Genomic DNA, 45,190 nt, shown 5'->3' with positions numbered 1-45,190 from the left:
CCATCCAATCGCAATGCACGGGCCGCAAGCCCGCTTCATCCTTCGGGGTCGGGCTCGCCCGATGAACAACTACTAAGGTTGTTCGATCCATCTTGAAGACACGCCTGCGGTGAAGCGCGATGTTGCCCCTGATTTGACGGCCAGGAGACTTTGCAGAATCTGCGCAGGTCGGGGCGAGCGGAATGGGCGAAAACATGCAAAGCATCAATACGGGGTTCCAGAGCGCAAAGGATGTGGTTGCGGCGGTCGGCTCCGGGGAGGGTGGCTGGCTGGACGTGGCATACACGGCCCGGGATTTTGTTGGTGCGAAGGGGCTTCATTCCTGTGCCACGACAAGCAAAGCCTGGCACTGCGCCTGATGGGAGCAAGTCGGCCACGATGAGAAGCCGATCCGGGAGTACGCCGAGCATTTCGTGCATTACGACGATTGCAGGCGGCGCCTTTGGCATGGCGCCTCGGGGATCTGGTATGAGTCTTCGGTCGAGTGCCGCCATGAAACCGGGAATGACCGCGTGTTCTGGCTTGACTACATGCGGCCTAATCAGATCCATCAGCTCGTCGGCGTCATTCACTGCAACGAGGATGATGTGTTGGCTGCGCTCAGCATCCAGTGCGTACGCATCGGGCTATCGACGTTCGCGCATGCGGCGCAGGTGGTAGGGAACGGACGGCCTGGGTCAGCAAACGGGTGCGTAACGCCACACAAGGGACGCATTGAATGGGTGGCCTGTTTCTGGCCGGCCACGCCGCGCGACCCCGGCGGCAACTCCAAGTGGAGTGGCGGGCAGTATCATTGCATTCGATAGGGCAGTCTTTCACCTCTACCACGTCGAGATCGCCTTGGCGGTAAACTCCGGCATCCCGATACCAGCCGCCGCATCCGTCAACGGCTCGATTTCCACCGCGGGCCTCTCTGAGCTTACTTGGCCGAAGATGGCCGCAAACGGTATGTCCGCGGCATCCCGGCCGGTGCCGATGCGAAGCAGGCCGGTGGGGATCGAGATGCCCGAAGGATCCAGCAGGTACCAGCGGTGCGACAGGTAGACCTCCACCACCGCGTGGAAATCCGGCGCGCCCGTGCCTGGGTCCGCACCATAGTCGAGGCTGCTGGACATGCGTGCCGGGATGCTCAGCGCGCGGCACAGGGCGATCATCAGGTGGGCGAAATCCCTGCAGACACCGGTGCGTTCCACGATAGTGTCGGCAGCCGAGGTGCGTTCGTTGGTGGACCGCGACAGGAAGCGCACGTGATTGCGTACCCACTCGCGGATGGCGTAGACGCGCACATAGCCCCGCAGCATGCCGCCGAACTCGCGGTTGGCGAATTCCATCAGGCGGTCGGATTCGCAGTAGCGGCTTGGTGCCAGGTAGGGCAGAACATCGAAGGGCAGCTCGGCAACGGGCACTTCTGACAGCCTGTCGCCGTCTTCCAGGTAGTGATCGATGTCGATGATCGCCTCATAGCGGATGCCGAGGGGGCCCCGGGGCGCGCGCAGCCTGAGCAGCCGGTTGGCCAGTACGGGATCTGTGTAGCGGGCGGTCTCGAGGCCGGGCGGCAGCGTCAGCTGCTCCGAGACGACGGACTGCCGGGGCGTGCGGGCGGCTTCGATATTGAGCAGGAAGTCCGCCATGGGATCCATGACTTCATAGGACAGGCTTACTGCGTACCGTAGGCGGTTCATCGGGTGGTCAGCACTGGCTGGGGCCGTGGAAAGGCGGCCGGTTCCCTGGGGCCGGAAATGGCGGTGCATCCATTTCCAGTGTAGTGCGGCAGCCAGCCCGTGACCTGTCAGCGGCGCCGCGCGCGTGCCGGCGGCGCGCCGGTGTCCTGCCTTGTCACCGCTTCAAGGGCTTCGCGCAACCGGATCACGGCGGGCGGCGCCTCGATCTCCGCCGGGGTGATGAAAACCAGCCGGCCCGAGGCAAACGGGGCGCGCAGCCGCACTTCCCGCACCATCGACATGGCCTGGTAGTGAGCCAGCGCCGTGGCCGGCGCCACCGTCAGGAAGCCGCCGGCGGCGGTCATTGCCAGGTTGCTGTGGAACGAGGCCGATTCGATATGCGGCACGGGCGGCAGCTGGCCGGCGTCGAGGAATGGCTGCTCGAACACGTCACGCGTGTGGGTGCCGCGCGGCGGCAGGATCCAGGGGCCTTCATGCAGATCCGCCAGCGCAACCTCGCGGCGCCGTGCCAGCGCGTGGCCGGGGGCGCAGACCACGGCCAGGTATTCGTCGCGCAGCGGGGTGATGTGGACCCTGGCCTTGAGCTGGTCGGTATCGTCTTTCTGCAGCCGGCCCACGATGCAGTCGAGTTCGCCTTCGCAGAGCATTGCGGTCAGGCCGCCGACGGTATGTTCGCGCACTGCCAGCCGCGGCAGCGCGTCCTGGGCCAGCAGCAGCGCGACCGCCTGCGGCAGCACGTCCACGCCCACCAGCGGCAGCATGCCCAGCCGGACCAGCGGCACTTCCGGGCGCGCCTGCAGCGCCTCGCCGGCGGCGTCGATCGCGCCCAGCACCACGCGCAGCCGCTCCAGCGCGCGTTCGCCCGCGGCGCTCAGCCGCCCGCCGCGCGTGGTGCGTTCGATCAGCCTGCAGCCGAAGGCGTGCTCCAGTTCCTGCAGCATCTTGGTGACGGCGGGCTGGCTGATATGCAGCGCTTCGCCAGCCGCGGTCAGCGAGCCGCTGCGCGCCACCAGGTCGAGCAGGCGCAGGTGCCGGATGCGCAGCCGGTCGATCCGGTTGGGAGAAGGGGCGGCAGCGGGGGCGGCGGCGCTCACGCCCGTGGGGGAGGTGGGACTCATAACAAAACGTGATGGCTCCATCAAAACTGGATAATTGTTTCGAATGGCCCGGCGCCGGACAATCGGGGCAAACCATGGAGGAGACATGCGATGCATGCCAACGTCGGGCGCCGCCTGCTGCTGAAGTCCCTGCTGGCGCTGCCGGCCGCTGCCGCGCTGGGCAGGGCCGGTGCGGCCAGTCCCTATCCCAACCGGCCGATCCGGCTGGTGGTGCCCTACGCCGCCGGCGGCGGTCCGGATATCCAGACCCGCAAGCTGGCTGAGTTGCTGGCGCGCGAGCTTGGCCAGCCGGTGGTGGTCGAGAACAAGGTCGGTGCAGGCGGCATCCTGGCCGCGGAGTTTGTCGCGCAGCAGCCGGCGGATGGCTACACGCTGATGCTGGGTGCCTCGACCCATGTCACGCAGAAGCTGCTGCAGCCCGGCGCAAAGTTCGACCCGATGGCGTTCACCCACATCATCCGCGTCGGCGTCAGCCCGGCGGTGCTGGTGGTCAGCGCCAGCTCGCCGTACCGGAACGTGGCCGACCTGGTCGCCGCGGCGCGGCGAGCGCCCGGCACGCTGAACTACGCCTCGGGCGGGATCGGCTCGGCCGCGCATGTGTCGGGTGCGGCGTTTGCGTCGGCCACCGGCATCGACGTGGTGCATGTGCCGTACAAGGGCTCAGTCGAGATCGTGCCAGCGCTGATCAAGGGCGACACGCAGTTCGGCTTCCCGGTGGCGGCGACGGCGATTCCGCAGATCGCCAGCGGCAAGGTGCGGGCTCTGGCGGTGACCTCGGCCAGCCGAGCCTCGGTGTTGCCGCAGGTGCCCACGCTGAATGAGGCGCTGGGCCGCAAGGATCTCGATCTCGACGCATGGAGCGGCATCTGGGCGCCGCCGCATCTGTCCGCGCCGATCGTGGCGCGGCTGCATGCCGCGGTGATGCACGCGCTGGGCGATCCCGGCCTGCGCCGGCTCTATGCCGAGATGGGCGCGGTGCTTGCGCCGACGCCCACGCCTGAAGCCTTTTCGCGGCTGGTGGCCGACGAGACCACCCGCATCCGCCAGGTTATCGACAAGAACCGCATCACCATCGAATAGGCCATCCCATGACCCTCACTCGACAACCGGACTTTGCCGCGCTGGCCGGCATCAGCGTGCTGGATTTCTCGCACGTGATCGCCGGGCCGTTTGCCACCTTCCTGCTGGCGCAGCTGGGGGCGCAGGTCACCAAGGTCGAGAGCGCCGGCGGCGGCGACGTGATGCGCCGCGCGGGCAAGGGGCATGCCGCCTTTGTCGCGCTCAATGCGGGCAAGTCGTCGCTGGCGCTCGACCTGTCGGATGACGCCGGGCGCGAACATGCGCTGGAACTGGCCGGCCGCTGCGACGTTTTCGTCGACAACCTGCGGCCGGGCGTGCTCGAGCGCTTCGGGCTGGGCTACGAGGCGGTGCGCGCGCGCAATCCGCGCGTGGTCTATTGCAGCATCTCGGGCTTTGGCCGCGGCGCGGCGCAGTGGCATGGCCGACCGGCCTATGACCACGTGGTGCAGGCCGCCACCGGCATGGCCTGGATGGGCGGCAACGAGGGCGATCCGCCGATCAAGACCGGCTTCCCGGTGATCGACTCGGCCACCGGCATGCTGGCCGCCTTTGCCATCCTGGCCGGCGTGCGCGAGAGTGAGCGCACCGGGCGGGGCATGCTGCTCGATGTCTCGATGGCCACCGCCGGCCTGCAGCTGATGTATCCGATGACGTGCGATGCCATGACCACCGGCGGCGTGCCGGCGCGGCAGGGCAACCAGGGGTATTCGGGCAGCCCGTCGGCCGATTTCTTCCGCACGCAGGATGGCTGGCTGGCGATCGGCGCGAATACGCCGAAGCAGTTGCTGGCGCTGCTCAAGGCGCTCGGGCTGGGCGAGCTTGCGCAGGATCCGGCCTTGTTCGAGACGCCGCTGAATGCCGGCGCCTTGCCTGCCTTCGTGCGCTCGCTCGACCCGGCCGCGCTCAAGCAGGCGATTGCGGGCGCGGTGGCGCCGAACACCGCTGCGGACCTGGAACCGCGCCTCAGCGCGCTGGGCATCCCGGCGGCGCGCCTGCGCAATATCGCCGAGTTCGCTGTGGAGTCGATGGCCAACGGCAGCCTGCAACCGGTGACGCTGCGGGAAGGGGAGACCGAGGTGCTGTCGCCGGGGCTGGGTTTCCGGGTCTACCGCTGCGCGTGACCCGCGGCGTATAGTTGCTGGCACGATGGCGCACGGCAGTGTGCCGCCATCGCCCTTCGCAACGTCAGGACGCCCCCACCTTGGCCACCGATTTCTTCGCCCGCTTTGAAGCCGAATGCCTGCCGCGCATTGTTGCCGCGATCGGCCAGCACGACCGGCGCGTGCAACTCCACACCCTGCCTGCCGAAGCCCCCGGCCGGCCGCCGCGCCTGCGCGTGACGGGCGATGGGCCGCCGGACCTGCGGCGCCATCCCTATGCGCTCGATATCACGCTCGCGTGGGACGGGCTGGAGGTGCAGCGGCTGTTCGCGGCCGGTGGCGAGGCGCGCTTTGCCGGCTACCTGGCGGCGCTGCCATCCAAGCTGCGTGCCTGGCAGGAGCCGCGCGGGATCGATTTCCGTTCGCTATCGCAGGCTGACCCGCAGATCCTGATCGGCGGGCTGGATTTCGAGCACTGAGCGCGTGCGCTGATTCAGGCCGTCACCCGCAGCCGACACACCGCACTTTCCGATTGCCCTGGTTGATCCAGCGCAGCCCCTGCTCGTGGTGGATGGCATCGGGCAGGCCCACCCACGGCTCCACGCAATATAAATCGGAAGTCGCGGACTCCGACCATGTGGTCACGGCATGCCAGGGCGCGCTGCCGGGCAGGTCGAGTTCGAACCTGATGCGGCGACCCGGCATCGCCAGCGCCGCAGCCGTGTTGTTGCGGAAGACGTGGAAGGTGTCCTGCAGCCGTGGATCGTCGAGCTGGTATGTCGTCTCGCCGGGCTCCGCAGGCCCGGGGCTGCCATCAGGCGCTCTGATTATGCCTCCAGGCGCAACAATTCATGCAAAATCGGTCTTTGCCAAGTGCTTGCAGAGCAGGTCTAATCACGCAGGTACGCCCCGCCGCATATGTCGATATGACTGTTGCGCATCGCCTGCAGACGGAAGAGACCCAGTATCCGTCATTGCATATAAGCGGTCCGGGGAGTTGTTGCGTACGCCCGGTTCGCGAAGCCGAAGGCAACAGGTTTGCCGAGACGGAAACTCGCGAGATCGCATGCAGGGATTCCAGACTGGAGACTTGGGTGCACGCCTTATTGCCCACTGGCAGTAAGCCGGGAACCTACGTTGTCTGCGTAGCGGTTCGAGCGACTGGCAATTTCACTATCCAACGCGGCAGCGATGTGGTCCAAGGCATTGCGCATCGACATTGAGCCGGCTCCAACGGAGTGACGGATACCGATACACAAGGATAGCTTAAGACCAAGGAGTCGCGGGAGAAGGCCGAGTTACACACGGCGCGCTATCCCTTCCCGGCCTGAAGGCCGAGGTTTCCCGCGCATTCGGATGAATCTTCGGGACAAGGACGAAAAATTGATCGCCGCCAAGGTTCAGAGGTCCGTCCCTTCGGCGACAGCTGGGAGCGATCCCATCGCTGACACACCGATGATTGTGACGCTGGACCAATTGCGCTCGTATGACCACGATCCGCGCGTTATGCGCAATCCGGCTTATGAGGAAATCAAAGCGTCCATCCGAGAGCGCGGCTTGGACGCGCCACCGGCGATAACCAGGCGCCCAGGTGACGCACATTTAATCATTCGCAACGGTGGCAATACGCGACTGGCAATACTTCGCGAGTTGTGGGCAGAGACCAAGCAGGAACGGTTCTTTCGCATCTCCTGCCTATTCCGTCCGTGGCCAGAACGGGGCGAGATCGCCGCCTTAACGGGCCACTTGGCAGAAAACGAACTGCGCGGCGGATTGACTTTCATCGAGCGCGCCTTGGGAGTCGAGAAGGCGCGCAGACTCTACGAGCAGGAGGCAGGTAGCAAACTGAGCCAGTCTGAACTCGCCCGGCGCCTGACGGCCGATGGCTATCCGGTGCAGCAATCACACATCAGCCGCATGCACGATGCGGTGTGTTATTTGCTGCCAGCGATACCTACCGTGCTGTACCAAGGGCTCGGCCGGCATCAGGTGGACAGGCTCGTGGTGCTGCGCAAGGCGTGCGAGCGAACCTGGGAACGAAGGGCTCAGGAGAGTCACCTCGTGGTGGACTTCGCCTCGCTGTTCCAGGATGTGCTGTCGCAGTTCGACGCGCTACCGGATGGCTTTTCGCTACAGCGGGTGAAGGATGAACTAGTGGGCCAGATGGCCGAGCTGCTGGGCACAGACTATGATGCGCTGAGCCTCGAGATCGACGGCAGCGAAAGCCGGCAGCGCGCGTTGAGCAGCGAGCCGGCGCCGGCGAAATCGACGGCCTCTACCATATTCTCGACGCCAGAGCCGGCATCTCTTCCTCAGGCGGCGACAACAGCCCAGCCGGCCGGCGTATCGACTGGGCTGGCGTTCAAAGAGGCCTCAACACGGGCTGCAATGGTGTCTGCGGCTGGCAGCGGGCTAGCGGAGGAAGAAGCTGCCGCGCCAGTACGGGCTGACCGTGATGGGCAGCCCGTGCAGGGGCACATCGTGTCTCCGGCGCCGACCACCGAACGCATGCAGTGCGTTCAGGGCCAGGTATCGAGCCAGTTGGGCGACAGGCTACTCGACTTTGACACCAATGCCTCTTGCGCGATTCCGGTTCTGGCCGGTGGCCTCTACCCGATCTCGGATGTCTGGTATATCGAGCCAGGATTGGACGAGCCAGGCCGACTTCGGGTGCATATTGCACAGTTTGCCCGTGAAATTGCCGAAGAGGCGGCGGTTGCCAAACAGATCGTGCCAAGTGACAGTGGTATCGGCTTCGTTTGCATGATCCCCCGCGTTGGGCAGGTGAGTGTTTTGTCTGATTTCCCTCGCGCGCTTCTGGCGCTGTTGCATGCGTTGAGCATGCCCGAGTCAATCGCGACAGGATTGAATCGTGCGCGACTGGATAACGACCTGGCGCCGCTGCTGCATGGCACGGGGGCAGCGTCCACGCGACTGAGCGACACTGGCCTGATGAAGTTGTTCCGGCTGCTGCGTCTGGCGCGACGGCTGCGAGACCTGGAGCACCGTACGGGGTTCGCCGACCAGGGCCGCGATTCCTGAGGGCCACTATGTCGTCATCTCACCCGCTCAACCAGGCTGTCATCGCCCAAGCGTTGCACGATCTGCGCAATGGCCAATTGCGTCGGTGCAAAGCGATGGGATTCGGCGAAGAGGAACTGGAGGCGCTCAAGCATCCGGCGCTAGTCAGTGTGCTGGTCAACGCCACTGTGTCGTGGTGTTCGGTATCGGTCAATCGTGAGGTCCTGAAGCGGCTGCTAAGCCAAGTGCATGACGTGGAGCAGGAAATTGCCACGGTGGATCGCATGCTGCGCCTGGGCGCGAGCACGGAGATGGTGAGCCGCTTCTACGGCCTCACGCATCAAGAAATCGCACTGCGGCGCGACATTCTCGGCTTGCCCAAACGCAAGGGCCGGCGCCCGGTGCTAGACGAGGCACAGAGCATCGCACTGTGGAAACACTGGAAGGCCGGAGTCGGCGAGCGTAATCTAGCGCTGGACGACGATCTGCCCATGCTGGGCCTGTCGATGGACCTGGCCGAGACCCTGACGTTACCGATGTCGGTGGTCTGGGCGTCGATCAGAAATTGGATCGACGAGGGACTGGTGTAGACCCTTGGGAAGGGCAGTGCGCCATGGCGTGATGGCCCCATAGCACTGTCGGCATGGTTCCTCGATACACAAGAGAACTGGCATCGGCCCCATCGATCGCCCAAACGGCATCCGGAGCAACTCCACGCCACGTATGGATGCAGCACTAGCACGCAACCGGTTCAAGAGCTTGACTGTTCGAGCTTCGTTGCCTACGTGACGCTCAGCGGGCCGCCTGGTGTGCAGAGCATGCGAGGTATGGCGCCCACGGCTCTCCATGAACATGGCTGACTGCCAGCTATCCCCAGGGGATAGCTGGCACACCCCGCCTTCCGCATCGAGAAAAGCGGGCAATCCCGGTCTGCGGTTTTTTGACTGACGCCCTTCCGGGCGACGCGGATGCTAGCGACTCATTCCTACTTCTTGAGTCGTCCCTATGGCTAATGAACCCCTGCAACTAAATCTCGGATCGTTGCGCAGCGCGATAGCGCTGACGCTGCACACTCACCACGCGTCCCGTATCTGGCATGGCCGCCCCGCGGCCGAGGGGCGGCCCGGCATCATCGGCCTCAACGGCTACATCAGCGTGATGAGCAAGATGAAACGCGGCGCCGAGCAGGACGATCCCTACTCCGACTGGTGGATGCTTCGCATCGAAGACAAGCTGGACGACACTAAAAGGCGCCTGCAGACGCTGCGCGAACAGGTGGAGCAGGCGCTGGCCAGCGTACCCCCTGCGCTCAGCCTTGGTGAGAACCTTAATCTTCAACCGGTGAAACTTCCGCTGTTCGTCAACGCCCAGCTCGGCTTTGCGGCCATTTACTTGCTGGCCGATTACGACGACCTCGCGCGCAAGCTGATGCTCGCCCACCATACGGCGCTGATCGACCGAAGCACGCTGGAGCGCTGGCTCAACGATGGCGCGCACGCAATGCGCAGCCTGTTTTCGCTCGCCCACGAGTATTGCTTCTCTGGCGCAACCCGCGCTGACTTTGCGGAGAACAATGCGGCGGCGCGGGCGGCAGTGCAGAAGCTCGGCCAGCTGCCACAGGAGGTGCTCGAAGGCACGCGCCGTTCACGCTTTGCACCGCCTATTGCGCGCCGAGGCGGTAGTCGCGAATCCGCGGCCGCGCCCACCGCGGTGGAGCCGACTTTCGCCTCCATCGATGACCCAACCGGCACTGCCGCACGCGACGAGGATGCGACGGAATGACGGTACATACCATGCCCGTCCAGCCGAGGCGCTTCACGGCGCTGGAACAGGCGGACTTCCAGCAGCTGGAACACGCAGGCTACCTAAAAGGCCTTTTACAACCTTTTAAAGGTAAGGGGAGTTTGGAGGCTTGGGCCGGTCAATGCCTGGCGCTGCGCGACAGCGTGATCGTCCTGGCACAGCGGCGTGTGCTGCCCCAAGCCAGAGCCTATCCCTTCAACCTGCTCAATGTGCAGCTGGCCCAGCAAACGACTGGCGCAGGGACGACCTTCCTACGCTGGCGCAATGTCGACCGCTCATCCATGGGCGTCGCCTTGTGGGAATCCCTGATCGGCAGCCCTGCGATACCGGCCTCGCTGATTGACGACCTGTATGCGATGGAGCTGCAGCGTATTGCGCTGAACATGCAGATCAGCCTGACCCACAGCATCGCCCGCCACGCCTTGGAATGCGCCAACAAGATGGCCCAGGCTGAAGCGGTTTACCTACGGCGCACCCATAGCCATGCCACGTCCACTGTCACCATTCCCAAGGAGTCACCATGAGCACATCGTTTGTCGGCGAAGGCAACATCGGTTTTGCGCCGGACTACCGCGAATTTGCCAATGGCAATCGCAAGCCGGGCCGGCTGCCGCGCCACACTGTTCCTGCTCGGCGCGCGGGTCTGCGGCGAAGAGCGGGTGCCGACGAGAACGCTGTCGTATGCAACCGCCGGGCAGCTGTAGCATGCCGCCGTGCACCAGTGTGCTATCGCCCGGGACAGATTCCCGGCGGTCGACTCGCTCCCATCCGCTCTCCCGAGGCAAGCTTGCGGTCCCCTCGTTAGTTGCAAACAATCGACGCATGCTGCGGCAATTGTCCCTTCGACGGTCATTAATCGGCGCCCATGCAATCCGGCTTCTTTGTGGCCCGTCTCATTCGGCGCAGTCATGCTGTCACCCATCCGACGAACCGCCCATCGACAAGGAGCCTTCATTGTTGGATCCAGAAACCGAGGATGTAGATCTCGCCGGCAGGGCCGCGCATCTCGCGGTGGCGTGCATCAGCCAGGTCGCCATGACAGGTGGCGCTGGCCTCGCGAACCCTGCGCCACGCCGGCTGCATTAGCCGGCGTGGCCAATTGCCCGCATCCCGCGGGAAATCCCAGCGCATGTCACCTTCTGCAACGTTGCGCGCGTCTCACGGTGCCGTTATGCACATGCGAGGCGAGAAGGTCGTTCCTTGACAGACCGCGCTCGGCGCGGTTGCGTTGATCCAGTTGATTCCGTCGATGGCGAAGGGTCTCCTGGCGGCTTGCGGGCCTGTGCCGCAGCGAGCCTCGAGGAGACCCGTCGGGTCGTCGGTATTCGTTGCCGGTGCCCGCCGGTGGAACAACGGGCTCCCTTTGTGCACGGATGTGTGCCCAATGATGTCGACCCCAGCCACGATACGGGTCGAGTGCGACTGCTGGCGCAGCAAATGCCGTTGACAGGACTGCAGCAGCCCACAGGTGGCGCCTTTCTCCAAGGCTGAAAGCCTAGTGCTTTCAGCCGATTGTTCTTTGCCTGGTCAGAAAGTGGCGCGGCCCCGGGCATGGCGGCTGCCGCCCGGTCAGCGCGAGGCGAGGCCGCTAGGATTTTCAAGTCTGAAGACGTGATTGCCGCATGCATCGCAACAGTCCGCTTCGCATTGGCTCCCTGCGGCGAAGCGTCTTCCCGACGCCGATGCGCTTTTTTTTTTCCGTAAGCCTTTGGGACGATTCCGTTTCCGTCATGGTGTGGGGCTTTCCGTCCCATCGGCCATCTGGCCAAGGCCTACACATATCCTTGCAGGTGCTTTCCAGCGCCGCCGGCCACTACATCGGCACTGCCGACCGTGAAGGATCGGTATCACGTGAGTCAGTGGAGTATTTCCCCTCGCGAAAGGTGGCAGAGGCGGCCCTGGCGACGGGGCACTGGCAACGGCGGAGCCAGCCATGAGCCCAGTCTGGAGGAGTGTCTTGGGGCAGTCTTTATCCCAAGACGTGTTTGTTCAGAAAAGAACGGCCTCGCGGAGCAAACTGGCTCTCCTCGATCCCGGAGTTGCATCGCCAAACTGGTGACGGTGCGGTTCCCATTTGGTGCTGCCGTTTGCATCGAATGTGGCGAAGGTAATGGCTGCATGTTTCGGAAGCCAATTTAAATGCGACTGTCCACCTGTTCACTCCCTCTTGCCGGTCTCGCCGGTCTTGCGGGGGCCATCCTTATCACGGGTTGTGCCACCACCGTACCACCGGCCGATCGGACCCAGACGCCCGGGCCACCCGAGCAACCCCAAGCGCTGATATCCGGGACGAATACGCAAGGCAGCTCTGTGCCCGTCGTCCGCTACGGCCGCTACACCTTGACGGAACTGGTGGCGAAGCCGGGGCAGCGGGACCTAATGGAGCAGGTCGTGGACATCACCATCCCGCCCTCGCTCGACTCCACGGTCGGCGACGCCATGCGCCATGTCCTCCTGCGGTCGGGATATCGGCTGTGCGAGGGCTCGCAGGCCGTAATGCTGTATGCGCTGCCGTTGCCGGCGGCTCATCTACGGTTGGGACCGATGGTTCTGCGCGATGCGCTGCTGACGCTCGCTGGTCCGGCGTGGGACATGGCCGTTGATGAAACCTCGCGCCAGGTTTGCTTCAAGCACGCGGTGGCGCCCGCTACCACCACTCCCGAAGCGACGGCTGTGGATTCCGCCGAAGGCGACGAACGCATCGATAATCCGGAGGTGCAACAATGAATGCACCGAACAAACCGGCCTCGTCCAAACGCGATCGACGCGTACGCTGGCCGTGGGTTGTCGCCTGCATCTGGCAGCTGCTTGTCAGCGCACTGACGATCCTCAATAGCGTTGGCTTGTCGCGTCTGACCGAGCATAGCCGCGCCAGCGCTCAGAATGCCCATGTCCAGGCGCTGGCGACGCGTGTCGACGGTCTGGAAAAGCAGGCCGAGGCCGTTAAGCTGCAGCCCACGCCCGTCATCCGGGCCGATCTCGATGCCACGCGCCAAGAGCTGGATGAGCGCCTGTCGCGGGTTGAGCAGGCTCAGACCGCCGATGATAGTGCCAGCGGGTTGCAGGCGTTGCAAGCGCGCGTCGGCGCCATTGAGGATCGCCTAAAGAGGACAGCGCCGGCCATGGCTGTGGTACCCCGGCGCGAAGCTGAACCTCCCAAGCCAACGGTACCCGAGCCGCCCTTCAATGTCATCGGTCTGGAGCTGCGCGGTGGAGAGCGCCTTGTATCCGTCGCGGCGCGGGGCGCAGCTTCGGTGCGCGAAGTGCGGCTGCTTCGTGAAGGCGACACCATGGGCGCCTGGCGGCTCCAAGCCATCGAAGCGCATGGCGCGGTATTCCGCATCGACGGCCACACGCTGCGCATCGCAATCCCGTAGGAGCGGATATGACGCAAGTACCTGTGGCCGTCCTTGCCGTGTTCCTGGTAGTCGGCTTACGCGGTGCATACGCACAGACAGCGCCGCTGGTGACCCCGCGCGTAGCTCAGAGCCAGGTGATGAAGAGCATTGACGCCGCGCTCGACGAGCGCCAGGCCAGGGAATGGGGCTTGCGTCCTGAAGAATGGACGCGCTACCGGCAACTGATGCAAGGGCCGCTGGGCGTTTATTCCCCCAACCTCGATCCTCTCACGACCTTGGGCATCGAGGCACGCAGTGACGAGGAGCGTAACCACTACGCCGAGCTGCAGGTGCAGGTTGAGGCACAGCGCGTGAACAAGACCCTCGCCTACCAGAGGGCCTACGACGCGGCTTGGAAGCGCCTCTATCCGGGCCAGCAGCGTGTCAATCTCCCGGGTGCACAGACACTGAGCGCTGGTAACAGCGGTTCTGGTCGCCTGGCCGTTTTCGTCAGGGCTGACTGCGCGCCGTGCGACCAGCGCGTGCGCCAGTTGCAGACGGCGGGCACGGCGTTCGATGTCTATATGGTCGGCAGCCGCCTGGACGATGCTCATATCCGCCAGTGGGCGACTCGGGCAGGCATCGACCCGGCCCGAGTCCGCGCACGCACGATCACGCTCAACCATGATGCCGGACGTTGGCTGTCCCTCGGCGTGCCGGGCGAGCTGCCGGCCGTGGTACGTGAGATGAACGGCAGATGGCAGCGGCAGTAAATCCGCGATCCGCGTTGCGTGTCGCGCTCCTGCTCGTCGCCTGCGTCTGGGCACAAGTTGCGCCAGCGCAAGAGGAGCCGCCACCGGCCTACCAGATTGCCGCGAAGCACGCAGGTGTGCCGTCGCCAGTACTGTACGCGGTGGCCTTGCAGGAGAGCGGCACCATACTGCGTGGACGGTTGACCCCTTGGCCGTGGACACTCAATGTTGCGGGGAGGGGCGAGCGTTATGGCACGCGGGCTCAGACCTGCGCGCGCTTGCGCCAAGCGCTCACCCGCATCCCAGCCAACCGGATCGACGCCGGCCTCGGGCAGGTCAATCTCGGTTACCAGGCGCATCGCTACAGTCAGCCCTGCGAGCTCCTCGACCCTTACAGGAATCTCGCGATCGTCGCGGAAATTCTCAAGGAGCAGTACATAGAGGGCGAGGACTGGCTGGCCGCCATCGGTCGCTACCACCGTCCAGCCGGCGGCGCACCGGCCGCTCGTTACCGCCGCAGTGTTCATCAGCACCTCGTTCGCGTGCTGGGGCCGCGCACAACGCCTTCCGCTATCAAGTGACCACACTATGAACCGGATGCTCTGTACTTCCGCCCTGGGGCTGCTCATTGCCACCACCGCCTTGACGAAATCGACCGCCCAGCCCCTGATCGTTGTCGAGGACCGCGGCGGGGCCCCGGCGCTGCCGTATTACCAGGCACTGAATGCCGAGGGTGAGGGGACGCCCGGGCCGGCCGCACCGAAGCAGACACCCCGCATCGGAGATCGGGCAGAAGCCGAGGCGGTCATGCTGCCGGTGCGCTCGACACGGCTGTCGCCGGGTAATGAGCCGCGGCGCGTCATCCACGCGCCGGGCCTCACACCATTGTTCCTGATCGGCGACGATGACCGCTCCCGCGCTTGGCTGCTGCAGCGCCGGGGAGCGTTGAAAGCGCTGCACGCAGTGGGACTGGTGGTCAACGTGGTGTCGCCCGATGCACTGGCCACACTGCGCCGCCTAGCGCCGAGCCTGATGCTGTCGCCCGCCTCCGGGGACGACTTGGCTCAGCGGCTGGGCATCCGTCACTATCCAGTGCTGATCACCTCCACCGGCATCGAGCCGTGATGTGAAACGCCGGCTATGGCCAAGTCCCGGAACATCGAGGTTCTGCTGCGCCCCGCGGTGGAGCTGTACACCGTCGCGGTCTGTGCGGGCGCCGCGCTGCTGTGCCTGATGGCACCGTGGTCGCTCGCGCTGAGCCCTCTGTTGGGCCTGGGTAGCGCGCTTGCGTTCCTTACCTTCGGCGCCATCCGGCTGCGGCACGCGTGGGCCATTATTCGCTACCGACGCAACATCCGCAGGCTTCCGCGCTACGTGATGACCAGCCGCGACGTGCCCGTTAGCCAACAGCGGCTATTCGTCGGCCGGGGCTTTCGATGGGACCAGCGCCACACGCACCGGCTTATGCAGACCTACCGGCCGGAGTTCCGCCACTACGTGGAACCGACAACGCTCTACCGAGCGGCACGGGGGATTGAGGCGCGGCTGGAGTTCGCGCCATTCCCTGTGTCCAGGTTGGCGAAGGCTCTGGCCTGGGACAGCCCACTCAATCCGTTGCGCCCGCTGCCGCCAGTCGGCGGCCTGCCACGTCTGCACGGCATCGAGCCGCACGAGGTCGACGTCACGCTGCCGTTGGGCGAGCGGGTCGGCCACACGCTGGTGCTGGGCACCACGCGCGTGGGCAAGACCCGCCTGGCCGAGCTGTTCATCACCCAGGACATCCGCCGCAAGGTGGGCGGTCAGCACGAGGTGGTGATCGTCTTCGACCCGAAGGGGGACGCCGACCTGCTTAAGCGTATGTACGTGGAGGCCCGGCGCGCCGGGAGGGAAGGGGAGTTCTACGCCTTCCACCTGGGCTGGCCGGACATCTCGGCACGCTACAACGCCGTGGGCCGTTTCGACCGGATTTCGGAGGTTGCCACGCGCATTGCGGGCCAGCTTTCGGCCGAGGGCAACAGCGCAGCGTTCCGCGAGTTCGCCTGGCGCTTTGTCAACATCATCGCGCGCGCGCTGGTCGAGCTGGGGCAGCGTCCCGACTACCTGCTGATCCAGCGCCACGTCATCAATATCGACGCGTTATTCATCGAGTACGCCCAGCACTTCTTCGCCAAGAGCGAGCCGAAAGCCTGGGAGGTCATCGTCCAGCTCGAGGCGCGGCTAAATGACAGGAACATTCCCCGCAACATGATCGGCCGCGAGAAGCGGGTCGTGGCGCTGGAGCAGTACCTCTCGCAGGTGCACATCTACGACCCCGTGCTCGATGGCCTGCGTAGTGCCGTGCGCTACGATCGCACCTATTTCGACAAGATCGTTGCGAGCCTGCTGCCGCTGTTGGAGAAGCTGACCACTGGAAAGATCGCGCAACTGCTCGCGCCGAACTACTCGGACTTGAACGACCTGCGGCCCATCTTTGATTGGATGCAGATCATCCGCAAACGCGCCGTGGTCTACGTCGGGCTGGACGCGCTATCGGACGCCGAAGTCGCGGCCGCCGTGGGCAACTCAATGTTCAGCGACCTGGTCTCAGTCGCCGGCCACATCTACAAGTTTGGCATCGAGGAAGGTCTGCCGGGCCCATCCACCGGCGTGAAGGTGCCCATCAACGTCCACGCCGACGAGTTCAACGAACTGATGGGGGACGAGTTCATACCGATGGTCAACAAGGGCGGCGGTGCCGGGATTCAGGTGACAGCCTACACGCAGACCCTTTCTGACATCGAGGCGCGCATCGGCAGCCGCGCCAAGGCCGGGCAGCTGATCGGCAACTTTAATAACCTGTTTATGCTGCGCGTGCGCGAGACCGCCACGGCCGAACTGCTGACGCGGCAACTGCCGAAGGTTGAGGTGTATGCCGCCACGGTGACGAGCGGCGCGACCGACAGCTCCGACCCGAGCGGCAACACCGCCTTTACCTCCAATACCCAGGATCGCATCAGCAGCACCAGCGTGCCGTTGATCGAGCCCGCGCACGTGGTCGCGTTGCCCAAGGGGCAATGCTTCGCGCTGATCGAAGGCGGAAATCTATGGAAGATCCGCATGCCGCTCCCCGCCCCCGACCCCGATGAGGCCATGCCAAAGGATCTCCAGGAACTCGCCGCCTACATGCGGCAGCACTATGTCGAGGCCGGTGACTGGTGGGCGAGTCAAGGCGTCCCTGTCTCTCAGAAACAAGCGCTTCCAGACGATCTGCAAGCGAACTCTCAGCAGACTGCCGCGACCAATGAGGCTGGTGGCGAAGACGTCGTAACATGAGCGATCCGGTCGTCGCAGCGCAGCGCCAGCAGGTTTACCAACAGGGGCTGGTCGCGAGTGTCATCACCTTGCCGTTCCGCATTTTTGGCGTGCTGTGCGGCTCACTGCTTTTGTGCATCGTGATCGAATGCATCGGGTTGCACTTCTTCTGGCCTCAACAGGGCTGGCGCCACGCGCAGAGCATGCTCAATCACGAGTTGGCCCTGGTATCGGAGAGCTTTACGCGCAGCGTGCTGGTGCAGGAACCAGGCCGCACCGCTCGGCATCTTGTCGAACTGGCCTACGACTGGCTTTTCGTCAAAAGCGGGCTGCTCGACGTGATACGCGATGCCGCTACGCAGGCAAGCGCCGGTGTCCGCAGTCAGGCACATGACTTGCGCTACTACCTTGGCGTGGTCTATGTGCATGTTGAGAGCTACTTGATTGCCTCCGCCTACACCGCTCTCGTGTGTCTCGTGCGGCTGCTGGTGCTGACGCTGACCTTGCCGCTGTTTTTGATGGCCGCCTTCGTTGGCCTGGTGGATGGGCTAGTTCGGCGTGACGTGCGCAGCTTCGCAGCCGGCCGCGAATCGGGATTCGTATACCACCGAGCGAAGGCGAGCCTGATGCCGCTGGCCATCCTGCCGTGGGTCATTTACCTGGCACTGCCGGTGAGCATTCATCCGCTGCTAATCCTGTTGCCCAGCGCATCAATGCTGGGCGTAGCCGTATGCATCTCCGCGGCGACATTCAAGAAGTATCTCTAGGCGATTTTGGAAGGTGAACGTGTCCGACTGCGCCTTGCCCGCAGCAATGAACGTGCACTAGTCCTGACGCTTGGGGGCTGGCGCTTTGTACCCTCTTCCCTCATGGCCGCGGCGGTCATCCCGATGTAGGCTCTGCGCACCATGCCACATGTGCTCAGCAGCTTCTGGGAAGGGAAAAGCTTGCGCGCTGAAATGCCGCCGTTGGCGCGACATGAAGCCATCAATCTGGTTGTGCAGAAATCCTCTTTCTCTACGGCGCATGTCTGCGGCGCGCTGCAGTATTGACACCATCCACTTCACCAGGGGATGGCAACATGAAACAAACATGCCGATGCACTGGCGCGTGGCCACGCCCGATGGTCATCTTGCTCCTGGTGCTTTCGTTCTCAAGTTTGCGTACGGCCATGGCTTCCGATGGCGCAATGGAGCGTGAGCAACTCGGCGCCTTGGCGCGTCAGATTGAACTGGCGGACAGCATCGCAGCGCACGCCGCCAACACCGCAATGGATGAACGTGCCCGCTACCACTTCGATTATGCCCGGCTGCATGCTGACCTCGAGCGTGTCCGTGCAGGCGTGCAGGACTACCTCGCCCCCGAGCGTGCCCAGCCGCGCGATCCGGTTCCCATCGCCGGCGACTACGTGCGAAGCCGTCAACTACCCCGGCCTAAAGGCCGGAGCTTGAAAGGCAACTGACAAGCTCGGGTTGACCAGGCAAAGCGGTAACCAACCCGCTACGTTGCGAACAGGTGCAAGACCGACGTTGGGATGCTTCACTTAGTCCCAACCTCTCGAAGCCCCGGTTGCAGACAAGCGACGGGTAAGCACGAAACGGATCGGGGCAGATCGCCGGTTCGTAACATTGCCGAAGGGAGACCTCCCGCAGGGGAGGCGTAACCAGGCCCGTAAGGGCAGCCATATTGGGGAGATTGCCATGGCAGTCTTTGTGTTGGACAAGCACGGCAAGCCGCTGATGCCGTGCAGTGAGAAGCGGGCCCGCTTGCTGCTTGAGCGTGACCGCGCACGCGTGCATCGCCTGATGCCGTTTGCCATTCGCCTAATCGACCGGCGATTGCTGGACAGCGAGCTCCAGCCACTACGCCTGAAGCTGGATCCTGGCAGCAAGGAAACCGGTCTGGCCATCGTGCGTGAGGCAATTGCAGACATCGAGGGGCCCCGAGTTGCCCACGTCCTGTCGCTGGCGCAGATCATTCACCGCGGGCGCCAGATCAGTGAAGCCCTCACCGCCCGTAGGTCGATGCGGCGCACCCGGCGCGGACGCAAAACACGGTACCGTGCCGCTCGCTTTGACAATCGCCGCAAGCCTGAAGGCTGGCTGGCACCGAGCCTACGCCACCGCGTCGACACGACCACAGCATGGGTGCGCCGCTTTCGCAAGCTTGCCCCGATCACAGCCCTCAGCATGGAACTAGTCCGGTTTGACATGCAGGCGATGGCAAATCCGGAGATCTCCGGCGTCGAATACCAGCAAGGCGAGTTGCTTGGCTACGAAGTGAAGGAGTATCTTCTCGCTAAATTCGGCCGGACATGCGCCTACTGTGACGCGCAAGACCGGCCGTTGGAAACCGAACATATCGTCGCGAAAGCGAACGGCGGCACCGATCGGGTATCCAACCTGACGCTCGCGTGCCGGCCTTGCAACCAGAAGAAGGGCTCGCTGCCGCTAGAGGCATTCCTGCGCGAGGACCCGGAACGCGCCAAGCGCATCCTGGCCCGAGCGAAGGCGCCATTGCGTGACGCCGCCGCGGTCAACTCAACGCGCCTCGCTTTGCTGACGGGCCTCAAGGGTTTCGGGTTGCCGATCGAAACCGGGACTGGCGGGCAGACGAAGTACAACCGTCTGCGCCTCGAAATCCCCAAGGCACACGCCCTCGACGCTGCATGCGTCGGAAACGTCCATTCGGTTGTGGACTGGCAACGACCGGTGCTGCGCATCAAATGCACAGGGCGGGGAAGCTATCAGCGGACCCGCCTTACCGCGCACGGCTTCCCGCGCGGCTATCTCATGCGAAGCAAGCGCGCATTCGGCTTCCAGACTGGCGATATGGTCAAGGCCATCGTTCCCGCTGGGAAGAGGGCCGGAACTCACGTCGGTCGTGTCGCCATCCGAGCAACTGGCTCCTTCAACATCCAGACTGCGTCCGGGGCGGTGCAGGGCATTTCCTACAAGCACTGCAAACTGATGCAACGCGGCGACGGCTATGGTTACTCACTCGTAGCGCTCACACATAAGGAAAGCGAGGACAGGGGCGACGCTTTGCGTCGTGCGCTATCCCTCCCCGGCCTGAAGGCCGAGGTTTCTCGCGCAAACGGATGAACCGCAGGAGGCATCACCATGACGCTTGCCGCCGATCAAGTCGCCGCTTTCCAGGCCAACAGTGGTTTCACGCCTGCGACCGTCTCCACCGTTGTCCTCGGCTTCGTCTTCGCCGTTCTGCTGCTCTGGGGTGTTTGGGCGCTGCGTACCGGCTATATCGGTTGGGCCGAGAACCGGATAACCGAGCGCCAGTTCATCGGCGTGGCCGTACGATTCGTCGCGATGTACCTGACGCTGAGCTTCTTTCTCCTGTCCTGACCACCACGAAAGTTTGAATCGCCATGAAAACCTGTTCGATTTTCCATCGCGCCACATGTGTTGCCACCGCACTCGTTGCGCTATGCATTACAGGCATGCCAAGCGTTTCGTTCGCTGCCGGCCTGCCGACTATGGAAGACCCATCGCGCGGCGCGGGTAAAGGCATCCTCCAAACGCTGCAGAACTATGGCTACGACATCGTGCTGCTCATTTCGCTGCTTGTGGTTTCATCGATGTTCATCGGGGTCTGCTACCACGCTTATACGCGTTATGCGGAGATCCACACCGGCCGCGCTACCTGGGGCCAGTTCGGCCTCACGGTGGCGGTGGGCGCCATTCTGTTGGTCGTTGGCATCTGGCTGATGACCAAGGCCACCGGTGTGCTCTGAGGGCGTGCAGCGATGACCGGCTACCCTCAGAACCCGAGGCAGGCTCCGCAGGATGGTCTCAATGATGGGCTCGTCGTCTTTCTGCCGCATCGCTTGAACCGCTATCCGGTGGTGATACGCGGATTGACTGCCGACGAGCTGTGGGCCTGCGCCGGCTTGTCCGGTGTGGCCGGCTTCCTGACAGGCTTGGCGGTGGCCTGGCTGACCCAGAGTATTGCCATGGTGCCGACCCTGGTCGTCGTTGGCATCGGGATCGGCGTGTTCTGGGGTGGCGGCTTCCTGCGCCGAAAGAAGCGCGGTCGGCCTGACACCTGGCTATACCGCCAGCTCCAGTGGCGGCTCGCGCTGCGCTACCCCTCGCTGGCTGCTCAAGTAGGCGGACGGCAGATCATCACTTACGCTGGCTGGTGGACCACACGGCGCGAGTGGCCTTCCACATCCATTCGTCGGGGCGCCGCATGAGCCGGTTCAAGAACGAGGTCATGCACCTCGAGGCGCATGTCAAGACCTTGCGCCTAGCCGCGGCAGCGCTGTTCGCCCTGGCCCTGGTGTTGGGGTTCGGCTGGTGGAGGGCGCCGAAGACACTGACCATCCACGTGCCCCCTGATCTGCGTTCGGGTAGCACCCGAAAGTGGTGGGACGTGCCTCCGGAAAACGTCTACGCCTTTACCTTCTACATCTGGCAGCAGACCCAGCGCTGGCCGGCCAATGGCGAGGAGGATTATCCGCGCAATCTCAAGGCGCTGTCCGCTTACTTCACGCCTGGGTGCCGGTCCTTCCTGCAACAGGACTACGAATTGCGGCGAAACAACGGCGAACTGCGCCAACGGGTGCGCGGCATCTATGAGATCCCCGGTCGAGGCTACGGCGATGATCCCACGTCGCGCGTGCAAGTCGTGTCGGCAGTGGATTGGATCGTCACGCTCGAGGTAAGTGCCGACGAGTACCTCGGCTCCGAACAGGTCAAGCGCGCACTGGTGCGCTATGCCTTGAAGGTCGTTCGCTTGGATGTGGACCCAGAGCATAACCCCTTCGGCCTGGCGCTGGACTGCTATGCGAGGGCGCCGCAGCGCATTGAATCGGCGCCGGCAACTGTATCCGGCCGCCAACCTGCCGCTGTCAACCCTCTGCAAGGAGAAGCGCCATGAAGCGGCGTATCCTTTCTGCCTTGGCTGGCCTTCTGCTCGGCATGGCGCCAGTCTCCATCAGCCATGCTGTGGAGCTCCTGCGCTGGCAACGTTTGCCCTTGGCTGTGACGCTAGTGGTTGGTCAGGAGCGCGTGATCTTCATCGATCGTAACGTGCGCGTCGGCCTGCCGGAGAGCATCGCATCGCACCTGCGCGTGCAGAGCGCCGGCGGCGCGATCTATCTGCGCGCGAACGAGCCGATTCCGCCCTCGCGGCTGCAACTGCAAGACGTGGATTCCGGGGCGCTGATCCTGCTCGACATCGCTGCCGAGCCAGCCAAGGCAGGCCAGCCTGCGCTCGAGCCTGTGCGCATCATCGTGGGCGATGCGGCATCATCGGCGGCGAACGCTCTGGCCGGTACCGTCACAAGCGAGCACCAGCCGAGCGAGACGACAGGCGCGGCGACGCGGCGCGCGAGCCCGGTGCCTGCGGTGCTGACACGCTATGCGGCACAAAACCTCTATGCACCGCTGCGCACGGTGGAGCCGGTGGCCGGCGTCCGCCGCGTGAATCTACGCCGCGATCTGGCTCTACACACATTGCTACCTGTGCTCCCGTTGCGCGCGCAGGCGCTGGCCGCGTGGCGGCTCGATGACCAGTGGGTGACGGCAGTGAAGCTCACTAACACGTCCGCACGGCGTTTGGTACTCGACCCGCGCGCACTGCAAGGCGATTTCGTCGCGGCAACCTTCCAGCATGCGACCTTGGGGCCGGCTGGCGCTTCGACCGACACCACCGTGGTCTATCTTGTTACCCGTGGCCATGGCCTGGCCGAGTCGCTGCTGCCAAAGGTGGCACCCTTCGACGCCACCGTTAACACGCCGGTGGCGGCCGCGGCCGGCCAGGCCGAAGGAGGAGGTCCCCATAATGAAAAGTAATCCCCTCCTCAAGTGGTTGCTGATCCCGATGGTGCTGTTGATGGTCTTCGCTGGCATCAAGCTCTTCTCAAATGATCATGGTGCCGAGCCCGCCAGGCCCGATCGTGCCAGTCCGCTCTCGCCTGAAGAGATGAAAGCCTTGGGTATCGAGGGCGATACGCCGCGCGATACCGTTGCCACGCTGGTCGCCCAGGTCAAGCAACTGCGCAACGAACTACAGGCAGCGCTCAACGACAACAAGGACCAGAAGGCCGAGAACGAGCGCATGCGTGTCCGTGAGAGTGCGATTGATCAAAGCATCCAGACCGCATTGGAGGGCGAGCGGGGCCGCCGGCAACAGGAGCGTGATCAGATCGCAAACGATCGTCAGCAGACGCAGGACCGGTTACAAGACCTGCAGCGGCGCCTCGACGGGCTTTCCGGCGAGGGCGGGCAGTCCGACCTGCCCATCGGGCTGGGCCTGGAGGAGGGCGATGGCAAGCACAGGGGCGTTGCGCGCAAGAGTGGCGGCATGCACTGGGTGGAACCAGATGACGCAATGCCCGTCAAGAGCGGCGATGCACGTGGCGGCCCGAATCTGCCCACTAGTTTCGGACCCGCGCAGAGAACTCTGACGGATATGGCTGACAGCACTGCTAGCGCCGCCGCTGAGGCTGTCAGCAGCGCCGCGGAGACGTACGCCAAGCCGATCTACACGGTGCCGTCCAACTCGACGCTCATTGGGTCGATTGCCATGACAGCGTTGATCGGACGTGTGCCGATCGACGGTACGGTCAACGACCCGTATCCCTTCAAGGTGCTGATCGGTCCGGACAACCTTACCGCCAACGGCATCGATATTCCCGACGTAGCCGGTGCAGTGGTGAGCGGCACCGCCTCGGGCGACTGGACACTTTCATGCGTGCGCGGCCAGGTCCGCAGCGTGACGTTCGTTTTCCAAGACGGAACCATCCAAAGCGTGCCGCAGAAGAGCTCGCGCAGCCAGGGCGCCACCGGTGACCAGGCCAGCAGCACCGGCACGGACGGCAGCGCGGTGCGGGGTAGCTTGGGCTGGATCAGCGACCCCCACGGCGTCCCCTGCGTCTCCGGCGAGCGTCGCAGTAACGCGCAACAGTACCTCGGTTCGCAGGCGTTGATTACCGCGGCCGGCGCAGGCGCGGCCTCGCTCATCAAGTCGGACACCGGCAGTGTAGCCGTGGTCTCCAACAGCAACGGCTCGCTTGGTACGGTCGGCATTTCAGGCAACGAGGCCATGGGCCGCATTCTCGCCGGAGGTGTGCGCGACATGGCCGACTGGGTCAACAAGCTTTACGGGCAGGCCTTTGCCGCAATCTACGTGCAGCCTGGGGCCAAAGTCGCTGTCCATCTGGAGCAGCCCCTTAACATCGACTACGACGTCAAGGGGCGGCGGGTCAATCACCGCATCGGAGAAGCTCATGCGTCAGATCTGGACTGAAGCCGCCGCGACGCTGATTGCAGCCTTGGTGCTGGGAGGGTGTGCCACCAGCAAGGACAAGCTACTACCACAAGGCGATCACACAATGCTCGATGTCTGGCAACAGGAGACCGGCGGCAGTGCGGGCGGTGGTCAGCCCGCGAGACAACTGCTCGATGTGCGTCAGGGCTTGCGCCGGCCGCTGACTGAGCCCGATGTAAAGGGCATGCCCGCGGCCAATGCGGCCTACACCCGCACCGCCGTCAACGAGATCTACCGCCAGTTCCACCGACTGCCCAACCCGGACCTCGCGATGTACGTCTTCCCGCATCTGTCCGGAAGCGATCCAGTGCCGGTGCCCGGCTACACCACGGTGTTTCCGCTTTACCAGCGGGTGCAGTACGCGATGCCGGGCGAACGTTTGGAGGATTACTAATGATCCGCTCATTCTTTAGGACGCGCCGGGCCGAAAGGGCAACCGGTGCCAGTGAACCGGCTGTCGAGGCCTGGACCCGGCATGTGTCGTTACTGGTCGCGCATGGCATTACCGAGCCCGGCAGCGCGTTACCTGCAGGCCGCCGCAGCCAGGCCACTGAGGCGCACGCCCAGGCGCTCTATGATTTGGCCCCGTCCTTCGCCGATCTGCTGCCCTGGGTGGAATATCTGCCCGAATCGATGAGCATGCTGCTGGAGGACGGCGAGTCGGTCGCGGCCTTCTTCGAGTTGGCCCCTGTCGGCACTGAAGGGCGCGAGTTGGCCTGGCTGTGGCAGGCGCGCGCCGCGCTGGAGAACGCGCTGCAGGATTCCTTCGATGAACTGGAGGAGCATCCCTGGGTGGTCCAGCTCTATGCTCAGGACGAGGCGAACTGGGACGGCTATCTGCGCACGCTGGCAGACTACGTCCGGCCACGTGCTCAGGGCATCGCCTTCAGCGAGTTCTATCTGCGCTTCTTCACGCACCATCTGCGCGCTATCTCTAGGCCAGGAGGGCTGTTCGAGGACACCACGGTGACACGCTTGCCGTGGCGCGGCCAGGTCCGGCGCGTGCGCATGGTGGTCTACCGGCGCGCACCCGCGACAGCGGTCTCCCGGCGTGGCCAATCGCCCGAGCAGTCTCTCTCCACGATCTGTGATCGACTCGTGGGCGGGCTCGCCAATGCGGGCGTGAAGGCCCGCCGCATGCATGCGGCCGACATCCATGACTGGCTGCTGCGCTGGTTCAACCCGCATCCGACGCTGCTGGGGCCGAGTGCTGAAGATTGCGAGCGCTTCTACGCGCTGACCCGCTATCCTGAGGAGCGGGAAACAGGCGAGATCGAACTGGCTAGCGGCGACTTTGCCCAGCGCTTGTTCTTCGGGCAGCCGTGTTCGGACGTGGCGAACGGCGTCTGGCTCTTCGACGGGATGCCGCATCGGGTCATTGTGATGGACCGCCTGCGCATGCCTCCGGCGACGGGACACATCACCGGTGAGACTCGCAAGGGAAGCGATGCAGTCAATGCGGTGTTCGACCAGATGCCGGAAGACACGGTGATGTGTCTCACCCTGGTTGCCACACCACAGGACGTGCTGGAGGCGCACCTGAACCACTTGGGGAAGAAATCGGTTGGCGAGACACTAGCTTCGGAGCAGACTCGCCAGGACGTGCAGCAGGCGCGCAGCCTGATTGGCAGCGCGCACAAGCTCTACCGCGGCGCGCTGGCCTTCTACCTGCGGGGGCGCGACCCGCAGCAGCTCGACGCCCGCGGCCTGCAACTGGTCAACGTCATGCTCAACGCTGGTCTACAGCCGGTGCGCGAGGAAGACGAGGTGGCGCCGCTCAACAGCTACCTGCGCTGGTTGCCCTGCGTCTTCGACCCGGCCCTGGACAAGCGGCAGTGGTACACCCAGCTCATGTTCGCGCAGCACGCTGCGAACCTGGCGCCGGTGTGGGGCCGCAGCCAGGGCACGGGGCATCCGGGCATCACCTTTTTCAACCGTGGCGGCGGGCCGATCACCTTCGATCCGCTCAACCGGCTGGACAGGCAGATGAACGCGCATCTGTTTCTTTTCGGTCCTACCGGCTCGGGCAAGAGCGCCACGCTCAACAACATCCTGAATCAGATCACGGCGATCTACCGGCCGCGCCTGTTCATCGTCGAGGCCGGCAACAGCTTCGGCCTTTTCGGCGACTTTGCCTCGCGCCTGGGCCTGTCGGTCCACCGTGTCAAGCTCGCTCCCGGCGCTGGCGTGAGCTTGGCCCCTTTCGCCGACGCCTGGCGCCTGGTAGATACGCCTGGTGAAGTGCAAACGCTGGATGTCGATGACCTGGATGAGGACCGCGCCGAGACAACGCGGGTCGCAGACGCTGACGAGCAGCGCGATGTGCTCGGCGAACTGGAGATCACGGCGCGGCTGATGATCACCGGCGGCGAAGACAAGGAAGAGACGCGGATGACGCGAGCAGACCGCAGCCTCATTCGTCAGTGCATCCTCGACGCGGCTCAGCGTTGTGTGGCCGATAAGCGAATGGTACTCACGCGCGATGTGCGCAACGCACTGCGCGGGCGCGCTCAGGATTCGACACTGCCGGAGATCCGTCGCGCCCGGCTGGTGGAAATGGCCGACGCAATGGACATGTTCTGCCAGGGCGTGGATGGCGAAATGTTCGATCGGCCCGGTACGCCTTGGCCCGAAGCCGACATCACCGTAGTAGATCTGGCGACCTTCGCGCGCGAGGGCTACAACGCCCAGCTCTCCATCGCTTACATCAGCCTCATCAACACGGTGAACAACATCGCCGAGCGCGACCAATTCCTCGGGCGGCCGATCATCAACGTGACCGATGAGGGGCACATTATCACCAAGAACCCGCTGCTTGCGCCCTACGTCGTCAAGATCACCAAAATGTGGCGCAAGCTCGGCGCCTGGTACTGGCTTGCGACTCAGAACCTTGATGATTTGCCCAAGGCGGCCGAACCGATGCTCAACATGATTGAGTGGTGGATTTGCCTGTCGATGCCGCCGGATGAGGTAGAGAAAATCGCACGCTTTCGCGAGCTGAGCCCGGCACAGAAGGCGCTGATGCTGTCGGCACGCAAGGAGACGGGCAAGTATAGTGAGGGCGTGATCCTGTCCAAATCGATGGAAGTGTTGTTTCGTGCTGTCCCACCCAGCCTCTACTTGGCCCTGGCTCAGACGGAAGCTGAGGAGAAAGCCGAGCGCTTCCAGTTGATGCAGCAGTACGGCATTGGCGAACTGGATGCTGCATTGAAGATCGCTCAAAGGATCGACTGCGCCCGCGGCATCGCATCGCTTCCACTCGATGGATTGACGCCGTAAGGAGCGCATGATGCAACGTTGCGGCGCTACCCAATCCCGGCCCCTTCTTGCCGTACTGCTGGTGGCCGCCTCGCTGATAGGCGGAGGCGCATGGCTGGTACTGCGTCCGCAGGCCATGGCGCCTGCTACTGTTCAGTTTGAGCCCCATGCCGAGGCGAAGACTGGGGGCACGACAGTACCCGGACCGCCTTGGCGCCGCGGCCGTTCTGACGCGCGCTTCACGGTGATCGAGTATGCCGACCTGGAATGCCAGTTCTGCCGAGCCTACTTCCCAGTTCTCAAGCGCTGGATCGATGAGCACCCAGACGTAGCCTTGCAATGGCACCATCTGCCGCTCGCAATGCACGAGCCGGCCGCATCCGCCGAAGCCCGCCTCGTCGAATGCGTCGGTGCTGCCGGCGGCGATGCTGCGTTTTGGCAGGCGGTCGAATGGGTCTATACCCATACCCGCGGTAATGGCCAGGGCCTGCCGGAGGAACTGCGCTATCCCGACCTGTCGCCAGCCGCGCAGCAGTGCTTGGCGTCCGAGCGGCCCAATGCATTCATTCGCGCCCAAGCCGAGGAGGCGGCCAAGACCGGTGTCACGGCCACGCCGGCCCTATTTCTACTGGACCGTGAGACGGGTAAGACGTTGCTGCTGCACGGGCCAGTCGAGGGCGATGCCTTGCTTTCGGCGCTCGATTTGCTCGCCGCTGGCGGCCACACCGCTGCCGATCCGTACAGTTCTACAGATATGCCCGCCGCAATCGTCGGCGACATGCCCAGGTAGCCCTCGATCTTCAAGGCTACGGCGCGGCGCGACCGCGTTGATCGAAACCCCGTTCGCATCGCATCCCTGGCGCGAACAGCCATCGCCACCGCGGTGGTGGATGCCTGTTTGTCCGATGCCTCATGCTGTCATCCCTTGGAGGGTTTGCCCTCCCGGGGCATGCGCCTCCGATTTTAACCAATGGAGGTTAGCAATGTCTTTCGTGTCTGATTCCACCCCGCAGTCGCTCGCTCTGCTTGCCGCGCAGCACGAGGATTGGATCATCCAGCAGGCCATCACCGTGCTGGAAAAGCGTGTCTTCAAGTCCGGTCCGGTGCTGAACGGTCTCGCGGCCGTGTGCGACTTCCTGCGTCTCAAACTGGTTGCGGAGCCCAACGAGGTGTTTGCAGCGGTGTTCCTCGACGCTCAGCACCAGGTACTCGCCTACGAGCCGCTGTTCAAGGGCTCGCGTAGCGAGGTCGCGGTGTATCCACGAGTGGTTGTTCAGCGCGCCTTGGCCCTCAACGCCTCGGCGCTCATCCTTGCGCATCAACATCCGTCCGGGATAACCGAGCCGTCGATGGCCGATCGAGTGCTCACGGACCAACTCATTGTCGCCTTGGCGCTGGTAGAGGTTCGTCTGCTGGAGCACGTCATCATCGGCAAGGGCACACCGTACTCGTTCGCCGAATCGGGGCTGCTGTAACCGGTCACGGCGACGTTCCGGACGCGCATATTCCACCCTGCGGGAGCTTCGGCTCCCGCTTTTCTTGTCGCCAATGCAACGCGTTTTTTGCTGAGCCAACAAACGGAACGCGCGCAGTGCGTCTTGTTTGTCGAGGCGATGCCGCCTTCAGCGCTTGACTATGGCTCTGATCAGCTTCCAAGGATTCCGTGCATGTCAGCCCTTCTACTCAAGTTCTTGCCGGGGTGGCCGCCCCTCTGCATCGCTGCTGTATTGCCAACCATGCTGATCACATTCTGCACGCCTGCCTTCGCCGCCGACGTGCTTGTCATCACCGACAGCCGCCATCCAGTACGAGCCATGGGCGGTGAGCGGATCATCGAACTAGACCTTCCCTCGCGGATCGAGGCCGAGCTGTCTGCGGGCCTGCCCGCAGATGCGATCCTCGCCGCCGACCTCGTGCGCAAGCGCCTACGTGAGGGCAAACTTCAGCGCCGAATAGGCCAGGCCTACCAAGGGTTCGCCGATGCTCGGGCCCTGGGCATCACCAAGGTGCCCGCCGTAGTGGTCGACGGCCGCTATGTGGTCTATGGCGAGCCGGACGTTGCGCGCGCCGTGGCGCGCATTGAAAGCCATCGGAGGGAACAGCCATGAATCGCCTGCTCTTACCTCTCTCTCGCCGGTTTCGGCTGGCTATGGCTTTAGCGCTCCTGAGCGGTGCCGCGTCGGCATTCGCTTTGACCACGGCCACCATCGTGGCCTCTTCTGCGTCGCCCGGCTGTCTGGAGTACCGCGTCGTCGGCATCTGCTACTGGCTGTATTGCTCGTGGTCGGGGTGCAGTGTGCGTACGTCGTTGAAAGTACGTCATTACGTGCCGGATGCGGTGGTATCGAGCTATTCGCATACCGGCGAGAACCCATGGGTGGAAGTGCGTGCGATGAGCATGCCGAATGACACCGCCCAAGCCGGCGGCGACGGCACCGTGAACCATGGCAACGATTACAACGTGGCGAAGTTCAAGAACACCGACGTGATTGGGCACCCTGCGGGTTCGGTGTTCAGCGAGTTCGCCATGGCCTTCGGTTACACCTGTCAGGGCGCGGGTACGGCTTTCATGCCGTACTTTCTGAGCACGCTCGACACGGCGGCCTGGCGCTACAACGTGCCCGAGTTGGTGTATCCGGAGGCGCTGACCTCGGGTATGCGAGAGATCGGTAGCCGCGTGACGGGGAATCTGTGGGGCAATGTCTATCCGCGCGGCGGGTTCTTGCATCAGACCGATGACTACAAGAGCGCGGCCGTGGTCGCGCAGCGCGCGGGCGACGTCGTGACGCGGCGCGCCCAGCCCCACGTCTATCAACCGCTGCTGGCGAGTACCCGGGATGGTTACTGGCCGGCTGGCGCACTGATGGAAGGCAACGCTTCCACCGGAAAGTGGCAGGAGCTGAGCCCGACGCTCTCGAACTCCTGTGCCGTTTTTCCGCACAGCAGCCCGCGCGTGCAGGCCAAGCAGGGCGACTACGCCTGGGCGCTGTGGCGGCCCTATGCCTGTTGCCAGCGTCGGGGACAGGTCTTCCTTGGTAGCGTTGATTTAACATGAGGTTTCCCGATGAAGGTGTCCTTGACGGGGCGTGCCACGCCCTACGCGTTGCTTATCGCGCTCGCTTGCGCCGTCACGGCGGCAGCAGGCGTCGCGTGGGCGCAGACCCGTATCGACCGCAATGGCGCAAGCGCGAGCGGCAGCGTCATTGGCGATGACGTGCTCTACAGTGTGGGCGGTGGCCGGGCCGTGTCCATGAGCGGGGCTGGGAACATGAAGAGTATCGGCGTCGGGGTCGGCTGGAACAGCAACCTTATCTGCGGGGACATGAGTCTAACGACGACGCTGCAGAACCAGCTGAACGGCGCCACTAACGGCTTCCAGTCCATCATGTCCTCAGTGATCCAGAACGCCACCAGCGCCGTGGCGTCGCTGCCGGCGCTGATCATCCAGCGCGCGGATCCGGCGCTCTACAACCTGCTGGCCAACGGCGTGCTGCAGGCGCGCCTGGATTTCGACCGATCCAAGATGACCTGCCGGACCATCGCCAACCGGATGGCGGATTTGGCTGGCGGCCAGGCGGGCTGGGACCAGCTCGCCGAGGGTATGGCGCTGCGCAATGCGGTGAGTGGTACCGATGCCGTGTCGGCCATTGCACGGGCCGAATCGAACAAGGGCAACAACGGCGTGCCATGGGTAGGCGGCCGCAATGCGGGCGGCTCTAGCCAGAGTCCAATCAAGGTGGTGAGCGACGTAACGCGCGCGGGCTACAATTTGCTCAACGGGCGCGACGTCACGGAGACGTCATCGATTCCGCCTGCGTCCTGCGGCAATAGGCTTACGTGCCTCACGTGGTCCTCGCCACAAGCTGCTATCAACTTCGCCACCCGTGTGTTGGGCGAGCGCGAGCAGCGCACCTGCGACAACTGCACCAAGATGCAGACCACGCCGGGCGTCGGCCTCACGCCGGTGATTCAGGAAGAGTACGAAGCCAAACTGCAGGCACTGCAGGAGCTGGTGACGGGTGTGAAGCCGACGACAGTAGCGAACCTCGAGGCGGCCGGCAGCAATTCGCTGCCGATCACCCGCGGCGTGATCGAAGCCCTGCGAGACGAGCCCGACCAGGATTTGCTGGGCAAGCGGCTGGCTTCCGAGGCGGCGCTGTCAAGTGTGCTGGAGAAGGCCTTGCTGCTGCAGCGCACGCTGCTGACCGGCAAGAAGGAGCCGAACGTCGCTGCCAATGAGTTGGCCGTGAAGGAGGTTGACCGGGAGAACGGCACGCTGGAGCAGGAGATCAACAACCTCAAGACCGAGCTGGAGTTGCGACGCACACTGGCTGGGAACTCCGCCTTGGCGATCGTGCAGCGCCACGACACCCGCGCCGGCGGATCGCGCGGCATCTTCGAGGGCGACACCACGCGCGATCGGCTCAAGGAAGTGCAGAAGCCGCGGAGCACGCCGTGACCGCCCGGACCTGGCTGCGGCCAGCCTGGCTGCTCAGCCGCCGCGTGGGCATCGCGCTGCTGTGGATACTGATGGCAGCCGGCATCTTCGTGGTTGTGAGTGTGGCCGGCATCCATGTCATCGGCAGCATCGACGGCTGGGAGTACTGGCTGCGTGCTCACGCGACCCATTTCCTCGTCTGGCGGCTGCTCCTCTACGCAGCGACGGCTTATGGCTGGTGGTGGATGCGCGGGCGCCTGCGGCAGCGCGAGCCATCGGGCGAAGCGCATCAACGCCTGCTGCGAGTCGAGATCGCGGCCGTGATCACCATCGTGCTGCTCGAAGGCAGTCAACTGCTGCGCCATGCCTGAAGCTGGGATGACCTCATGACCCTCTACACGACCGACTACCTGGAGTATTACCTGACCCTGGTTGGGTGGATGGTCAACAACGGCATCTGGGACATCCTCGTGGAAAGCGGCCTGTTCGCGCTGCCGTTCGTTGCCATTGTGATCCACGAGTGGCTGCGCGCGAGGGCGGAAGGCGCGGACGAGGGCAATAAGGGCGTGTTGTCCTCGATGCGCATTGAGAACCGCGTGTGGGTAGCGATCGTGGTGATCCTGTTCGCCGGCATCCCCTTCATTCCGGTGGATCTCAGCACGATCAAGCACGACACGAGCCGTTCCGCGCAATGCCAAGTCAATGTCCCCCAACCGGCCGATACGGGTTGGTCCAGCGCCTATACGACGCTCAACAACCAGAGCGCGCTGGTGCCGGTGTGGTGGTTCTTCATGCATGCCATCTCGAAGGCCGTCACGGGCGCCGCGGTGGCGGCGATTCCTTGTGGAACTGACCTGCGGCAGATGCGCATGGATGTTGACGCCACGCGTATCGATAACCCGGTACTGGCCCAGGAAGTCGGCGATTTCGTGCGTGACTGCTATGGCCCTTCGCGCGCCAAGCTGTTCATGAGCCGGCCGACACTCTCCGACGAACAGATGGACGACGTCACCTGGATCGGTTCGGGTTACTTCCTCAACACCGCCGGCTTCTACGACACCTACCATTCGAGCACGCCGCGCACGGCTTGGCCTTACGACGCGGCCCGCGATGCGGGGCTGGCCCAGGTGGACAGTGGCGGCGGCTATCCGACCTGCCGGCAATGGTGGTCCGATGGCAGCAGTGGGCTGCGCGCACGCCTGCTGGCCCAGGTCGATCCCGATCTGCTCTCTCGTATCGGGCGATGGGCGGGGTTCCTCTCGCAGAATGAGGTCAACGACTCGGTGGTCCGCGCCGTCGTCTCGCCCCGGCAGCAGAAGATGAACCAGGGGGCCGTCTATACCGACTACGGCGGTCAGATCGAGAAGACGCTGCCCAACATTGTGGCGCGCGGCACTGGGGATCTTGGCCTGGCCGCCGGGTCGCCTGGTTTCTTCCCAGCCATGGATGTGGTGCGCCAGGCGCTGCCGATGGTGCTGTCGCTGCTCAAGATGGCACTCGTCATCTGCATCCCACTGGTTCTGCTGTTCGGCACCTACGAGCTGAAGGCCGTGGTCGCTGTGAGCTGCGTCGAGTTCGCGCTGTTCTTCGTGGATTTCTGGTTCCAACTTGCGCGCTGGCTGGACAGCACGATCCTCGATGCGCTCTACGGCTGGGGGTTTGGTGCGAACCGGCCGCACTCGAACTTCGATCCCTTGATCGGCCTGAACAATGGCTTCGGCGACATGCTGCTGAACTTCGTCATGGCGACCATGTTTATTGTGCTGCCCGGCCTTTGGGTGGCGGCACTAGGATGGGTTGGAGTTCATGCCGGAAATATCGCCCAGATCCTGGCGATGGCAACCGATGGAGCGAAGTCTGCTGGCTCGAGAGGGGCTGGGACGGTTTCAAAGTCCTTGAAGTAGAAGGTTTCTCTCTCATCTGTCGTCGTGCGGATCGCCGATATCAATCCGCACTTCTCCTCGATACAGCCCGAATCCATCTGCGCCCAAGCGCCATTCGGGCTCTTGCTCATCATCCCAATCGGCTGCGCGCGCATTCCAAGCTGCACCGGCTGCAAACAGTAGCAGCAGTGTCAGCCAGAACGCGGCATACAGCAGCATGCCAAGGGTAGCGAGCTTGACAACTATGAGGGCAGCCTTGGCGATGTCGTGTGACCATCCGTGTGCCACAAGCCAACTCCTTGCCCTCCGATCGAGCCGCATGCAACCGCGGCACAGCCGGGCCAGGGTCCGGCCTACGCGCTCCGCGAAAGTGGCTTGTGCAGTGGTTTTCACGTGGTGACTGTCTGATTGTTGTACTGTCGGTTGTCTCGAACCTTGCTCCGCAGTTCGATCGAATCATGTGCTGTTCTGCAACCGAGACGCTGATCTCTGCAAGATCCAATCAGACTCCGTGACGTGCTAAAAATTCCGCAGGCGTGAGGATGGGGTACTGGCTGGCCAGAGCCGGCAGATCCTTGTCGCCTGTGATCAGGTAGTCGGCCTTCGCCGCCAACAACGTGAGCCGCTCCGGAGCTGGTGGGGTCGCTTAGGTTCGCGTCCTGAGCGCCCTCTGGCTTGACGACCTCCGCCGGGAATATGAAGCTGCTGGGTCCCGGACTTCCGCGGGTGCATCTGAACCTCTGAACCTGATGTAGCAGCGGTAGCAACTAACCAATTTGTCCAATAGGAATGAGCATCGCAGGGTCTGGCACAGCCAGCCTTCCGGCCTCAATCCGACCTGGGCCAAGCCCGCATTGGCTTTGGCCTGAGAAGAGCCGTTGCCCTATATCCAAAGGTCCAAAGGTCTGTCCGTCATCCGAAATTCGCCATGCTTTCGTTGTTCCTACGCAGGAGAGTGCCGCCAAACACCGACACTGCGTCCACACCCACTATGGAGCCTCCTAAAGGGCTGATGCGGCCGGAATCGGCCGCGTCCCTGCTGGCAACGCCGCGCCGCCAGAAGTTGCTGGAGCACATTTGGCAGCGCACTTCCGTCTCCCGCAACCAGTTCGCCGCGTTGTACCTCGCGCCGTTGGAACGCTACGCCGAACTGGTTCAACAGTTTCCGGCCTCGGAAAGCCACCACCATGCCTACCCCGGCGGCATGTTGGATCACGGACTGGAAACCGTCGCCTACGCGCTGAAATTGCGACAAGCCCATCTCCTCCCGGCTGGCTCGACGCCGGAAGCTCAAGCTGCCCAAGCGGAAGCCTGGACCGCGGGCACGGCCTACGCGGCACTGCTGCACGATGTCGGCAAGGTCGCTGTGGATCTGCAGGTCGAGTATGGCGACGGCACTGTCTGGCATCCCTGGCATGGCCCACTTCGACTGCCATACCGCTTCCGTTACCCCAAGAATCGCGAGTACCGGCTTCACGGAGCAGCAACGGGGCTGCTGTACGCACGCCTGCTCGATACGGACATCTTCGACTGGCTGAGTGGGTATCCAGACTTGTGGTCCGCCTTGCTTTATGTCCTGGCGGGTCAGAACGAGCACGCCGGCATGCTAGGCGAGCTGGTGATTCAGGCCGATCAGGCCTCGGTCGCTCAGGAGCTCGGCGGTGATCCGAGTAAGGCGCTGGCTGTGTCCCGCAACGCGTTGCAGCGCAAGCTGCTGGAGGGCCTGCGTTATCTGCTCAAGGAGGAGTTCAAGTTGAACCAGCCTCAGGCTTCCGATGGCTGGTTGACTCAGGATGCGCTCTGGTTAGTGAGCAAGACCGTTTCCGACAAGCTGCGCGCACACCTATTGTCGCAGGGCATCGACGGGATTCCGGCGAGCAACACGGCCGTGTTCAACGTGCTGCAGGATCACGGCATCGCCTTACCCACGCCGGACGGCAAAGCGATCTGGAAAGGTACCGTGACAAGCGATGTCGGTTGGTCCCATACCTTTACGCTTCTGCGCCTCGCACCCTCGCTGATCTGGGAAGGAGATCAGCGGCCCCCATCGTTCACCGGTACGGTGACGGTAGTCCAGGAAGCGGGAGAGGCAGCGACTCTCGCGTCTCTGCCAAGCATTGCGGGTTCGCCCGCGCCTCGGCCTTCGTCAGCTAGCCAGCCAACGGGCGATAGCGGCGAAGCGTTGGATCTGCTAGTCGCTCCCGGCGCAGCGTCGGCAGCTACCTTATCACTCGCAGAAATCGACCCACCAGTTATAGAAGACCGGACCGTCGAGTCCGCAGAGTCGAGGGCGCCTATCGGCTCGGTTTCCCTGGCACCCGGCTTAACTTCGGGGCGGGAGCAAACGCCGTCAGGCGAGCATTTTGTTACTTGGCTGCGCCGGCACATCGAAGCACGCACGCTCATCATCAATGACGCCAAGGCATTGGTGCATACGGTCGCCGATACCGCCTATCTAGTCAGCCCCGGTGTGTTCCAGCGCTATGCCCAAGAACATCCCAAAACCGCTTTCCTTGCCAAGCAAGATCGAGTGCCCGATTGGCAATGGGTGCAGAAACGGTTCGAGAAACTGCACTTGCACCGCAAACAGCAGGACGGCGCGAATATCTGGACCTGCACCGTGGTGGGGCCGCGGAAGTCGCGGAGACTTCATGGCTACCTGTTGGAAGACCCGCGAGTCCTGTTCTCCGATATGCCGCCGAACAACCCTTACCTGTCGCTATCCCCGTCCGCCAGTTCTGGGCAGGAGTCACCGCGTGTAGTCCCAGCCTAAACAGCATAAGGTTGCGCAGTGGGCATCTTCCATGGAGCTGAAGGAGGGGCTGCGACGCAAGCGGGGACGTAATTTCAATTTTGATCGGCGTTCCGTCTGACTTTGACGCCCCTGAGCGAGCGCGAGGGAGCCGGCAATATGTGCGATTCCTTACTCCTGGACACATGCTTGATGATGGTCTTGCAGTGAGCCGTCACTTGCGGCGTGGGCTACGTAAGGAATGTTTGGATCGCAGGAGGTCAGTGAACTGCCGAATGAAGCTGATCACAAGCGCTCTTTCATCCGGCTCTAGGTCCTTCAAGGCATCTGATACCACAGCAGTCTGGTCATCAATATGCCTTGAGCCCCGACGCAATAGATCGTCCACCGTGCAATCCAATGCATCGCTTAGTTGCTGGAGGCGATATAGCGTTGGAACACGAGTGCCGCGTTCCCAGCGGCTGACTGCTTCCTGTTCCAGGTTGATCATCTCCGCCAGCTTCGCCTGAGTCAGGCCGCGAGCACGTCGCTGCGCGGCAATAGCAGATCCAACACGGGCCGCAATGGCTGCGTCCTGTGCATCTTCGGCAAATGGTGTTGATCGAATAGACATAGGACACAATGGTGGTTTGTATTCCATTTGCGATGAACATCCTAACTGGAATAAATAAGTCCAGAATGGTTGATTCTTCGCTCGACTTAGGATAAGGTGGAGTACCGATGCCGCTACCGATGGGTGCCGGGGGACTGAAGGGAACATCGAGCGGGGTCGACATTGCTGTCGCCGAGGCAAGCAGCAGTGGAGGCTGCCTTTGACAGCTTGGTTGTCCGCGCAACGGGATGCGTGGATCCGGCGCTCCCGTGAGAGGCCCCGGCAAGCTCATCCGCGTTTCTTGGGTTTCGTGCCGGTAATGACCGCCATTGCGTCATCCCACCGCAGAAAAGTCCTTAACGCCGGCGCAACCGCTTGCCGTCACGCCGGCCCGTGTTGGGGGGGGCGGTCCGCGCCAAGGGCGTGCGCCCAGTTTCTCCTCGCTCCACAGTGGAGTGAGGCCTTTCAGGAGGCAACGACCATGATTCAACCCCATATTACCGTGGAGCAACGCGCGCAACTGCTCGCAAACGGCCAAGCGTACGCAGCCGGCCACGCTGGCGACCCGCTGCCTGTGGTGCGGCTGTTTACGCCGTACGCGCATGCGACCTGGCTACTGGCCGCGCCGGATCCGGCTGATGGTGACACCGCCTACGGCTTGTGCGACGTGGGTACCGGCGTGCCCGAACTGGGCCATGTGAAGCTGTCCGACCTGGCATCCATAGTGAGAGCCAACCATGGCTCTCTGCACCATTGACAAATGCTGCGTGGCGGGACCCTGTGCTAGCCGCCTAAGTGGGCTTCTTGGCGCAACTGCTCTACCAATTCCTCGATGAGATATCGTCTGTGAGGCGTCAAGGTCTGAATCTTGTGGGCTAATGCTAGCAGCTCGGGGCCCACCTTCTCGGCCTTTCGCGGTTCTTGACCTTTGGTGACTGGGGGCGGCCCATGGTGCAACCAATGCTCGGTCACCTGAAGCCATTCGGCCAAAACTGCGATCTTGTCTGAGGTCGGAATCGCCCTTCCTGACAACCACTTGTGCGTGGTCTGTGCCGTGACAGGCGTGCCCGATCTGTAGCGAAGATTGAACTGTAACGCGAGTTCTGTGGGACCGGAAACCTCCTGCTCGGCGCGGCGTAGCGCCAATCGCAGGCGATTAGAAAAGGCTTGCTTGTCGGCATCGGTGGGCATTTCGCCATTCTGTGTGGACGTGCCGTTCTTGTGATCAACTATGTGAGCTAAAAATATCGTTTTTAGTTTATAATTAGCTGGTTCAGGATAAGACTCTAGAAATCCTTATCTGTGTGCGGTGGACCACTCCATCCCAGCGCGGGCACTTCATAGGACTACGCTATCGGACTGCGGGTGTCAGTGCGGTCCGCGGCCGCCGCGGTTCACGCTGCGGCGAAAGTGCTCAACATTTGCGCACGCCGCAAACCCTTAACTCCGGCCCGCGCCTGACCGGGGCGGAACTTGGGCGGCCTGCGCTTTGGGAATGCGCCCAATATCCTCTAGCTCTGACTTGCAGTGAACCCTCCAGGAGGCAACGACCATGATCCAACACCTCATCACCGCGGAACAACGCGAGCAACTGCTCGCAAACGGCCACGCGTACGCAACCGGCCACGCCAGCGACCCGCTGCCTGTGGTGCGGCTGTTTACGCCTGACGCGCATGCGGTCTGGCTACTGGCCGCGCTCGACCCAGCCAATGGTGACACCGCCTACGGTTTATGCGACGTGGGTATCGGCATGCCAGAACTGGGCCATGTAAAGCTGTCCGAGCTTGCCTCCATCGTTGGGCCGCTCAAAAGGCCGATTCTTCGCGACCTGTACTTCCGGCCAACGCGACCGCTATCGGCGTATGCGCAGCTAGCGCAGCTCGACGGTTCGATTCCCGACTGACCGAACCAGCTGGCCCACTCTGGTAGGCCGGACCCACATGCTCCTGCGGCGCCTCATTGGTTGCAGCAGGGGCGTCGATTCCACACAAAGACCAGCATGGAAAGACGGTGCGCACGACTTGATGTCCGCGCGCCAGCTGGGCATTTCCATGCAGGCGTGGCGCACCGGACGATGCCTGATCGGCATCGCTCACGCGCAAACGATGGGGTCTTGGTCTCAAAAGGACCAGCCCTGACCGAAGTCCATTGATCACTACCTGACGAGGACCGACCGTGAATCCACAACAGGAACCGCATGTGAATCCCCTGAGCGTCCCGGGCGGCGTCTTACCCGCTCCGGCACGCCCGCTGGCTGCTCGCGACTACAAGACTTTGGCCCTGGCGGCCCTTGGCGGCACGCTCGAATTCTATGACTTCGTCATCTACGTCTTCTTCGTGACGGTGCTGGGCGCGCTATTCTTCCCGCCCAACATGCCAGATTGGCTGCGACAACTGCAGACGTTCGGCATTTTCGCCGCGGGCTACCTGGCACGCCCGCTTGGCGGCATCGTGATCGCCCACTTTGGTGACCGGCTTGGCCGCAAGCGCATGTTCACGCTGTCGATCTTGCTGATGGCAGCGCCCACGCTGATGATCGGCCTGCTGCCCACCTACACCAGCATCGGCGTCGCGGCGCCGCTGCTGCTGCTGGCGATGCGGGTGCTGCAGGGCGCGGCCATCGGTGGCGAGATGCCTGGTGCCTGGGTGTTTGTCGGCGAACACGTGCCGAGCCGGCATTACGGTTTCGGCATCGGGACCCTGACCTCTGGCATCACTGGCGGCATCCTGCTGGGTTCGCTCGTTGCGGTCGCCATCAATCGACACTACACGCCTGAACAGGTGAGCGATTTCGCCTGGCGCATTCCCTTCCTCCTGGGCGGCGTCTTCGGACTGGTGTCCGTGTACCTGCGCCGGTTTCTGCATGAGACCCCCGTGTTCCGCGAGTTGGCTGACCGCAGCAATCTGGCGCGCGAACTGCCGATCCGCACCGTGCTGCGCGATCACCGCTCGGCCAGTCTGTTCGTGGCACTGCTGACCTGGGTACTTTCGACCTCCATCGTCGTGGTGGTGCTGTATACACCGGCCTACCTGCAGAAGATCCACCACATACCCGCCGCGCTCGCGCTCGAGACCAATGCGTTCGCCACCCTCACGCTGACCATCGGCTGCGTAATCGTCGGCTGGGCATGCGACCGCATCGGCACCCGTACCGTCATGCTGATCGGCTGGGGCGGACTCTTCATGACCGCTTACCTCTTCTACGGCAGCCTGCCCGGCACGCCTACCGCGCTGTTCTGGCATTACGGGCTGCTGGGCCTGTTCGTCGGCACCATCGCCACCGTGCCGATTGCCGGCGTGCGCGCCTTTCCGGCACCGGTGCGGTTCACCGGTCTCTCGTTTGCCTACAACATGTCTTACGCAGTCTTTGGCGGCCTCACGCCGATGATTCTCACGCTGTGGCTGCAGCACGACACCATGGCGCCTGCTCACTATGTGGCAGTCCTGGCCGCTGTCGGATTCTTGCTTGCATTCTGGCCCCTCGCCAGGCGCGGCCATGCCATGCGCAATGGCGTGGCCAGCACGGCTGGCCAGGTCGGTCGATAACGAAGGAGCAACGACATGACTGCGACGGAAAACACGCCACCAGTACGCCTGCTGACCCCCGCCGAGCTGGCTGTCTGCATCAAGGTGTTCCGCGACGCCCGGCAATGGACTCAGGAGCAGTTGGCCGTGATCGCCGGGCTCAACGTGCGAACCGTTCAGCGCGTCGAGCAAGGCTGGCCGGCCGACGCCGACACCTGCCGGGCGCTGGCCAGCGCGTTCGATTTCCTGGACATCGACGCGCTCAACAAGCCATTCGCGATTCCACCGGAAGACGAACTCAAGGCTGCGCAGGAACAGTTCGACCACGAACACGTCGCCTTCGCGGCGATTGCGCTGACTACGGGTAAGCAGTTGGCCGAGTTGGCGCAGACCAGCACGATGGACATGTCGCAGCTGGCCTTCGAGATGGGCTGCGAAGCGGATAAACGCTTCGCCGCACTGATGGAATATTTCCGCAACTACCGGGATTGCCAGGACGCCTACACCGAAGCGCAGAAGCGCGAGGCGGCTGACACGATGCAAGCCAACATCGATGTGCTCAAGACCCTTGGCGTTTCGCTACGCTATGCCGAGCGCAAAGTGCTGCTGAAGGGGAGCTCGGACCCGGACAGGCCAATGCCAGCTAACGTCCTGTACGTGATCGGGTTTCCGCTCGGCAAGGAACCCAAGCTATTCGCGACGCCAACTTCCGTTGATATCCGTCTATAGCCTGAAGGGCGAAGATTCACGCTTGCCAGCGCCGCTCTAAGCCCAACCGTGCGAATCGCCCTAGGCATGGCACATGATGAAGAAGGGAGACGCGCACTGCCAAACAGGTCGTTTGGTTGAGCACGAGAGGTACTGCGGCCACAGCCCCATGAACTGGCCGAACACTGCCGTGCTATCCCCAGGGGATAGCTGGCACACGCGGCCTTCCATGCCCGTCCAGCCGACGCGCTTCACGGCGCTGGAACAGGCGGACTTCCAGCGACTGGAACACGCAGGCTACCTAAAAGGCCTTTTACAACCTTTTAAAGGTAAGGGGAGTATGGAGTCCTGGGTCACCAGTGCTACCAGGGCGATGTGGAGCCACTCACCCGGCTTCTGGGTGTACCGGCCAGCCTGACGCCGGCTGGCGTTATAGTGGCTGGCACGATGGCGCGGGCAGTGCGTGCCATCGCCCCCTCCCGCTACGTCAGGACGCCCCGACCTTGACCACCGATTTCTTCGCCCGCTTTGAAGCGGAATGCCTGCCGCGCATCGCCGCCGCGATTGGCCAGCATGACCGGCGCTTGCAACTCCACACCCTGCCCGCCGAAGCCCCCGGCCGGGCGCCGCGCCTGCGCATGACGGGGGATGGTCCGCCGGACCTGCGGCGCCACCCCTTTGCGCTGGATATCACGCTGGCGTGGGACGGGCTGGAAGTGCAACGGCTGTTCGCGGCAGGGGGCGATACGCGCTTTGCCGGTTACCTGGCGGCGTTGCCGGCCAAGCTGCGCGCCTGGCAGGAACCGCGCGGGATCGACTTCCGCTCGCTGTCGCAGGCTGACCCGGCGATCCTGATCGGCGGGCTGGATTTCGAGCACTGAGCCTGGTGCACTGACTCAGCCAGCCACCCGCAGCCGGCATACCGCGCTTTCCGTTTGCCCGGGCTCGATCCAGCGCAGCCCCTGGCCGTGGTGGATCGCGTCGGGCAGGCCCACCCACGGTTCCACGCAATAGAAGTCAGAGGTTTCGTTCTCGGACCAGGTCGTCACGGCATGCCATGGCGCGCTGCCGGCGAGGTCGAGTTCGAACGTGACGCGGCGGTCCGGCATCGCCAGCTTGGCGGACGGGCTGTCGCGGAAGACGTGGAACGTGTCCTGCAGGCGTGGATCGTCCAGCTGGTACGTCGTCTCGCCTGGCTCTGCGGGCCCGGGGCTGCCATCGGGCAGCTGGCGCATGCGGTCCGTGCCCGGCAATGCCAGCGACGCTGCGGCACGTTGCGCGTGCGGCAGCGCGAAATAGAAATGGTGGCCGGGATAGCAGGGCAGGCGCTGCGTGCCGGTATTGGTGGTGCGCAGCGTGACTTCGAGGCCGTCGGGCAGCAAGCGGTAGATGGCGTCGAAGACGAATGCAAAGGGGTAGCCGGCGCGCGTTGCATCGCTGTCGCGCAGCGTCATCGTGATCGCGGCTTGCGCGTCGACGGCGCTGACGTCGAAGGGCAGGTCGCGCGCAAAGCCGTGCTGCGCCAGCGTGTGCACCGTCCCTTGTCCGTCGCGCCACTGCCCGGGATTGCCATCGGCAAAATGCCGGCCGATAAACGGAAACAGCAGCGGGTTGCCGCCGCGGACCTTGGCCGGGCGGGACCAGTCGGCGGCGTCCGGCCAGTAGAGGATGTCCTGTCCGCGGTGCACCCAGCGGACCAGCCGGCCGCCGTGTTGCGGGGCGAGCAGCAGGAACGTGTCGGCATCGCCGACCCGGACCAGTGGCTGGCCCTGGAAGTCTTGTGTCGGAAGCAATGGCATGTTGATCGTTGGTGCCGCGCCGTTCGCGTGCCGCCCGGCGCAGCCGCCATGATAAGCCAGTGTGCTGGTGGCAGCGGTCTCAGCTGCTGGTGTAGATGGTGTTGCGCACCAGCGGGTACACCTGCGTCTCCCACCGCCTGCCGTTGAATACCCCATAGTGCCCGACGCCGGTCTGCACGTGATGCATGCGCAGGTAGGGCGGCAGGTCGGTGCACAGCTCCTGCGCGGCCACGGTCTGGCCGATCGCGCAGATGTCGTCGCGCTCGCCCTCGACAGTGAGCAGCGCGGTGCGGTGGATGGCGCGCGTACAGACACGGCGCCCGCCCACGTCGAGCAGGCCCTGCGCCAGCAGGAAGCGCTGGAAGATCAGGCTGACGGTTTCCAGGTAGAACTCCGCCGTCAGGTCCATGGTGGCGAAGTACTCGATGTAGAAGTCGCGGATGGCGTCGGCCTTGTCGTGCTCGCCGCGCTCGCGCAGCGCGTAGAGTTCGCGCAGCGCCTGTTCGTGCCGCTCCAGGTTCATGCTCATGAAGGCCAGCAGCTGCACGTGGCCCGGGTAGACCCGCCGCATCGCGCCGGCAAAGCGCAGCGGCACCATGCCGATCAGCGTGCGCTCGAACCAGTCGAGGGACCGGCTGGTGGCCAGCTCGTTGACCCTGGTCGGGTTGACGCGCGCGTCGATGGGGCCGGCCATCAGCGTCAGGCTGGGCGGCTGGGCGGGGTCCCCGTCCTCGGCCATGAGTGCGGCTGCCGCCAGCGCTGCCACGGTTGGCTGGCAAATCGCCACCAGATGCGTGCCGCCGCCCAGCGTCTGCAGGAAGCCGATCAGGTGCTGCACGAATTCATCGAAGCCGAAGCGCCCGGCCAGCAACGGAATGTCGCGGGGGTTGTGCCAATCGGTGAGATAGACGTCGTGGTCGGCCAGCATGGTCTGGACCGTGCCGCGCAGCAGCGTGGCGAAGTGGCCGGACATCGGCGCCACCAGCAGCACGCGCGGCTGGCCGACGATGCCGTGGCGGCGGAAGTGCAGCAGCGAGCAGAACGGCGTGCGCACGACAACCTCCTCGGTGACCTGCACCGGCCGTCCGCCGACGGTTGCGCTGTCGATGCCGAAGGCCGGCCGGTGGTGCGTGAGCCGCGCCAGCGCGATGAGCTCGCAGACGGCGCGCAGGCGGTGCGCGGCGTCGAAACCGCCTGGCCTGGGGCTCGCGGCCAGCGTCGCGGCAGCGAGCTCCGCCACCGTGCACGCCGGCAGTATCATGTCCGCGTAGGTCTGGTACGCCTGGTACAGCATGGCTCGGCCCCCGTCATTCTGGTTTCCGTATGCCGCAATATATATGCCATCGGCTCGCACTTGGCACGCGCTTTGCGCGGTGCCACGCGAAAGGCGGGCACGAGCGTGCACAAGTTGTGCAAGCTGCGCCTGCGGCAGCTGCATCGCGCCGCATCGTGGCACGAACCGGCCGCCGGCATCAAACTGGTGCCGCACGAGCGCACCGCATGGGTGCGCGGCGCGCTGGCCTCAGGATGCGACACCGATATCGCGAACGCGCCGGCGGGCACCGAGGCGCGGCAAAGGAGGCGTGATGAGCAAGACCACACTCACAATCAGCAGCAAGACCTATTCTTCGTGGTCGCTGCGCGGCTGGCTGCTGGCGCGCTTTGCCGGCCTGGAATTCGAGGAAGTGCTGGTGCCGCCGGACGACGCCGCGGCGCGCGCGGAGATCCTGCTGCTGTCCCCCTCGATCCTGGTCCCG

General features: G+C 63.9%; 46 protein-coding genes and 3 pseudogenes (1 of these 49 cut by a window edge). 40 read left to right on the top strand and 9 right to left on the bottom strand.

The window, feature by feature from the left end; all coding sequences use genetic code 11:
• Positions 1 to 821 precede the first annotated feature (821 nt).
• Together AC07UK_RS06990 and AC07UK_RS06985 are read right to left on the bottom strand one after the other, a co-directional pair.
• Complete coding sequence (locus AC07UK_RS06990) at positions 822 to 1,682, bottom strand: transglutaminase-like domain-containing protein (protein WP_494688282.1); 861 nt, start codon at positions 1,680 to 1,682, stop codon at positions 822 to 824.
• Positions 1,683 to 1,789: 107 nt separating this feature from the next.
• On the bottom strand, positions 1,790 to 2,800 hold the full coding sequence (locus AC07UK_RS06985; RefSeq protein ID WP_494688283.1) for a LysR family transcriptional regulator: 1,011 nt from the start codon (positions 2,798 to 2,800) through the stop codon (positions 1,790 to 1,792).
• Positions 2,801 to 2,890: 90 nt separating this feature from the next.
• Between AC07UK_RS06985 and AC07UK_RS06980 the strand changes: the two genes are divergently transcribed.
• The 3 genes from AC07UK_RS06980 to AC07UK_RS06970 all read left to right on the top strand — a co-directional run bounded on the left by AC07UK_RS06980 (position 2,891) and on the right by AC07UK_RS06970 (position 5,459).
• Positions 2,891 to 3,880, top strand: a complete 990-nt coding sequence (locus tag AC07UK_RS06980) for a tripartite tricarboxylate transporter substrate binding protein (RefSeq protein ID WP_494688284.1) — start codon at positions 2,891 to 2,893, stop codon at positions 3,878 to 3,880.
• Between the two features lie 8 nt (positions 3,881 to 3,888).
• Positions 3,889 to 5,001: a CoA transferase gene (locus AC07UK_RS06975; protein ID WP_494693867.1), complete on the top strand. Its 1,113-nt coding sequence runs from the start codon at positions 3,889 to 3,891 to the stop codon at positions 4,999 to 5,001.
• Between the two features lie 80 nt (positions 5,002 to 5,081).
• Positions 5,082 to 5,459 (top strand): DUF5594 family protein, encoded by a 378-nt coding sequence (locus AC07UK_RS06970; protein ID WP_494688286.1) that lies wholly within the window; start codon positions 5,082 to 5,084, stop codon positions 5,457 to 5,459.
• Positions 5,460 to 5,473: 14 nt separating this feature from the next.
• On the opposite strand, the pseudogene AC07UK_RS06965 reads toward AC07UK_RS06970, so the two are convergent.
• A pseudogene (locus AC07UK_RS06965) lies at positions 5,474 to 5,799 on the bottom strand (aldose epimerase family protein); the annotation flags it as partial.
• A gap of 537 nt (positions 5,800 to 6,336) precedes the next feature.
• Between AC07UK_RS06965 and AC07UK_RS06960 the strand changes: the two are divergent.
• The 4 genes from AC07UK_RS06960 (at position 6,337) to AC07UK_RS06945 (ending at position 10,328) form a co-directional block, all read left to right on the top strand.
• Positions 6,337 to 8,022, top strand: a complete 1,686-nt coding sequence (locus tag AC07UK_RS06960) for a ParB family protein (RefSeq protein WP_494688287.1) — start codon at positions 6,337 to 6,339, stop codon at positions 8,020 to 8,022.
• Positions 8,023 to 8,030: 8 nt separating this feature from the next.
• Positions 8,031 to 8,591: a DUF2857 domain-containing protein gene (locus tag AC07UK_RS06955; RefSeq protein ID WP_494688288.1), complete on the top strand. Its 561-nt coding sequence runs from the start codon at positions 8,031 to 8,033 to the stop codon at positions 8,589 to 8,591.
• Positions 8,592 to 9,006: 415 nt separating this feature from the next.
• Complete coding sequence (locus AC07UK_RS06950; protein WP_494688289.1) at positions 9,007 to 9,783, top strand: PFL_4669 family integrating conjugative element protein; 777 nt, start codon at positions 9,007 to 9,009, stop codon at positions 9,781 to 9,783.
• Positions 9,780 to 10,328: a DUF3158 family protein gene (locus AC07UK_RS06945; protein WP_494688290.1), complete on the top strand. Its 549-nt coding sequence runs from the start codon at positions 9,780 to 9,782 to the stop codon at positions 10,326 to 10,328. Before AC07UK_RS06950 ends, AC07UK_RS06945 begins: the two co-directional genes overlap by 4 nt.
• A gap of 427 nt (positions 10,329 to 10,755) precedes the next feature.
• On the opposite strand, the gene AC07UK_RS06940 is transcribed toward AC07UK_RS06945, so the two are convergent.
• Positions 10,756 to 10,935, bottom strand: coding sequence for a hypothetical protein (locus AC07UK_RS06940; RefSeq protein WP_494688291.1), 180 nt, complete (start codon positions 10,933 to 10,935; stop codon positions 10,756 to 10,758).
• A 1,008-nt stretch (positions 10,936 to 11,943) separates the two neighbouring features.
• Between AC07UK_RS06940 and pilL2 the strand changes: the two genes are divergently transcribed.
• From pilL2 to AC07UK_RS06815, 25 genes are all read left to right on the top strand, one after another.
• The gene (gene pilL2, locus AC07UK_RS06935; protein ID WP_494688292.1) at positions 11,944 to 12,531 is read left to right on the top strand and encodes a PFGI-1 class ICE element type IV pilus protein PilL2; all 588 of its coding nucleotides are present in this window, start codon (positions 11,944 to 11,946) and stop codon (positions 12,529 to 12,531) included.
• On the top strand, positions 12,528 to 13,181 hold the full coding sequence (locus AC07UK_RS06930; RefSeq protein WP_494688293.1) for a hypothetical protein: 654 nt from the start codon (positions 12,528 to 12,530) through the stop codon (positions 13,179 to 13,181). Before pilL2 ends, AC07UK_RS06930 begins: the two co-directional genes overlap by 4 nt.
• Positions 13,182 to 13,189: 8 nt before the next feature.
• Positions 13,190 to 13,915: a TIGR03759 family integrating conjugative element protein gene (locus tag AC07UK_RS06925; protein ID WP_494688294.1), complete on the top strand. Its 726-nt coding sequence runs from the start codon at positions 13,190 to 13,192 to the stop codon at positions 13,913 to 13,915.
• The gene (locus AC07UK_RS06920; protein ID WP_494688295.1) at positions 13,900 to 14,475 is read left to right on the top strand and encodes a lysozyme family protein; all 576 of its coding nucleotides are present in this window, start codon (positions 13,900 to 13,902) and stop codon (positions 14,473 to 14,475) included. Before AC07UK_RS06925 ends, AC07UK_RS06920 begins: the two co-directional genes overlap by 16 nt.
• A 7-nt stretch (positions 14,476 to 14,482) precedes the next feature.
• On the top strand, positions 14,483 to 15,019 hold the full coding sequence (locus AC07UK_RS06915) for an integrating conjugative element protein (RefSeq protein WP_494688296.1): 537 nt from the start codon (positions 14,483 to 14,485) through the stop codon (positions 15,017 to 15,019).
• A 15-nt stretch (positions 15,020 to 15,034) separates the two neighbouring features.
• The gene (gene traD / locus AC07UK_RS06910; RefSeq protein WP_494688297.1) at positions 15,035 to 17,206 is read left to right on the top strand and encodes a type IV conjugative transfer system coupling protein TraD; all 2,172 of its coding nucleotides are present in this window, start codon (positions 15,035 to 15,037) and stop codon (positions 17,204 to 17,206) included.
• Positions 17,203 to 17,952: a TIGR03747 family integrating conjugative element membrane protein gene (locus tag AC07UK_RS06905; protein WP_494688298.1), complete on the top strand. Its 750-nt coding sequence runs from the start codon at positions 17,203 to 17,205 to the stop codon at positions 17,950 to 17,952. The genes traD and AC07UK_RS06905 overlap by 4 nt, the downstream gene beginning before the upstream one ends.
• A 141-nt stretch (positions 17,953 to 18,093) precedes the next feature.
• On the top strand, positions 18,094 to 18,237 hold the full coding sequence (locus AC07UK_RS06900) for a hypothetical protein (RefSeq protein WP_494688299.1): 144 nt from the start codon (positions 18,094 to 18,096) through the stop codon (positions 18,235 to 18,237).
• Between the two features lie 71 nt (positions 18,238 to 18,308).
• Positions 18,309 to 18,647 carry an integrative conjugative element protein, RAQPRD family gene (locus AC07UK_RS06895; protein WP_494688300.1) on the top strand — a complete coding sequence of 113 codons (339 nt, stop codon included), beginning with the start codon at positions 18,309 to 18,311 and terminating at the stop codon, positions 18,645 to 18,647.
• A gap of 238 nt (positions 18,648 to 18,885) precedes the next feature.
• A complete protein-coding gene (iscB, locus tag AC07UK_RS06890; RefSeq protein ID WP_494693866.1) occupies positions 18,886 to 20,289 on the top strand; it encodes an RNA-guided endonuclease IscB in 1,404 nt (467 codons plus the stop codon).
• Between the two features lie 18 nt (positions 20,290 to 20,307).
• Positions 20,308 to 20,547 carry a TIGR03758 family integrating conjugative element protein gene (locus AC07UK_RS06885; RefSeq protein WP_494688263.1) on the top strand — a complete coding sequence of 80 codons (240 nt, stop codon included), beginning with the start codon at positions 20,308 to 20,310 and terminating at the stop codon, positions 20,545 to 20,547.
• Positions 20,548 to 20,570: 23 nt separating this feature from the next.
• Positions 20,571 to 20,936 (top strand): TIGR03745 family integrating conjugative element membrane protein, encoded by a 366-nt coding sequence (locus tag AC07UK_RS06880; RefSeq protein ID WP_114133402.1) that lies wholly within the window; start codon positions 20,571 to 20,573, stop codon positions 20,934 to 20,936.
• A 12-nt stretch (positions 20,937 to 20,948) separates the two neighbouring features.
• A complete protein-coding gene (locus tag AC07UK_RS06875; RefSeq protein WP_494688264.1) occupies positions 20,949 to 21,398 on the top strand; it encodes a TIGR03750 family conjugal transfer protein in 450 nt (149 codons plus the stop codon).
• Positions 21,395 to 22,084 (top strand): PFL_4703 family integrating conjugative element protein, encoded by a 690-nt coding sequence (locus AC07UK_RS06870; RefSeq protein WP_114133400.1) that lies wholly within the window; start codon positions 21,395 to 21,397, stop codon positions 22,082 to 22,084. Before AC07UK_RS06875 ends, AC07UK_RS06870 begins: the two co-directional genes overlap by 4 nt.
• On the top strand, positions 22,081 to 23,001 hold the full coding sequence (locus AC07UK_RS06865; RefSeq protein ID WP_494688265.1) for a TIGR03749 family integrating conjugative element protein: 921 nt from the start codon (positions 22,081 to 22,083) through the stop codon (positions 22,999 to 23,001). Before AC07UK_RS06870 ends, AC07UK_RS06865 begins: the two co-directional genes overlap by 4 nt.
• Positions 22,991 to 24,457, top strand: coding sequence for a TIGR03752 family integrating conjugative element protein (locus AC07UK_RS06860; RefSeq protein ID WP_494688266.1), 1,467 nt, complete (start codon positions 22,991 to 22,993; stop codon positions 24,455 to 24,457). The genes AC07UK_RS06865 and AC07UK_RS06860 overlap by 11 nt, the downstream gene beginning before the upstream one ends.
• Entirely contained in the window at positions 24,438 to 24,872 is a 435-nt protein-coding gene (locus AC07UK_RS06855) for a TIGR03751 family conjugal transfer lipoprotein (RefSeq protein ID WP_494688267.1), read from the top strand. Before AC07UK_RS06860 ends, AC07UK_RS06855 begins: the two co-directional genes overlap by 20 nt.
• Positions 24,872 to 27,757 carry a conjugative transfer ATPase gene (locus tag AC07UK_RS06850; RefSeq protein WP_494688268.1) on the top strand — a complete coding sequence of 962 codons (2,886 nt, stop codon included), beginning with the start codon at positions 24,872 to 24,874 and terminating at the stop codon, positions 27,755 to 27,757. Before AC07UK_RS06855 ends, AC07UK_RS06850 begins: the two co-directional genes overlap by 1 nt.
• A 10-nt stretch (positions 27,758 to 27,767) precedes the next feature.
• Complete coding sequence (locus tag AC07UK_RS06845; RefSeq protein ID WP_494688280.1) at positions 27,768 to 28,526, top strand: DsbA family protein; 759 nt, start codon at positions 27,768 to 27,770, stop codon at positions 28,524 to 28,526.
• Between the two features lie 193 nt (positions 28,527 to 28,719).
• Positions 28,720 to 29,211: a JAB domain-containing protein gene (locus AC07UK_RS06840; protein ID WP_114133394.1), complete on the top strand. Its 492-nt coding sequence runs from the start codon at positions 28,720 to 28,722 to the stop codon at positions 29,209 to 29,211.
• Between the two features lie 192 nt (positions 29,212 to 29,403).
• Complete coding sequence (locus AC07UK_RS06835) at positions 29,404 to 29,844, top strand: TIGR03757 family integrating conjugative element protein (protein WP_494688269.1); 441 nt, start codon at positions 29,404 to 29,406, stop codon at positions 29,842 to 29,844.
• Complete coding sequence (locus tag AC07UK_RS06830) at positions 29,841 to 30,791, top strand: TIGR03756 family integrating conjugative element protein (RefSeq protein ID WP_494688270.1); 951 nt, start codon at positions 29,841 to 29,843, stop codon at positions 30,789 to 30,791. The genes AC07UK_RS06835 and AC07UK_RS06830 overlap by 4 nt, the downstream gene beginning before the upstream one ends.
• Before the next feature lie 9 nt (positions 30,792 to 30,800).
• Entirely contained in the window at positions 30,801 to 32,195 is a 1,395-nt protein-coding gene (locus tag AC07UK_RS06825) for an integrating conjugative element protein (RefSeq protein ID WP_494688271.1), read from the top strand.
• A complete protein-coding gene (locus tag AC07UK_RS06820; protein WP_494688272.1) occupies positions 32,192 to 32,545 on the top strand; it encodes a hypothetical protein in 354 nt (117 codons plus the stop codon). The genes AC07UK_RS06825 and AC07UK_RS06820 overlap by 4 nt, the downstream gene beginning before the upstream one ends.
• Positions 32,546 to 32,560: 15 nt before the next feature.
• The gene (locus AC07UK_RS06815) at positions 32,561 to 34,078 is read left to right on the top strand and encodes a conjugal transfer protein TraG N-terminal domain-containing protein (RefSeq protein WP_494688273.1); all 1,518 of its coding nucleotides are present in this window, start codon (positions 32,561 to 32,563) and stop codon (positions 34,076 to 34,078) included.
• A gap of 12 nt (positions 34,079 to 34,090) precedes the next feature.
• Here the strand turns inward: AC07UK_RS06815 and AC07UK_RS06810 are convergent, their stop codons facing one another.
• Positions 34,091 to 34,450 (bottom strand): DUF3742 family protein, encoded by a 360-nt coding sequence (locus AC07UK_RS06810; protein WP_494688274.1) that lies wholly within the window; start codon positions 34,448 to 34,450, stop codon positions 34,091 to 34,093.
• 535 nt (positions 34,451 to 34,985) lie between these two features.
• On the opposite strand from AC07UK_RS06810, the gene mobH reads away from it, so the two are divergent.
• Positions 34,986 to 36,830 (top strand): MobH family relaxase, encoded by a 1,845-nt coding sequence (mobH, locus tag AC07UK_RS06805; protein WP_494688275.1) that lies wholly within the window; start codon positions 34,986 to 34,988, stop codon positions 36,828 to 36,830.
• A 193-nt stretch (positions 36,831 to 37,023) separates the two neighbouring features.
• On the opposite strand, the gene AC07UK_RS06800 is transcribed toward mobH, so the two are convergent.
• Positions 37,024 to 37,449, bottom strand: a complete 426-nt coding sequence (locus tag AC07UK_RS06800) for a helix-turn-helix domain-containing protein (protein WP_494688276.1) — start codon at positions 37,447 to 37,449, stop codon at positions 37,024 to 37,026.
• A 433-nt stretch (positions 37,450 to 37,882) separates the two neighbouring features.
• Here AC07UK_RS06800 and AC07UK_RS06795 point away from each other — a divergent pair.
• Positions 37,883 to 38,128: pseudogene (locus tag AC07UK_RS06795) on the top strand (DUF2958 domain-containing protein); the annotation flags it as partial.
• A gap of 56 nt (positions 38,129 to 38,184) precedes the next feature.
• Here the strand turns inward: AC07UK_RS06795 and AC07UK_RS06790 are convergent.
• Positions 38,185 to 38,592, bottom strand: coding sequence for a transcriptional regulator (locus tag AC07UK_RS06790; protein WP_494688277.1), 408 nt, complete (start codon positions 38,590 to 38,592; stop codon positions 38,185 to 38,187).
• A gap of 361 nt (positions 38,593 to 38,953) precedes the next feature.
• On the opposite strand from AC07UK_RS06790, the gene AC07UK_RS06785 reads away from it, so the two are divergent.
• The 5 genes and pseudogenes from AC07UK_RS06785 (at position 38,954) to AC07UK_RS06765 (ending at position 42,515) form a co-directional block, all read left to right on the top strand.
• Positions 38,954 to 39,304, top strand: a complete 351-nt coding sequence (locus tag AC07UK_RS06785; protein ID WP_494688278.1) for a DUF2958 domain-containing protein — start codon at positions 38,954 to 38,956, stop codon at positions 39,302 to 39,304.
• Between the two features lie 296 nt (positions 39,305 to 39,600).
• The gene (locus AC07UK_RS06780) at positions 39,601 to 40,947 is read left to right on the top strand and encodes an MFS transporter (RefSeq protein WP_436220510.1); all 1,347 of its coding nucleotides are present in this window, start codon (positions 39,601 to 39,603) and stop codon (positions 40,945 to 40,947) included.
• A gap of 15 nt (positions 40,948 to 40,962) precedes the next feature.
• The gene (locus tag AC07UK_RS06775; protein WP_494693865.1) at positions 40,963 to 41,655 is read left to right on the top strand and encodes a helix-turn-helix domain-containing protein; all 693 of its coding nucleotides are present in this window, start codon (positions 40,963 to 40,965) and stop codon (positions 41,653 to 41,655) included.
• 208 nt (positions 41,656 to 41,863) lie between these two features.
• A pseudogene (locus AC07UK_RS06770) lies at positions 41,864 to 41,992 on the top strand (DUF3158 family protein); the annotation flags it as partial.
• 145 nt (positions 41,993 to 42,137) lie between these two features.
• Positions 42,138 to 42,515, top strand: a complete 378-nt coding sequence (locus tag AC07UK_RS06765; protein ID WP_494686005.1) for a DUF5594 family protein — start codon at positions 42,138 to 42,140, stop codon at positions 42,513 to 42,515.
• Between the two features lie 15 nt (positions 42,516 to 42,530).
• Here the strand turns inward: AC07UK_RS06765 and AC07UK_RS06760 are convergent, their stop codons facing one another.
• Both AC07UK_RS06760 and AC07UK_RS06755 read right to left on the bottom strand, forming a co-directional pair.
• Positions 42,531 to 43,433, bottom strand: coding sequence for an aldose epimerase family protein (locus AC07UK_RS06760; RefSeq protein WP_494686004.1), 903 nt, complete (start codon positions 43,431 to 43,433; stop codon positions 42,531 to 42,533).
• 79 nt (positions 43,434 to 43,512) lie between these two features.
• Positions 43,513 to 44,727, bottom strand: a complete 1,215-nt coding sequence (locus AC07UK_RS06755) for a polyhydroxyalkanoate depolymerase (protein WP_494686003.1) — start codon at positions 44,725 to 44,727, stop codon at positions 43,513 to 43,515.
• 292 nt (positions 44,728 to 45,019) lie between these two features.
• Here AC07UK_RS06755 and AC07UK_RS06750 point away from each other — a divergent pair, with 292 nt between their 5' ends.
• Positions 45,020 to 45,190: the beginning of a glutathione S-transferase family protein gene (locus tag AC07UK_RS06750; RefSeq protein ID WP_114131910.1), read on the top strand. 483 nt of this gene lie beyond the right edge of the window; the window shows 171 of its 654 coding nt (coding positions 1-171); its start codon is at positions 45,020 to 45,022; the stop codon falls past the right edge of the window.

Source organism: Cupriavidus sp. GW821-FHT07C08 (assembly GCF_059419025.1).
This window is presented reverse-complemented; position numbering and strand designations above follow the sequence as displayed.

Coding starts and splice junctions, on each gene's coding strand:
- AC07UK_RS06990 (WP_494688282.1), bottom strand. CDS start 1,682: ATGAACCGCCTACGGTACGCAGTAAGCCTGTCCTATGAAGTCATGGAT.
- AC07UK_RS06985 (WP_494688283.1), bottom strand. CDS start 2,800: ATGAGTCCCACCTCCCCCACGGGCGTGAGCGCCGCCGCCCCCGCTGCC.
- AC07UK_RS06980 (WP_494688284.1), top strand. CDS start 2,891: ATGCATGCCAACGTCGGGCGCCGCCTGCTGCTGAAGTCCCTGCTGGCG.
- AC07UK_RS06975 (WP_494693867.1), top strand. CDS start 3,889: ATGACCCTCACTCGACAACCGGACTTTGCCGCGCTGGCCGGCATCAGC.
- AC07UK_RS06960 (WP_494688287.1), top strand. CDS start 6,337: ATGAATCTTCGGGACAAGGACGAAAAATTGATCGCCGCCAAGGTTCAG.
- AC07UK_RS06955 (WP_494688288.1), top strand. CDS start 8,031: ATGTCGTCATCTCACCCGCTCAACCAGGCTGTCATCGCCCAAGCGTTG.
- AC07UK_RS06950 (WP_494688289.1), top strand. CDS start 9,007: ATGGCTAATGAACCCCTGCAACTAAATCTCGGATCGTTGCGCAGCGCG.
- AC07UK_RS06945 (WP_494688290.1), top strand. CDS start 9,780: ATGACGGTACATACCATGCCCGTCCAGCCGAGGCGCTTCACGGCGCTG.
- AC07UK_RS06940 (WP_494688291.1), bottom strand. CDS start 10,935: ATGCGCTGGGATTTCCCGCGGGATGCGGGCAATTGGCCACGCCGGCTA.
- pilL2 (WP_494688292.1), top strand. CDS start 11,944: ATGCGACTGTCCACCTGTTCACTCCCTCTTGCCGGTCTCGCCGGTCTT.
- AC07UK_RS06930 (WP_494688293.1), top strand. CDS start 12,528: ATGAATGCACCGAACAAACCGGCCTCGTCCAAACGCGATCGACGCGTA.
- AC07UK_RS06925 (WP_494688294.1), top strand. CDS start 13,190: ATGACGCAAGTACCTGTGGCCGTCCTTGCCGTGTTCCTGGTAGTCGGC.
- AC07UK_RS06920 (WP_494688295.1), top strand. CDS start 13,900: ATGGCAGCGGCAGTAAATCCGCGATCCGCGTTGCGTGTCGCGCTCCTG.
- AC07UK_RS06915 (WP_494688296.1), top strand. CDS start 14,483: ATGAACCGGATGCTCTGTACTTCCGCCCTGGGGCTGCTCATTGCCACC.
- traD (WP_494688297.1), top strand. CDS start 15,035: ATGGCCAAGTCCCGGAACATCGAGGTTCTGCTGCGCCCCGCGGTGGAG.
- AC07UK_RS06905 (WP_494688298.1), top strand. CDS start 17,203: ATGAGCGATCCGGTCGTCGCAGCGCAGCGCCAGCAGGTTTACCAACAG.
- AC07UK_RS06900 (WP_494688299.1), top strand. CDS start 18,094: ATGCCACATGTGCTCAGCAGCTTCTGGGAAGGGAAAAGCTTGCGCGCT.
- AC07UK_RS06895 (WP_494688300.1), top strand. CDS start 18,309: ATGGTCATCTTGCTCCTGGTGCTTTCGTTCTCAAGTTTGCGTACGGCC.
- iscB (WP_494693866.1), top strand. CDS start 18,886: ATGGCAGTCTTTGTGTTGGACAAGCACGGCAAGCCGCTGATGCCGTGC.
- AC07UK_RS06885 (WP_494688263.1), top strand. CDS start 20,308: ATGACGCTTGCCGCCGATCAAGTCGCCGCTTTCCAGGCCAACAGTGGT.
- AC07UK_RS06880 (WP_114133402.1), top strand. CDS start 20,571: ATGAAAACCTGTTCGATTTTCCATCGCGCCACATGTGTTGCCACCGCA.
- AC07UK_RS06875 (WP_494688264.1), top strand. CDS start 20,949: ATGACCGGCTACCCTCAGAACCCGAGGCAGGCTCCGCAGGATGGTCTC.
- AC07UK_RS06870 (WP_114133400.1), top strand. CDS start 21,395: ATGAGCCGGTTCAAGAACGAGGTCATGCACCTCGAGGCGCATGTCAAG.
- AC07UK_RS06865 (WP_494688265.1), top strand. CDS start 22,081: ATGAAGCGGCGTATCCTTTCTGCCTTGGCTGGCCTTCTGCTCGGCATG.
- AC07UK_RS06860 (WP_494688266.1), top strand. CDS start 22,991: ATGAAAAGTAATCCCCTCCTCAAGTGGTTGCTGATCCCGATGGTGCTG.
- AC07UK_RS06855 (WP_494688267.1), top strand. CDS start 24,438: ATGCGTCAGATCTGGACTGAAGCCGCCGCGACGCTGATTGCAGCCTTG.
- AC07UK_RS06850 (WP_494688268.1), top strand. CDS start 24,872: ATGATCCGCTCATTCTTTAGGACGCGCCGGGCCGAAAGGGCAACCGGT.
- AC07UK_RS06845 (WP_494688280.1), top strand. CDS start 27,768: ATGCAACGTTGCGGCGCTACCCAATCCCGGCCCCTTCTTGCCGTACTG.
- AC07UK_RS06840 (WP_114133394.1), top strand. CDS start 28,720: ATGTCTTTCGTGTCTGATTCCACCCCGCAGTCGCTCGCTCTGCTTGCC.
- AC07UK_RS06835 (WP_494688269.1), top strand. CDS start 29,404: ATGTCAGCCCTTCTACTCAAGTTCTTGCCGGGGTGGCCGCCCCTCTGC.
- AC07UK_RS06830 (WP_494688270.1), top strand. CDS start 29,841: ATGAATCGCCTGCTCTTACCTCTCTCTCGCCGGTTTCGGCTGGCTATG.
- AC07UK_RS06825 (WP_494688271.1), top strand. CDS start 30,801: ATGAAGGTGTCCTTGACGGGGCGTGCCACGCCCTACGCGTTGCTTATC.
- AC07UK_RS06815 (WP_494688273.1), top strand. CDS start 32,561: ATGACCCTCTACACGACCGACTACCTGGAGTATTACCTGACCCTGGTT.
- mobH (WP_494688275.1), top strand. CDS start 34,986: ATGCTTTCGTTGTTCCTACGCAGGAGAGTGCCGCCAAACACCGACACT.
- AC07UK_RS06800 (WP_494688276.1), bottom strand. CDS start 37,449: ATGGAATACAAACCACCATTGTGTCCTATGTCTATTCGATCAACACCA.
- AC07UK_RS06790 (WP_494688277.1), bottom strand. CDS start 38,592: ATGCCCACCGATGCCGACAAGCAAGCCTTTTCTAATCGCCTGCGATTG.
- AC07UK_RS06785 (WP_494688278.1), top strand. CDS start 38,954: ATGATCCAACACCTCATCACCGCGGAACAACGCGAGCAACTGCTCGCA.
- AC07UK_RS06775 (WP_494693865.1), top strand. CDS start 40,963: ATGACTGCGACGGAAAACACGCCACCAGTACGCCTGCTGACCCCCGCC.
- AC07UK_RS06760 (WP_494686004.1), bottom strand. CDS start 43,433: ATGCCATTGCTTCCGACACAAGACTTCCAGGGCCAGCCACTGGTCCGG.
- AC07UK_RS06755 (WP_494686003.1), bottom strand. CDS start 44,727: ATGCTGTACCAGGCGTACCAGACCTACGCGGACATGATACTGCCGGCG.